Here is a 57,671-nt window from a genome sequence, read left to right as displayed (position 1 = left end):
CGTTGTATTCCAACCGGAAATCCGGTGTCACATCCGCAAAGAAAAGATTGGTGTGGTCCTCGGCGATCATGATATGGATGTTCTCCGGATCGACCCGCAGACCCACGCGGTCTCCCCGGCGGGCGTTGTGCACAGTCTGGATGACCATCTCATTTTTCCCGGAGAGGACCGTGATCTCATAGTGCATTCCCTTGAAGATCACACTGTCTACGACGCCGTTGATCGTACCCTGGCCGGGAGGAGTGATCTCCACGTCCTCGGGCCGCACGACGGCGGTGATGTGGGTTCCCTCTTCGTAGTCGTCCACGCAGTCAAACTCTCCGCCGCAGAAGCGCGCTTTCAGATGACCGGTCATCATGCCGTTAAAGATATTGCTCTCACCGATAAAGTCCGCCACAAAAGCATTTTTCGGCTCATTGTAAATATCCTCGGGGACACCGATCTGCTGGGTGCGCCCCTCATTCATGACCACGATCTTGTCAGACATGGTCAGAGCTTCCTCCTGGTCATGGGTGACATAGATAAAGGTGATCCCGAGCCGGCGGTGCATGTTCTTGAGCTCAAGCTGCATCTCCTTGCGCATCTTGAGGTCGAGCGCTCCCAGAGGCTCATCCAGAAGCAGGATCTCCGGTTCATTGACCAGGGCCCTGGCGATCGCGATCCTCTGCTGCTGTCCGCCGGAAAGAGTCTGGATCTTACGCTTTTCAAACCCCTCCAGATCCACCAGATCCAGCACGCGCCGCACCTTCCTGTCGATCACATCCCCGGGTGTCTTTTTCTGACGCAGGCCGAAGGCAATATTCTCATAGATATTCATATGCGGAAAAAGAGCATACCTCTGAAAGACCGTATTGATCGGTCTCTTGTAGGGAGGCAGGTGGATGATCGAGCTGCCGTTCAGAAGAATATCTCCTTCAGTGGGATTGTCAAAGCCGGCGATCATCCGCAGTGTTGTCGTTTTTCCACAGCCGGAGGGTCCCAGAAAAGTGACAAATTCCCCCCTTTTGACTTCCAGGTTGAAATCGTCCACTGCCTTGAACCCGTCCTCAAAGACCTTTGTGATCCCGTGAAGCTCGATGATAGTATCTGTCTGTTTGTCCATAATTTTATGTTCCTCGTTCTATATATTTCTTATTTTCTTATTTCCTATCTTATTTTCTAATTCTCTTATGCTCTTATTTTCTTTTGATACTTCTTTCGTTTGATACTTCTTTCTTTTGATACTTCCCTTAAAATTCCGGCGGAGAACTGATCCAGATGAGTCTGGCCGGCCGGTTCCCGGGATTGGAGATCCGGTGGGTCTGCTCAGCCCTGTAATAAAAACTCTCTCCTGCCCTGACCGGATACACCTTCTCTCCCAGATGCAGGCTCAGCTTACCGCTGATCAGATATCCAAACTCCTCGCCGGTATGCGGCTTGTCCTCTTCAAGCTCACTGTGGGGCTGCAGTACTACAAGCATGGGCTCCATCTGATACTTCTGGGCGGAGGGCACGATCCACTGTCTGCTGTTGCCTGCCTCGTCGATCTTTTCAAAGTATTCATCCTCTGAAAATACGACCTTTTCCTCTTCCTGACGGAAAAACTCCGCCGGTGTGGACCCCAGACACTCGATTATATCAAACAAAGTCACGATCGAAGCAGACACCTGCCCCCGCTCGACCTGGGAGATAAACCCCTTAGTCAGCTCAGTCCTGTCCGCAAGCTCCTGCTGGGTGAGCCCGTTGCGATTCCTGAGGTTCCTTATTTTTTCTCCTATATAGGCATTGACTTCTGAAGTATCCATCCTGTATTTCCTCTTTGTAGTGCAAATCCAGGAGACAGGGGACGGTTCTCTGTCTCCTTTTCGGTCATTCATCAGTCCTGGCCGACTTTCGAATAATAAACTTGAAGATTTTTATTACTAAACCCGCAAATCCTTTCTCATTATACTGGCACTAAACTATTTGTCAACTATTAATGTGGGTCTGCGCATCAGTCCGCCCTGTCATCCCATACTTTAATGCCTCGCCCTTGAAATCCCCACCGTTAAGAGATAAGATAAAAAAGCTTCTACCGGTTTTTACACATGCTCTTCCATAAAACAAACAGGCTGAATCCGGGGAAGGGCGCTGTGAGAGGGCGGAACAGGCGATTCAGCTCTTCATTTTTCTCGCATGTCTGTGAACAATAGCAATGTGGATAATGACAATGTGAATAATAATAAAGCGGACAGTAACAATGCGGGCAATCAGCAATGCAGGCGGTCAGCAGTGCAGGCAGTCAAAAATATGAACAAGAGCAACAGGTCAAAAGAAGATCTACAGGAGATCATGACGACAAACATATACCATATACACTATTTAAGGAGGGAAGAATGGCAGTTCAGAGCAGATCATTTGGTAAAACAGAGAATGGAATCGAAGTAACCGTCTTTTCGATCACAAATGGGAACGGCACGGAGTGTTCGTTCATTGATCTGGGAGCTGCCTGGGTCACGATGAATGTAAAGGACAAAGATGGAAAGTTCGCGGATGTCGTGATCGGGTACGACAATGCTGAGGCTTATTATCACAATCCCACCAGCTGCGGCGAATGCGTAGGCCGGAACGCCAACCGGATCGGCCACGCCGCTTTCACCCTGGAGGGAAAACAATATCAGCTGGCCAAAAACAACAATGACAACAACCTCCATTCAGGGCCGGACAAATGGGTCACACATCTGTTCCAGGGTTCTCTGCCTGACGGACCGGAGGGCTGCAGCGTCCGTTTTACCAAGTTTTCAAAAGACGGGGAGCAGGGATTCCCGGGAGATCTGGAATTCTCTGTCACGTACACGCTGACTGAGGAGGATGCCCTGGAGATCAGATATGAAGCGTCTGCCGACCAGACTACGGTCATCAATCCGACCAATCACGCCTATTTCAATCTCGCAGGAGACGGCACAGGCCCCATCCTGGACCAGGAGGTCTGGATCAACGCGGATGACTTTACCCCTGCAGATGAGTTTTCTATCCCAACCGGTGAGATCCGGAAGGTTGCCGGAACGCCTTTTGATTTTACAAAGCAGAAAAAAATCGGCGCGGATATCGAAGCGGATTACGACCAGCTGCATTTTGCGCACGGCTACGACCACAACTTCGTTCTGAACAGTCCGGAATCCGGGCTGCGCCACGCCGCTTCTCTCTATGATCCGAAGTCCGGACGCCGCATGGATGTCTACACTGACCTCCCCGGCATGCAGTTTTACACCGGGAACGGCCTCAAAAACCTTTACCCCGGCAAAAACGGGGCAGATTACCTGCCCAGGACCGGAGTCTGTTTTGAGACGCAGTATTTCCCGGATGCCGTAAATAAGCCGGACTGGAAAAAACCTGTCTTTAAAAAAGGTGAGGTGTACCGTTCCATTACTGTTTACCGTTTCAGCACACAGTCCTGACGCAGGGCCGCAGCTGCGGCACGTATTATGATAAAAATGATTTGGAGGATAACGATATTCATGAAAAAAAAGATTAAGGCACTGTCTGTCCTGCTTGCCGCTGTACTGTCAATATCTGTTCTGCTCTGTGGATGCAGTCATCAGCCGACTGACGGGGACGCTCAAAGCTATGTCAAGGCAATCCTGGATATCATGTGTACCGGAAAATATGATGGTTCTGTCAAATTTGAGGATATCGGAGCGGATGGCGGGTCCGCGCTGCGCTACGAAATGCTCAATGAAATGATCGATTCTCTTTCCGGCATCGAAGGAATGAATGATGAAGTCAAGTCAATGTTCCGGGATTTCCTGACAGATGCACTTGCAAAATGCAAATACTCTGTCGGCGAAGCCGTCAGGACAGACGATAACGGAGCTCCCGGCTATGACGTGACTGTCACCATAGAACCCTTGAAAGTCTTTGAGGGTGCTTCAGAAGCTGTCAATGCCGAAGTGGCGGAGATGCAGAAAAATACTTCTGATCTGGGGAGCAAATCTCAGGAAGATCTCCTCACCTTGATTTTCAAATCGGTTTTCCGTGTCCTGAACAAAAATCTCCAGGATCCTCATTATGCCGAGCCGGAAGAAGTCGTCATCCACTACGGCTTGATTGATAAAGATAAAAACCTCTATGGGATCGATGAAGACGCAGGAAAAAAGCTCAGTGACAAATTGTTTTCAATGGAAGGACTCGAGTAAGGAACTATTAAACTGTTCTCAGGGATTATTGATACATATATGTGACGCGGGATCTTGATCTCAGATATAGGGACACAGAATTAAGTTCACAGACTTAAATTCACAGACTTAAGTTCACAGACTTAAGTTCACAGGTGTGGACTTACAGATATGCAATCAATGCAAAAACCCATCGCGGACGCGATGGGTTTTTCTTGATTTTTCGGCTTTTCGTGTGATATTCGGCTTAGCATGTGCTATGCAGCCTCATATTCAATGATCCTTTCTGCACATTTCGGTCATTTGTGATGCGATGCTCCGTCCTGCATATGGTGTTCAGCTGTGCTGCGTTGTATTTCCCTGCTGCTTTGTGAACCTGCCGGCCTAGTCAGTCCGTGATGACAATGCTCTCGATCACAGGCTGGGCCTCCGGAGGGATCGTCCCGTTGCCATCAACAGGCTCGGCTTCGCTGGCGATCCTGTCTGCCACGTCCATTCCGTCGGTCACAAAACCAAAGGCTGCATATTCGCCGTCAAGGAAAGTTGAATCCGCTACGGTGATGAAAAACTGGGAGCTGCCTGAGTCAGGATCCATAGCGCGGGCCATGGAGATCACACCCTTTACATGGCTGATCGGATTTTCATGGCCATTGGAAGCAAATTCACCAATCACATTCTCTTCGGAGCCTCCGGTACCGTTTCCGTTGGGGTCTCCGCCCTGGATCATAAAGCCATCCATGATCCGATGAAAAGTGAGCCCGTCATAAAAACCGTCGTTCGCCAGCTTCATAAAATTCTCAACCGTCAGAGGTGCCGCGCCGGCATCGAGTGCGACGGTGATCTTCCCATAATCTTTGACGGTGATCTCTGCATGGTGCAGATTTTCGGGCGCAATGGAATCAACGCTGTAGGCGCCGGGAGTCTCCTGTTGTGTTTCCTGGACAGGCTCCGTATTCTGAGTTTCCTGTGCAGACTCCGTGTCCTGCTTCTCCTGTGCAGATTCTTTCTTTGCGCTGCTCCCGCACCCTCCGAGAAGAAGGGAGAGTACCAGCATGATCACTGCTGACATTTGTGCTGCTCTTAATACTTTTTTCATTTCTTAGTTCCTTTCCTGTTACCGTACAGACCCCCTCGAGGGGGCGTGAACAGTAAACCTTTCCTTATGTTTTGGTGCTAAGGCGCACTCAGATATAGTAATGCGGCGTGTTACTGTTGTCAAATTTTATCGTCATTATCAGAAAGCGGTCTGGTTCCATATTCATTCCGGGCACTCTCTTCCGCCTGCTTAGCAGCCTCCCGGATCGCGTCTTCATATCCCGAAAGAGCGGAGAATGGCGCAAACTGTGCCGCGCGGTCCTCTTTGGGCATACGCGGATGCCTGCCGGAGACCGGGCGGGGAAGATTCAGGATGTCCTCATAGGAATCTGTCATGGCATGATCCTTTCTTTGCTCTTGTGTCACGCCAGGCGGCCTGTGGCAGTATCACATTTTCTTTTCAGCATTGTTCAGTCACGCCAGGCGGCCTGTGGCAGTATCATTTTCTTTTCAGCATTGTTCAGTCACGCCCGGTGGCCTCCGACAGTATCGTTGCGCTGGCGCATAGTCGCGCCCTCCTGCAGGCTGGTACCTTTGAGGATCGCGTTCTTGCCGTATTTTTGTCGAATAGAGAGCAGCGCATCCTGGAGCCTGCGCTCTTTTTCCAACGTTTCCTGTTCCTGCTTCCTCTCCTTTTCCAGATTCTCGTAATCAGTGAAAAGATCGAGCTGTTCCCAGTTTCCCTCTTTTTCTTGTGAAAAACGAGGCGTCAAAAGATCACTGGTATCGTCCACAACATGGCAGATATCGAGATAGATCCTGCGGATCTTCAGGACAGGATCTGCGATCCGGTCATAGAGAGCCAGCACCGCATCGATGATCTGTCGGGAGGAAGAAGTAGGTCTCCTGATGTTTTCCGTCCCGTGGGCGTCTTTTGGCACCCTGCGCCCATAGCGGTCTTTTTTGACGGAACCGGTGTATTTTTTCAGGATTTCCGGATCAGAGAGGTTTTCAGTGTCATAGCAGAGGGTCAGTACTACCTGGTCTGTAAGCATTCTTTTTTCAAAAAGACTGATGGCGGCGGCATCCGCCATTTCCCTGACAATGATCCGTGTCTGTTCATAACCGCAGGGGCCCGACAGTACCTGACCGCTGCTGAAGGACCGGGACTGGGGAACATAGGCTTTGATCAGGTCGATGGTACAGGGCTCCCACCCCCAGGCATGGTCGATCAGAAGCTCGGCATTTATCCCGAACAAGTTATAGAGGAGATCCTCGTCCCGGACAGAACACCGCGCTACATCTCCCATGGTAAACATGCCGTGCCTGGCCAGACTGGCCGCATATCCCCTGCCCACACGCCAGAAATCCGTGATCGGACGATGTCCCCATAGTTTTTTCCGGTAACTCATTTCGTCCAGCTCGGCAATACGGACTCCGTCGGCATCCGGCCTGATATGCTTGGCTTCGATATCCATAGCGACCTTAGCCAGGTACAGGTTCGGTCCGATCCCCGCGGTCGCGGTGATCCCGGTTTCGCCCAGAACAGCCCTGATCATTTCCATAGCCAATTCATGGGCAGTCATGTGATATAAGGGAAGATATTTTGTCGCATCGATCATCACTTCGTCTATAGAATAGACATGGATGTCCTCCGGCGCGATGTAACGAAGGTAGATTTTATAGATCCGGGTACTCAGCCCCATATAATGCTTCATCCGGGGAACAGCTGTGATGTAATCTGCCTCAAGAAAGGGGTCCGCAGCCAGCTCCGGGGCGGACCAGGAACTTCCCCTGAAAGTCTTGCCCCGCAGCCGGCCCAGCCGCTGCCGGTTGACCTCCTTCATTTTCTGCACGACTTCAAACAGTCTCGCCCTTCCTGAAATGCCATAGGATTTCAGAGAAGGCGATACTGCCAGGCAGATGGTCTTTTCTGTGCGGGAGGCATCAGCTACCACCAGGTGGGTGGTCAGGGGATCCAGCCCTCTGTCCATGCATTCGACAGAAGCATAAAATGACTTCAGGTCAATTGCGATATATGTCCGCGAATTATCCATTTATGAATGCTGTTCCTTCGATTCACTGCATGTAATTTACATAAACGATCTTTCAGTTCACTGCAGATATTTTTTTTAAACATTCTTTCAGTTCACTACAGATATTTTGCAAAAACAGTCTTTCAGTTCACTGCATGTTTTTTACAATATACTCTTTCAACTCTCTGTAGATCTTTTCCGGTTCAGGAGGGCAGCCCATGATGCAGGTGTCAAAATTCTCGGTACAGCGGCCGACTCCCAGACGGCCTGTCCTGCCCTGCATTCCCTGGCCGATGGCTATGCGGTCAGTAAGCTTGTCCAGGAGGCCTTCCTCCCTGAGCCTGGTCAGGGCATGGACAAGATTACCATAGCAGGCACTGCAGGAATCCACCTCCTCGACCGCATAGGAAACCTCCAGGATGCGGTCCTGACGGGGAAGCTCGTCCTCCTCGCTCCCGGTGTTCAGCCGGATGATCTCTGCCCGGGAGAGATCCGCCGTTCCCACTCCCAGTTTCTCTGCCATACGGACATAAGGAACTTCGTTCACCGAATACTGCATCAGATGGCAGGCATAGGCGTCCACAAGTACTGGATCCGTCGCCGCCATCACACAGTTGCGCACCACGGGGTTGCCGCCCTCCTCAAAGTCCAGGTCTCCGCAGATGTGATCCACGACGATAAAATCCTGGTGGATCCCTTTTTGCAGATGAGCGATCGGTTTATGCAGCCCCAGACGGTGAAAACGGCTCTTTTCCGAATTCGGGATCAGGCCTTTCATGTTCTTCAGGGCACAGGTCATCCTTGTCTGGCAATGCCCCTTCATAACCGGAACATTGATCAGGAAATCTATGCGGTCCACGATATTCGTGATATTCAGTTTCATTCCCGCGCAGTCTTTCTCATGCCACTTTTCCTTTTGCGTATCGACAAGTGGAACACCGTATTTTTCAGACAGAGCATTATAGCCGCAGTAGTCAAAAGCGTCTGCCGTGCGGTCTCCGACCCAGGAGCCCTCTGCGACGATGATCCGGGAAAAGCCGTTCTCCTGCAGATATTCTATGATGCCGGCAACAACTTCCGGATGTGTCGTCCCGCCAAGCTGAGCAGGTGATGCCACGACCAGGTTCGGTTTGATCCCGATCCTCGCCTGCCGGTCCCCGATCCTGCCGGCAAGATCAGCCGCTGCCAGAATCGTTTTCGTTATTTCTTTATACTCTGTGCCGTAGATCTTCCAGATTCTGTGGTCCGGGATCTGCTGCCTGACTCTCTTTTCCATTTTGGTCCTCCTGAGGTTTGCAGGTTTTTACATTATAGCACAAGACAAACGCCTGTTCCATGGCGGGCAGATAACAGCCTGTAAATTATCAGAATACCTTGGAGATGTGAACTTTTTGTAGAAGAAAAATAAAAAAATAGATATAATTGAAAGGACGGAATACAGACAGCAAGTAAGGACTGAGGATTCCTGATGGATAATCGAAAGAAAAAACAAACTCTGTCCCGGTCTGGACACAGGACGGGCACACGTACTCCCGGAACGCATTCCGTGCGTTCTACCACAAAAAAAAGAAATACCCGCCAGCCTGGTCACAGCGAACATATTTCGCAGAACCGCAGGTCTTCCCCGCTCACACCGGATTCCCTGCGGGCCACGGTCCCCCTCCCCGGAGAAACAGCCCCCGCCAGCGGACGGCTGGCAGATCCGGGAACTTTTCGCGCTACAGATTCAGGGGTTCTGATCTCCTCCGGTTCGGGAACTATCCGCCCTGCAGGTCCGGGAGCTCTCCGCTCCACTGGTTCAGAAGCTCTCTATTCTGCGGGCCCTCTTCCTGCTGAACCCTACAAGCCATCCTCTTCCTATGCAGAAACGCTGGTCACGGATGCTGAACTGGAGGCTTTTCTTTCCCAGGCCGTTCAGGACATGATTCCTGATATCGGTTCAGGTGATCGATCTGCCTTTAATGAATCTGTCCTGAATGAATCCGCCTTAGATCGATCCGCCTTAAATGAATCTGCTTTAAATGAATCCGCTTTAAATGAATCCGCTTTAAATGAATCCGCTTTAAATGAATCCGCTTTAAATGAATCCGCTTTAGATCAGAACTTACGGGAAAGGAGTCCGGAAAACAACTATCCTTCTCCGGCTGTCCAGTCTCAGTTCTCAGCATCTGAAAATCTCTTAAAAACTGACGGCAGCACCTATGAAAAATCTCCGGCCGCCTCTTCCGGAAACCTCCACTCCGGGGGACGTCCTATTGGGGATAATCTTTACGGAGATCAGACCGGTAAAAGCGGTCTCTCACCAGAGGTCCATATACCTGCAGATACTGATTTCCATAGTTCTGCTGACTCTGACTTACATCTTCAGGGACAGGCAAAAATATCCGCGGCAGGAAAAAAAGCCAGAAACAGAGCTCTCTCCCAAATTGCAGCTTCTCTTTCAGAGACCGGCAGTACAAGGGTTTCTGCAGGCGGCTTCGAGCCTTCCCCGGGCAGAGTGCCGTCTTCCACAGATGGCTCCCGGCCTTCCCCGGGCAGAGTCCCGTCCTCCACAGGAAGGAACCGGATCACTGGCAGGAATATTGAGAGTACCGGGAATACTGCATCACGGATCCGCACCGGATCTTCCATTCTGGCGGCGGACAATATTGAGTCGAGTAAAAAGACCCGGGAAAGTCTTTTTGAAGAAGGCAGGGAACAACTAAATAGAGTACCTGCGAGCACTACGGCAAAAGTCAGCGGATCAGAAGATGTCCTTCCTGAAAACAAAAAAATGTCAGGCGAAAAGCCTGACAGTGGTCTGACCGTAAAGAAGGTTTTCAGCGCTCTCCTGACACTCGCCGGAGCAGCTGCCTGTGTTTTGATCGTCCACTATTTTCACATGCGTTCAGTGGGGATCACTCCCGAGATCGGTGTTTTTTCCGCTCTTGCAGGCCAGGCTTTAGAATCAGACCGGGCGGAGCAGGAGGAGCCTGCTGATGAATCCGGGGCGCAGGATGCCCCCGCCGGAGATGACCAGCCCTCCGACAGCGCAGATCCGTCTGCTTCAGATGTCCAGGATGAAACGGACGCCGCAGGCAGCGATCAGGATGTGTCCGCAGGCAGCCCGGATCAGCCAGTTCCAGACGGGGAGGAAGCCACCGGTTTTGATCCGGCTTCTGATCCGGCCTCTTTGTACCCGGCTTCCCGGGATCCGGTTTCACCGGTCCCTTCCACTCCGGATCAGGCTTATTCTGACCCGGCTTACTCCGATCCGGCTTATACCGACCCGGCTTCTCAGGATCCTGCCTCTTATGACCCGGCCTCCCTGGATCCGGCTTATGCCAACCAGGAGGCAGATCAGGAGATCGACCCCGACGACGAATCCGACTGGGATTCCTTCGAGGAAGAGCCGGAGGATGAAACAGAATGGAATACTATCGAGGAAGACGACCCGGACTGGAATGACGAGGATTACCCTGAAGAAGACATGGATGAAGAGGATGAAGAATACGAGGATTGACCCGCTCTTTTCAGCCTCCGGTCATACATTCTCCGAAAAAAGGATACCTTCCTCTGCCCGGATGCTTTCAGTTCCCGGTACAATGATCAGGGAGTTTTCTCCCCGGATGCTTTCAGTTCCCCGGAGTAATGATCTTTGAGTCTTCTGCCCATATCCCGTCAATGCGGTCCCGGCGGAGTTTTTCTCCGGTGACGATCAGGACCTCGTTCGCAAAGGCGGTCGGCTCGATTTGTACCTGGCGTCTGGTAGCATTGATCTGCACACGGGAATCCTCCCCTGTGCGGACAAATCCCTTGACCCTCATTACATTTCCGCAGGAGGGATCCTCAAATGTCCTGGCTATGCAGGACTGCAGCTTCTTTTCATCCATTCCGGTTCCGAAATAAAACAGGGTGCTGTACCCGCTGTCCTGCTCCACCGGCAGTTTGACGTGGTCGGCAGGGATCATTCCGCTCATCGCGATCCCGGCAAAATCCTCCGGAGTCAGGTCCTGCCAGTCTTTTGCCAGAATGTCCTCCTCCGTAAACCGCCTGTCACTGTGGAACCGCTCCATCGCCTGATTGAGCCGTCTGCATATTCTGGCCGGAGCTTCCGTATCCGCCCTGTCCCAATGGCTCAGGATGATCTTTCCCGCGGTGTCAGTCTGAGAGACGAGGAGATACTCCGTCTCCTCAGAGATCTCCTCCTCCATGTCCGCATCGATAATGGAGATCAGGCTCCCCGGAGAATACCATTTGCACAGAGGCTCCTCTGCCAGCGTATCAAAAAACTCATCCGTATCATAGATCCCCGAGGGCTCGACGATCACACAATCAAATCCCGACATGGCCATGGAGATCAGCTTAGTGGCAAACCTGCGCCTGTGTGAGAGGATCCCGTCCCCTCCCTGGATCATTTCCACATCGCAGTTATCTCCCATCAGATCCTCCAGGAACACCATGTCGATATTGATCGCTCCGTAGTCATTCTCCAGGATTCCCACACAAAGCCCCTGATCGATCAGGAACTTCGCGTATTTCTTGATAAAAGTCGTCTTGCCGGTTCCCAGAAAGCCGGTCACTAAATCTATCCGGGGCATATCTCCTCCTGTTTGAAAATACTCTGTACTAAACTTTATATAATATACAATATAATATACAGCTTCTGAAAGGTTTAAACCAATAGTTTTCAGCGCTGCATTAATCAACTTTGTTTTATATTACTCAGCCAAAAAGAAAGGGATCCCAATGCGAACATTAGAAGAGGTTAAAGAATTTTTCCAGAACGATGTCTATGCGACAGGGACGACCGGCATCGAGATTCTCGAAGCGCGTCCCGGATATGCAAAGGTATCTCTTTCCATTGACGAGCGGCACATGAACGCCGCAAACCGGGTGATGGGCGCCGTCTATTACACAATGGCGGATTTTGCTTTTGCTGTTGCCAACAATTATGATATGGAAGAAGCAGTTACCGTCACTCTGTCCAGCCAGATCAGCTTCCTGAGTGCCGCAAAAGGCAACAGACTGTTCGCCGAGGCCAGGGTTCTCAAGGAAGGCTACGGAACGACTTTCTACACCGTGGAGGTGATGGATGAACTGGGCACACAGATCGCAATGGTCTCTTCCAGCGGATACCGGATGCACAGAACATAAGACCAGGACATAAGAGCGGTCCCGCACCTTTCTCTGAATAATCTCTGGAAAGGGCAGGACCGCAGCGCGGGTGAACCTCACACTATTGGAGTCACGAGAATTCGCCGGTACTGTTTCAGGAGCGCTACTGGATCGGGATCGGGACCGCGATCACGAGAAAACGCGCATTCTGGAATTCATAGGCACAGGTGGAAAGGACTATGATATTGTACAGCGAATCGATATCATAGGTCACTTTCGGTTTAAAGGTGGATTTCTCCTTCACGCTCCTCAGATAATCCTGCATCTGCTTGGGAGTCTCAAACAGGCTGTAAACAGGATCCTTTTCACCGGCGACATACCCCATGATGAGGTCCAGGCGGTAGTTCTGTGTCGGTGTGAGATACCACATTGTGGGATGTTTGTCATAATATTTCTGGTCTGTATAGTCGTGGAGCATGGCGAACATGGAACCGTCCTTCATATGATGGCCGTACAGGATCGTCGCGGGATCCTTTTGTCCGCGGGTATTGCGGTAGTCTTCAAAAATACAGCCCGCAAAGTTATACTCCTTATTAACCATATGATGCAGGTACAGTTCATTGTCCTCCCCGTGCATGACAGGGTAGTTCACGACTGTGTCCGGGCAGTAGATCCAGCCTGCCACGTCACTGTTCTTTTTGAGAAGCTTGTTAAAATCAACATCGATCGGTGCTGTCTCTACCGGTGCCGGTTTCTCTGCCGCCTTCTCCTCCTTTTTCTCTTCTTTTTTGGTCACAACTTCCTCGGAGGTCCTTTTATACTCCGACCTTCCCTTTTGGTACTCCGAATAAATACTGTACAGCTGGTATCCGCTGTAGAGAAGGACACCGAGAAAAAATATCAGCAGCAAATTTATGATCAGTCTTTTCATTTTGTTCCTTTACACACGCATTCTGTTTCCTGACACATGTTTTCTGTTTCCTGACACACGCGTTCTGTTTCCCGACACACGCGTTCTGTTTCCTGACACATGCATTCTGTTTCCTGACACATGCGGACGGGTGAAGCTGCAGCCTCGCCCGTCCGATCAGCTTTTCTACAATTTCTACACATCCAAAGAAGGCTTTTGCAGATCAATGGAATCTTCTGCAAATCAATGAAGGCCTCTACAGATCAATCAATGAAGGCCTCTACAGATCAATCAATGGAGACGATTTAGCTCCGTCGCTGCCTCCGCGGCAATCTCAGAGGTACTGCCCGCTATCGTCGCCGCCTCCGCGGCTGTCTCGGAAGTACCGCCGGCTTCCACAGCTGCCGCTTCCGCGGCAATCTCAGAGGTACTGCCTGCTATCGTCGCCGCCTTCGCAGCGATCTCCGATGTACTGGCTGCTTCCGCAGCGATCTCTGAGGTACCAGCTTCTTCCGTTGCCGCTTCTGCGGCAGTCTCAGAGGTAGTGCCCGCTTCGGTTGCCGCCTCTGCAGCCGTCTCAGAGGTACTGCCCGCTTCCGTCGCTGCCTCCGCGGCCGTCTCTCCGGTCGCCCCCGCGTCCCTGCTCTCCAAAGCGGTCCGCGTCTTCCAGAGCAGGTCGAGAACTTCCTGCGCGTTTTCCTCCGTTACTTTGAACACAACATTGGAAATCATCTTTTCCGGCAGGTTGCCCTCGATCAGGTCCTTTGCCGCGACAGCCGTCAGACTCGCTTGTTCATAAAAATCCGTAAATGTAGAGCCGCTCATCAGCTTATTGATGATCGCCTCACAGGTCTCTTCATGAGCGGAAGTACCTACGACCAGAATATCCCGTCCGACGAGGCGGTGCCTGAGCTGAACTCCGTCCGCGGCAGCCAGGGCCCTGTCCTCGGTACTGCACAAAATCACTTCGACTTCTTTGCGGTATTCGTTCAGGATGTCCTGTGTATATTGGGAAATTTCCTCAGCATTGCTGCTTTCGGTCTCTCCGAGGACCCGAAGTCTGGAACCAAGATCTTTCGCTGTCTCTTTAAGCGCGCTCTCCGCGGCTTCTCCTCCTCCGATCAGCAATGCGCCGACATGGCCGTCTTCATTAAAATCCAGCCCTTTGTCCGTCCCGCTGTATTCATACAGGACGGCCATCTGGTTGGCGAGCTGCTGTTCATAGGTCGTGCCGATCCAGACTGCGGAGATCCCGCTCTCATTCCAGCGGGCCAGCTCTTCTTGCCCGGGGGCGCAGTTCAGGAAAATCGCGCTCGCACCTGCTTCCGAAATCTGATCCGCGATATCAGGGATTCTTTTATCCGAGACCGGTGAGACGATCACAATAGAGCAGCCTCTGTCCAGACATTCCTGAACCTGTTTACTCTGGCGGCCGCGGCTGCCTGTATGGTCCATCACGAGAATGTTTTCCGGCATAAAGCCCCGAGATGTCAGGGATCTCTCCAGTTCCGGAACAAGCCGTTCATTATCTCCGTATTCAGAATCAGACAGACATATTCCGACGAGGGCTGTCTCAAGCGTCAGAGCAGGCTCCTCCTCAGCTGCTGCCGTAGCAGCCGTCTGCGCTGTCTCCGCCATCTCCTTCTCCATCGAGACCGTCATGTCCTCTGAAGCAGTCTCTGCAGCAGGAGCCGGCTCATTTCCTTTGCATCCCGCAATGGCAAGCATGATCAGGAAAATGCCAGCAGCCTTCCATATCCGGTTAAATATCTTTTCTTTATGCATGCCGGTCCTCCTCGTTCACAACTCTTCAATTTTTTATTATAACAATTTCGCACGAAAAAAGATACAGAAAACGGTGCAGAAATGACGCAGAATATGACGCAGGCAATGATGTCCCCCGCAGCTAAGGCAGTAACGCAGCAGAGCGGGACCGCAGCCATAGCTGCAGTCCCGCTCTGTTTTATTTTAAACAATTCTATTTAAACAATTCTGTTTCCCGGCAGTTTCCTTCTTAAAAGTTCTTACTCGAGGTTCTTACTCAAGTCTTTTACTCAAGCTTCCTGCTCAAGGTTCTTACTCAGGTTTCTTACTCAAGCTTCCTGTCCGGGTTTTTCCTGACCCGTTTTTCTTACTCGAGAGGGTAGCAGACCTTGCCAGGGTTAAGGATAAGGTTGGGATCGAAGACCTTCTTGATGCCGTACATAAGGTTAACACTGGTTTCGCCGATGCACTCGCGCAGATATTTGATCTTGCCGCGGCCGATGCCGTGCTCGCCGGATACCAGACCGCCGATCGCTGTTGCCTGTTTGTACAGTACGTTGAAGTACTTGTCGACACGTTTCTTGAACTCTTCCTCTTCCAGGTCATTGCTGCACTGATAGATGTGAAGGTTGCCGTCGCCGGCGTGGCCGAAGCTCTTGATCTCCAGGCCGCACTCTTTGCCGTAGGCATTTGCGAAATTCAGGAACTCAGCGATCTTGGTGATGGGAACGACAACGTCGCACTCGTCAAGAAGCTTGGTCTCGGCCTCGATCGCCTCAAGGAAACCGGAACGGGCTGCCCATGCGTCTCTGATCTTGGTGGGGCTGTCAGCAACGAGAACGTCGATGGCGCCGGCAGAGAGAACCAGCTCGCAGCACTCCTCGACCTTGGCCATGACTTCATCCTCTGTCTTGCCGTCGAAGGTGATCAGCAGATATGCGCCGACCTCCTGGCCGTCCATCTCCTTCGGGAATGTGCTCTTGCCGATGAAGCGCTCACTGGACAGGACGATCTCTCTCTCCATGAACTCCAGAGCCTGGGGATCCAGCTGTGCGTTCTTGATCTTCGGAACAGTGGCAATAGCTGTTTCCAGATCAAGGAAAGGAACAACGAGGGAAACAACTACCTTGGGAGCAGGAATGATCTTGAGCGTGAGCTCGGTGATGATGCCCAGAGTACCCTCGGAGCCGATCATCAGGTTGAGCAGGCTGTATCCGGTAGAGGTCTTGCTGACCTGCGCGCCAAAATCCACGACCTCGCCGGTAGGAAGGACAACCTTCATGGCACGGACATAGTCACGGGTCGCGCCATACTTGACGGCACGCATGCCGCCTGCGTTGGTGGAGACGTTGCCGCCGAGGCATGCAAACTTCTCGCCGGGATCCGGGGGATACAGAAGGCCCTGCCTGGTGCAGTCCTCAGCCAGATCATTCAGCAGAACACCGGGCTGGACGCGGACAATCATGTTATCAAGATCATACTCAAGAATCTGGTTCATTTTCTGGGTATCAATCATGACACCGCCGAGCATTGCGACACTGGCGCCGACCAGGCCGGTACCTGCGCCACGAGGGGTAACGGGAATCAGATTCTCGTTGCAGATCTTCATGACTGCTGAGATTTCTTCCGTCGTCAGAGGCTGAATGAGGACATCGGGCATCTTTTTGCCGTAGATCGGCATCTCGTCACGCATGTAATCCTCATTGATATCAGCGCCTGTAAAAACATGATCCGGTGCAGCAAGCTTAAGCTGCTCAATAATTTCGGGGGTTACCTGATTGTACTGAGCCATAAATGATTGCCTCCTTTTATATATTTATTTAAAAATGATATTATGTTCCGTACTACTGCATAAGCAGTACTACCCCTGTTTTCGACCATAACATCCCCTTTTACAGCCGATAGTAGTTCTCAACTCATTATAGAACAAGAAAAATACAAATTCAATTGAAAATGATGTCTTCATTTATTAATTTGTACTAAATAAATTTCGAAAATCGTTCATTTTTTGACATAAACAGCCTATCCATTTCTCTGGTCATCCACAACGTTTTTTACAATATGCATACATCAAAGTTAAACAGTCCGCGGATAACTGTTTTACAAAAATGCAACCGTTTTTTGCGTTACATATATTACATATAGATCAAAACTTAAACAGTCTGCGGATGACTGCTTCCGGGATCCGTCTTCTGACTGCGCCTGTTCCTGAATCCGGCGGTCGTCCGGATGATGAGGCCGTCAAAGATCATGTACATGGCGGGCATCAGGAAAATGACCGAGGCCATGCTCACAAGAGCCCCTCTGGCCAGGAGGGTACAGATCGATCCGATCATGTCCACGCGGGAGTAGGCGGAGACACCAAAGGTCGCCACGAAGAAGCTGCAGCCGCTGGTCAGGATGGACAGAATGCAGGTCCTGTGGGCGATCGACACAGCCTCCTCTTTTGTCTTGCCGGCCATGCGCTCAGTCAGGTAGCGGTTTGTCATCAGGATGGCGTAATCGACCGTCGCGCCCAGCTGGATCGTCCCGATGACAATGCTGGCGACAAAAGCCAGGCTGATGTGCTGATAATAAGGCACCGCCATATTGACATTGATGGCAAACTCTATGACCAGCACCAGGAGGAAGGGGAGGGAGATCGACTTAAAGACCAGCAGGATGATGACAAAAATCGCCGCCATCGAGAGGAGGTTGACCCTCTGGATATCGACATTGGTCGTCTCCTCCAGATCCTTCATCATAGGGGCTTCGCCGATGACCAGGGCATCCGGATCCCGGGTTTTGACGATCTCATTGATCTTAGCGATCTGGGCGTTCACCTCCGGGGTCGCCTCGGTGTATTTGGAGACGACCAGGCCCATCTCATGCTTATCGCTCCGGAGCTTGTCCGAAAGTTCCTGAGGAATCAGTTCCTCCGGGATCAGGGGGCCGACCATGGAGGGCAGGCTCAGCGTGAATTTCACTCCGTCCACGTCCTCGATCTGTGTAAAAATATCCCTTTTGGTCTTCCTGTCCAGGTCCCTGCTCATGACGATCATGTGGGTCGTGTGCATATGAAAAGTCTTTTCCAGTTTATCGTTGGCTATGTTGCTGAGGATATCGTCCGGAAGAGACTGCGCGATATTATAGTAAACACTGACATTTTTACTGCCATACAGAGCGGGTCCGGCCAGAAGGGCAAAGATCAGGATCCAGATCCGGTAGTGGCGGATGATAAACGCGCTGATGCTCCCCAGGTCGGGAATGATCCGCCTGTGAGAGGTTTTTTCTATGGCGCCGTCAAACACCAGGATCATGGCAGGCAGTATGGTGACGCAGCACAGGACACCGATCAGGACACCCTTGGACATGACGATGCCGATGTCCCTGCCCAGGGCGAAGGTCATAACGCAGAGAGCCAGGAATCCGGCGACAGTGGTGACGGAGCTTCCCACAACAGAGCGGAAGGTCTGGCTGATGGCGATACCCATCGCCTTGTCCCTGTCCTCCGGGTATTTCCGCTTGTTTTCTTCATAGCTCTCCAGCAGAAAGATCGAATAGTCCATCGTGACAGCCAGCTGAAGCACCGCAGTCAGGGCCTGGGTGACGTAGGAAATGGAACCCAGGAAAAAATTGCTGCCCAGATTATACAGAATGGAAAGGCCGATCCCCAGAAGGAAGAAAAACGGCACAATATAGGATTCCGTGGTCAGTTCCAGGACTATAAAGCTCAGGATCGCCGCGATCACCACGTAGACCGGCAGCTCCTGGAGACACAGATCCTTGATATCCGTGACAATACCCGTCATTCCTCCGATAAAGCACCGCTCATCGGCGATGCGGCGCATCTGCGTCAGGGCAGACATGGCCTCGTCCGAGGAAGTCGTGTCGTCGTAGAACACGACCATCAGCTGGGCGTCCCCGTTGATGAACTTACTGCGGATGTTGTCGGGCAGGATCTCTGTGGGGATCGATATATCCATCACCTCCCCGTACCAGAGCACACTCTTGACATGGTCGATCTGGTCGAACTCATCGGCAAGCTTCTGGACCTCCTTCATGGGCATCCCTTCAACGACGCACATGGCAAAGGCCCCGGTTCCGAACTCATCCACCATCAGGTCCTGCCCTCTGACTGTCTCCAGCGAATCCGGCAGGTAACTGAGCAGGTCATAGTTGACCCTTGTCCCGACGATCCCGATCACCGAGGGGATCAGAAGCAGTGCGCCGGCGAGCAGGATAAGGATCCTCATTTTCGCAATCCATTCACCAAGTTTCAATTTGACACTTCCTTTATTGTTTCTATGTATTATTTCTGTGCTGATCTTGTTTCTTTCCAAATAATTATGAATTATTAAGGCAAATGTACTATAACAAACCTTTTATGCAGATGGAATAAACAATCCAAAAAGTTTGTCTACCTGATGGCCCCAGGTATTGCGCGATCAGGCGGGTTTCCCTTTTTGCGCGCGTATCCCACGTCTGAAGTCAAGGGTATTACGCAATGAATAATAAAACCCGTCTCGGCCGCAAAGGCAGAGACGGGTTCTCATTTAAAGCTTTTTATACTTTAGTATATTTATATATATTATCTATTATCTGTTTACAGATTTAAGCTGTTTTCAGGCATTGGCCTTTGCCATCTCGGCGAGAGCTGCGAAACCTGCGCCGTCATTGACTGCGAGCTCAGCGAGCATCTTGCGGTTGATCTCGATGCCTGCAGCCTTGAGGCCGTGCATCATCTGGCTGTAGGAGATTCCGTTGATCCTTGCAGCTGCATTGATACGGGTGATCCAGAGCCTGCGCATATCTCTCTTGCGCTGCTTACGGCCGGCAAATGCGGAAGCCATAGCACGCATAACGGACTGCTTGGCGATCCTGTACTGCTTGGAACGAGCGCCCCTGTAACCCTTTGCCAGCTTTAATACTCTTTTATGTTTCTTTTTCGCGTTGATCGCGCCTTTAATCCTTGCCATTTCTTATACCTCACATTCCTGAATATCCGGTTGTATGTCCTCAGGCCGCTGTCCTCTTTTGTGTCGCACAGCCTCATGCCTCAGGCCAGTATTCTCTTATTTCGTCCTGTGTCTTCGGGTCACTGTCTCTTTCCTGTCATCCTGTGCAGCAGACTGTCACTGGATCAAAGATAAGGCATAACCTTCTTCATGTTCTTGACGTTTGTCTGATCGAGAATTGTGGACTGACGAAGAGTTCTCTTCCTCTTTGTGGACTTCTTGGTCAGGATGTGACGCTTATAGGCTTTAAATCTCTTGATCAGGCCGGTGCCGGTAGTTTTGAAACGCTTTGCAGCGGCTCTCTTAGTCTTCATTTTAGGCATAGTCTTTCCTCCTTAGCTTATGTGCACGCTTGCTACAGATACTGCTATTCTTCTTCTGGTGCATGCAGAAAAATCAGCTGCAGCGATTCCTGAATATCTTAACTGTTCTTCCAAAACGGGGGACCGCAGCTTAAGCGGTTCAGCGCTTTTCAGCTAAAAACATGGTCATGGATCTTCCCTCAACGCGGGGTGCCTTCTCTACGGTCGCGCAGTCTGTCAGCGCGTCGGCAAAATCAGAGAGGATATGGGCACTGGAATTCATGTGCGCCATCTCGCGTCCGCGGAATCTGAGTGTGATCTTCACCCGGTTTCCCTTTGTCAGGAACTTTCTTGCCGCATTGACCTTTGTCGCCAGGTCATTGGTATCGATATTGGGAGAAAGGCGGATCTCCTTGATCTCCACAGTATGCTGCTTGCGCTTGGCATCCTTTTCCCGGCGGGTCTTTTCGTACTTGTATTTACCGTAATCAATAATCTTGCATACGGGAGGTTTCGCATTCGGTGAGATCTTGACCAGGTCAAGGTTCGCTTCCTCTGCAAGCTTAAGAGCATCTCTTGAGGACATGATCCCAAGCTGTTCTCCGCTGGCGGAAATCACGCGGACTTCTCTGTCGCGGATCCTCTCATTAATAAACAAATCGTCTCTGTCTCTGTCTCTATTATTTATCTTCATAACCTCCGCGCAATGTGTCTGCGCAACAAAAAACAGTGGCGCATAGCTCCACTGTCCCAACCATACAGCCGGTCTCTTCCGCAGATCCGCGCCGCCAGGCCCGGACACACACCTTAATCGTGCGTTCCCGCCATCGGGCAGTTCCCTGCGTTAACCGACATCTATGAACACCAGAAGCCTCAGCCGCTGGGTGAGAGTGTAGCTCTGCTTGATTGTATGCAAATGCCTCCCGGCACAAAGGGTATACTAACATCGCTGAAAAAGAATGTCAATAACCTTTTCCGGGTTTTTTAAGGGTTTTTGTTACAGTACAGACTCCCTCGAAACTCGAGGTGTTTTTCGCGGCTTTTTCGCGAAAAACCCGAGTTTTACGGCGAAAATCCCATCGCGAAGCGATTTGGAATGGGATTTTCGCAAGCTGCAGTACACGCCCTCGATAGGGCGTGTACTGCAGCGGTTTTTCAGCCCCGGGTTTTACGTCCCTTCTTTATTGTTTACGTTCCGGGAAGTTCCGGAGCTGACTCCTTCCTGACCCTTATCCATCTCCTTCGCGACAGCTTCCTCCATCTTTCTCCTCTCCTCAGGATTTGAATTGAGGAGGTCAAGGCTGGCTATACTTTTTTTGTGCCGCAGGAAACCGACGCACCAGATCACGACCCACAGGAAAATAGGGACAAAGATCGTCATGCCAAAGCAAAAGCGCAGGAGCCGAGTACTCCTCTCATCACCCAGGACCGCCAGCACAAAGGTGACAATGTACATACCGACAAGCAGTACGATCGCTGCTATCGCCGCGATCCGCTGCAGGGGAGAAACGGCAGGTGAGCCTGTCCCTGTTTTTTCTCTGTCCATCTATTCTCCTTCCAGATCATTTTCAGGTCCTTTAAAGAATCATTTTCAGATCATTTAAAGGACCTTTTTATGGATCATTTACAGATTATCTAAAGGACCTTTTTACAGATCATTTACAGTCCGTCTGTAGGACCTTTTAAAAATCATTTAAAGATTCCATTAAGAAAGCTTCCTCAGACCTTGATATCCGCTTCGACGCCGAGAAGGCTGCTGTTGGCATCCAGGATCGGGCGGATGACCTCGTTCAGATAGCGTTCCACCTGGTGGGGGGCGCAGCCGATATAGCGCGCGGGATCCATGGTCTTTTCCAGCTCCTCCAGCGTCATTCCGAAGGCGGGATCCGCAGCGATCAGCTCGAGGAGGTTGTTGTCGAGTCCCTCCTCCTTGACGCGGCGCCCTGCCTGCATGGACAGGGTCCGGATCCGCTCATGGAGCTCCTGGCGGTCTCCGCCCGCCTTGACTGCGTCCATCATGATGTTTTCCGTCGCCATAAAAGGAAGCTCGCTGCGCAGGTGCTTTTCAATAACCTTCGGATAGACCTTCAGACCGTCCGTGACATTGAGGCACAGGTCCAGAATGCCGTCGATCGCAAGGAAGCCCTCGGGGACAGAGATCCGCTTGTTGGCGGAATCATCCAGGGTCCTCTCAAACCACTGTGTGCCGGCGGTCACTGCGGGATTGAGCACGTCTACCATCACATAGCGGGCGAGGGAGCAGATGCGCTCACTCCGCATGGGATTGCGCTTGTAAGCCATGGCTGAAGAGCCGATCTGGGTCTTCTCGAAGGGCTCCTCCACCTCCTTGAGGTGCTGGAGGATACGGATGTCCGTCGCCATCTTCATAGCCGCGGAAGCTGTGATGGCCAGCGCATTCACTACGATCGTGTCGAGAAGGCGGGGATAGGTCTGGCCGGAGACGGAGAAGCAGCGGTCAAATCCCATTTTTTCCGCCAGCATGGGATCCAGTCTGTCCACCTTGTCCAGGTCTCCGTCAAAGAGCTCCAGGAAGGAGGCCTGCGTTCCGGTCGTTCCCTTGCTTCCCAGAAGCCTCAGGCTGCCTGCGGCATGCTCCACCTCTGCCAGCGCAAGTTCAAATTCCTGCATCCACAGGGTGGCTCGTTTGCCGACCGTGGTCGGCTGCGCGGGCTGGAAATGGGTGAAGCCCAGGGTCGGCAGGGCTTTGTAGGTATCCGCGAAATCAGCAAGCTTGGCCAGGACGTTGATCAGCTTTTTGCGCACCAGCTGCAGGGCGTCCCTCATAAGGATAATATCCGTGTTGTCGCCCACATAGCAGCTCGTCGCCCCCAGGTGGATGATCCCTTTCGCCTTCGGGCACTGCAGGCCGTAGGCGTAAACATGACTCATGACATCGTGCCGGACTACCTTTTCCCTGGCGCGGGCATCCTCATAATTAATGTCCTCCGCATGGGCTTTCAGTTCCTCGATCTGTTCATCCGTGATCGAAATTCCCAGCTCCTGCTCGATCTCCGCCAGGGCGATCCAGAGCTTTCTCCATGTCCGGAATTTCTTGTCCTGTGAAAAAATGTACTGCATCTGGCTGCTCGCGTACCGCTCGGAGAGCGGGCTCATGTATTTGTCTGTGGCCATTGCTGTTTCCTTTCTGTAAATCTTTTGGTCGTCGTTAAAGTGTCAGACCGATGCGGTCACTCTCGCCCTGTAGTCTTCCTGCATCCCCTTGAGGGTGTGCCCCAGCCTGGAGGAGAAGGCCTCATCCTGCTTTTCCCTTTTCAGCTGGCGGAGCCTGCGGAGCTGACGGCTCTCGCTGCCGGACTTGTAACGGCTCTCCGCCTTGGCGGCGCGCTGTTCCACCTGATAAGCGCTCTCGTAGAACTGTGGATTCTGCTCCAGGAACTTCCGGTATTCGTTCCCGTCCATATACATATACAAAGAGGCTACATACCAGAACGCATGCTCCGGCATCGGGGAAAGCTCCCAGGCCCTGCCGAAACAGTCTGCAGCCCGCTCAAACAGGAAACTGTCCGCGTAATGAAGTCCTTTTTCCTTCCAGATCTGGGCCCTGGTGCCGCGCTCCATATCCGGGAGCCTGTCCAGCAGCTCTGTATAGGTGTTCTGCGCTTTCCGCATGTGCCCTTTGGCGGCCAGAGCCTGCGCTCTGGCAAGTTCTTTATTGATGGACTCCATTCCGCCGCCCGCTTCCATCCTCGAGAGGACTTTTGCGTTCTCACCGGGAGGAAGGCAGGCGCACTCGCGCAGGATCGTCCCGACAAATTCCTTTGGCGTGCGGTGGGCTCTCAGCTGTCCGCGCAGAAGCCGGGCCAGTTCGTGGAGACCGCAGGACTCGGACAGCCAGTCCGCCAGAGCCGGATCCATGATCTCCGCGTCCATAAAATCCGCGCACTGCGCAAGGGAATAGCACAGTTCTTCCGCGGAATACACGCTGCGCTCGATCTTCCGTATTCTGTAAGGCGTATCGGCGAGCTTTCCCGCCACTGTCAAGATTCTTCCCATAAACAAAGACTCCTGTAAGCAGTTTTTTATCTGTTTTCTACACCCTTTTTTACATTGCTTCCACTATGCTTCTCACACTGTTTTTCACAATGCCTCTCACACTGCTTTTACCATCGTATTATACTTCGAAGGTCTCTTCCCAGACGCCCCCTCCTGTGGGAAAAATATCCCCGAAACCCAGGTCCGTGATCTGGACTCTGAGCCGGCCGGCAGCCGGCATGGTCAGGACCACGCGCAGGCGGGTCGTTCTGTCCGGTCTGTCCGGGATCCCGTCCAGATGGACAGTCAGCTCCTGCGCTTCGCCTCCCGTCACGGGGGTTCTGAGCAGGCTGAACTCCTTGCCGTTTTCAAGGATAAAGTCCTCTTCCACTTCCGCATTATACCACTTCACGCCGGCATCCAGAAGGACATGATACCCCAGCTGTTCGCGGAGCACAACCTCGATGCCGATATTTGAACGGAGAGCATCCCCGGCGAGAAAGACACTGTCCTGGATCTCGGAGGGCCTGTCCACATGCAGCAGGGCGCTGTAGGCCGCCCCTTTGCTGAACAGGTTTTCACCCTGAAATACCCGGCGTCCCCTGCACAGGCAGACTGCTCCTTCCCTCAGCCATCCTCCTTCGAAGCCCTCGCCTGTCAGATAGACGGCGGACGCCTCGTTCTGCTGGAGGACCTCCTGAACAGCCAGAGTGAACTCCCTGTCCTTTCCGACCTTCTGGAGACCCGGATCGATCCTGCGGTCCTGCCTCTGGGTCCAGTAGACCACAGGGTTTGTCCTGCGGTTGTACAGGAGAGTGGAAAAAGAAACAGCGCCGTCCGCGCCGTATTCACACAGGAGCATCCCTGTCCTGCGCTGCTCCGCATCCTGCATGAGCATGTAGCTGTAAAAAGATTCCTCGTGGCTTTCGCAGATGACCTTCTGCAGCCCCAGGTCGAGGCGGCTGAAGGCGCGTACAAGGATCTGCTCAAGCTCATAATCCATATCGGGGGCTGTGAAAGCGACGGCAGCGATCAGGTCAGGTGTGATCTCCGGTTCCAGCAGGGCAAGGCATCTGCGGAGATACAGGGCCAGCAGAGCCCCCGCGCTGTATTCCTCTCCCTCCAGAAGGATATTGGCGTCCTTACGGGCTTTTTTCAAAAGGTCTTTTACCGCAGTTCCCTCTCCGGCCTGGTCTGCTTCCAGGGCATCATAGCCGGCGAGCCACACCGATGAATCCTTCAGCCTGCAGAGGGCTGTCGGTATATTGTAGGCCTCCTGTCCCGCTGCTGTGGAATAAGTGACAGGTTCACGCGACACCCCTCCCGTAGCCGCGTTTACAAAACCGCGCCCGAAACGGGCTTTTTTATTATAAAGATAAGAAATCTGGCAATATTCATCCGTGAGGTCGATCCCCAGCATGTATTTGCCTGCAGGCGATTTCGAAATAATCATATGATGTCATCCTGTTCCGGGGGCCTCTTATGAGCCCCCCTCTGGTGATCTGTTCCACGGACAGAGTGTTATCTCCGGAACAGTTCACTCTCCAGATAACTCCTCCGGTAATATCCCGTCAGGAGCTCCAGCGCTTCATCGTACTCCCGCAGCGCCGCTGCCCGCGTCGTATCATTGATCAGGCCGAACCGGCCGGAACAGCTTTCCGGAATCCGGGCGTCCTGCCCGACCGTCCCGCTCTGGACCACATTTTTCTCAGCAGCATCATCTGTAATATAATAATGCATCTGCTCTCCGTAAAAAAGCACGAATCCGGAGACAAAAAAGTCTCTGTACATTTCCTTCATGGGGCGGGCGCGGTAGTTCCCCGCCTCTCCTCTGCGGGATGCCGCGTAATGAAAGACGATGTGTCTGCCCCTGCCGTCGTCCGGAGAAGCGGGATGATACTGGACAAGGGTCTCCTCGGCATAGAGATCCAGCCTGTCGTCATATCCCGGGAACTGCCTGTAAAAAGGGAAGATGATCTCTCTGGAAAGAAGGGCCGCCAGCGATGCCTGCGCAGCTGCCTTCTCTCTCTCTGTGATCTCTTCATGCCGCATGGACAGCTCCTTCAGGTAGGCGATCCGGCAGATATCCGCCGGTCTGTCCCCTTCCTCCAGCAGAAGTCCGGCGATGAGATCCGTCATGCGGACACCCAGGGAGAGGCCGTTGGAAAAAGCGTAGTCCGCATACTGGGCGACAGCAGGCAGAAAGACGTCTCCCAGCCTCCCGGCGGCGCTGACGATCACCTGAGCGGCGCCAGGTCCCGAGCTGCCGCTGTAAAGGATCTGCCGTATGATCCTCTGCTCCAGATCGTTGGTGGGGAGACCGGCTTCCGTACACGCCCTCCTCAGATCCAGGAGTTCCTCCGAAAGACCTGTAAATTCCGCCGCCAGCCTTTCGAGCAGGACACTGTCCCTGTTTCCCCGCACAAAAGCCTCCCAGGCGGAGGAGACCACAACATCCTGCACGTTTCCTTCCCAGAGTACTCCCGTGCAGGCCCTGGCAAGAAGGCCGGAACTGATCTTGTCAGGCCCGAATGCTCCGAGCCAGCGCACAGCCTCCTCATTTTCCCCGGCATCCAGAAGATACCCGAGGAGCCTCTCCCTCTCCGATTCACTGCAGCGCATAGGCTGTACCCTGGAAAGGAAGAAACGAACCAGTTCTCCTGCATCCCCGCTCTGCCTGCCGCATCGCTCCAGGCACAGCAGGATGAGCTTTGTATGCGCCGCGAAAGTGAGCAGGCCGCTGTCCAGAAGACGTCCTGCAGCCTCCATTGTCTCCTGACCGTACCTGAGACGGATCCCGGAGCGGCTGCCAAATCCCACCCATTGCGCAAGAGCGTAAGGATTCTCCGTCAGTTTTGCCGGTCCTGACGGGGCAGAAAGCAGGGTTATGTCCTGTCCGTTATCCTGCAGCGCTGATTCCATGTCCTCTTTCACATCCAGCGCATAGGGCAGGCTCTTTGCGCAGCGGTTTCCCGCTGCGTCTTCCAGGAAAACAGTATTCGCGTCCCCATAGACAGGGAGAAAAGCCACTCCGTCCTTGATGGGAAAGACCTGCTCGCCGCGGAACCGGTCATAGACAAGTACAGCCCTGACGGCGCGGGAAGCCGTTGTCCTTAATACAGCGTTTCTGCCGGCAGGCATCCGATAAACCGCATCATCAGCCGGCACGCTCTGGCGCCAGCTCTCTTCCAGCGTGGTCAGGCTCACGTTGTTTTCAATCGCTCTGGTATACCATTTGTGGGCCTGCGCGGAAATGTCCTGCCTGCGCACCAGAAGGATACAGATCGCGCGCAGGATCCGGGTCCTGATCAGGCTGCCGGATTCCGGCCCGGCTGCGGGACTTTCCTCCCGGGTCCCGGAATCCGGAGAATCCTCAGTATCCTCCCCGCTGTCCCAGATCTCATAAGCCGCACAGAGCCCCCTGTACAGGAGCTTGGAAAAGATCTTCTTTTTTTCCGCGAGAGTGATCATCACCTCGGCAGCTTCCGGGGTCAGGACATAATTTCGCGCCGCGTACCAGAGTACGTGGAGGCCGAAATCGTCCCTGGCCCAGCGCTCCTGGACACTGCTGCCGGGCAGCAGGATCTGGGGGTTTTGGCGCACCATCTCCCACGCTTCGATCCAGATCACCGGGCTGGAACAGCCGCTCTCAAACTGGTGCCGGAGGAAATTCCACCGCGCACTGGTCCCGGGGGCATACTCTTCGGACAGGTCCATCAGCATCCAGGCGATCCGCCAGTCCCCGTTCTGCCGGTATACTCCGTGCAGGAAACGGACGACCCGGGAGCGGAGCTGTACATCGTCCATATGGCAGCGGGCAAACAGATACTGCCGGTAACAGTAGGCTCCCTCTTTTTCTCCTGTAAAACGGGCGGAAAAATTCTGCGCGTCATCCTGGCCCGCATATCTGGCGGCGATCCTGGTGAGCACCCGGGCTGCTTCTGTATACTGCTTTCTCAGGATCAGCAGGTGGACGACGAAAAGACGCGGCACCAGATCCTTGTGGCTGCGGATCGAGATCTCCTCGATCAGCTTTTCCGCCTGCAGAAGCCTGTCTTCAGGGTGCTGCCCCCTGTCCCCGGGATACTGCTGTTCAAGGCGGTAATCCGTATACAGGCGCATCAGCTGCAGCTGGAGAAGCCTGAGCTCACTCTCCTGACGACGTCTCACGGGGGAGACATTTGAACTGCAGTGCACTTCAACAGGGACCTCGGCATCATTGAAGGGACCTCTGAGCAGGATCCTCCCGAAATTTCTCCCTGCGTGCAGCGCGGCGCGGTTGACAGGGATCCTGACGGTAAAAACCGTCTCGGCAGCAGATACCGCCTGCCCCGCAAAAGGCCCTGCCTGACTCGCGGAAGGCCTCTCCTGACTCGCGGAAGGCCTCTCCTGACTCACGGAAGTTCCGGCCTGTCCTGCAGCAGATCCTGCCTGCCCTGCAAAAGATCCCGGCTGACTCGCAGAAAGCCCGGTCTGTTCCTTCGAAGGTTCTGCCTCACGGACAGGCGCGATGGACACATCCTCTGCACTGGATTTCTTTTCTGCCGGAATACCTGTATCGGCACTGCTCTCCTGCACAGGTTTTTTCCCTGTCTGGGGCACGCTGAAAGGAGCTGTGGGAAGAAACCTCCCCTCAGCCCTGATCTGCAGTTCAGAGAATCCCGATCCGATCTTTCTGATCCCGAGATTCATGTAGACCAGGTCCTCCTGCGCGGGGGCTTTGCGCTGCGCAGGCGCCCCGCCCAGTCCACTGCTGCGCACTCTCTGCCGGTGGGCTTCCAGCGCCCGCTCCGCCCGGGTCCCGGCCATGCGTCCTTCCGTCCTGCCGGCCCTGCCCTGCACCTGCAGGACCAGGGTTTCCACTGCGGGTTCGTAAATTGTCTTTTCCATCCCGCAGGCGGCGATGAGGAATTCTTCCATATTCTGCAGATTCCCCTCCTTCATGGAGAGGCCTCTGTACAGCGTCCTGTCCTCCTCCGTTGTCAGGATATTCTCAAACCTGCCGCTGTAAAAAAAGCCTGCAGCCTTCATCGGATCCTTCCCGGCAAGGGCCGCAAACTGCTCCTTTGATAATATTTCCAGGCGGGCCGGGTCTTTTTCCGGAATGTCTTTGTCCCAGATCCCGGGTTCCTTTTTGCGCAGCAGTTCTCCCTTTCCGGAAATCTCCGCGCAATAGGGGATCCTGTATTCGCCGAAAGGAGAAATCACACGAAAGAAACCGCGGACAGTCCTGCCCGGCGCGATCCCCCTGGCATCAAACTGCCAGCGTATAAAGCCGGTTCCGTCCGCTCCGGGGGCAAACTGCTCACGCATAGCCCGCATGCAGGGTCCGGAAGAATATACATATCCCCGGGAGGGTTTTCCCGCCTTGTGCCTCACGCGGATCACCCCTTCCCGGCCGGTTCCGGTTTCCATCTCAAAGGCCAGCTCCGAAGGCTCAAAGGCCAGCCCGGCATCCGGTACATGAAAAGCCTCGCCCTGCATGTTTTCTTTTGTGTAAAAATCTCTCATCACAATAACAATTCCCCTTTCCGGACCGGTACGGCCAAAGTCCGTCAAGGGGAATTATAACACACTTTTATTTTTGATGGGACTCTGTGTTACCGCAGGCCTCCCGAAATCACTCCCGGGGCTAAATGAGGGTGCAGCCGAATGAACCTGCTCCACTCGGATTTTGCGTTGTAGACCACGCACACAATAAGGCCTCGAATTTCGAGACAGTCCGAACTATAACATGAGCCTGCCAGACTGACTTTCTCTGCATCGTCTGAAGCAAAGCAACACCATCAATACCGCACAACAGGTGCAGATAACAGGTGCTGCAGTAAAAAAAGGCAGGAAAAACGCTGCAGCAGATGCACGAAAATGTCAGATATGGCAGGCCCGGAATAAGTGTTTTGCCGTCCTCCGTGTAAACATACTTATAAATCCCATAAAAAGGATAGCATGCTTTGCAGACTTCATCTCATTCTCAACATTTCAGAAATTGTCATCAAAGTGACTCAAGGTGATATTGAAAAAAAATAAACAATAAAAAGCGCCGAGACATCCGGTTTGACTCTTTACCATTCCCGGCTGTTCCCGGCCATTTGTTCCACAGGCGTTTTTGCGCTGTAAGCCGCGCAAAAACGCCTGTTATTTCAAATTTCGAGAGGGTCTGAATATACTGTAACAGCCATTCTATGCCGAAAGCAGATCTTTCAGGGCAATTACTGAAATGCGTATTTTTCTGCCAGTGAAGCGCAGTATCCGATCATCTGTTTGCAGTTTCTCTTTCTTTCCTTTCCGTTAAAATCCCCGAAGGGGTCGGAAAGCTCACGGCAGATCAGTGTGCCGTACTTGTCCTGGATCTCTTCCACCAGTCCGCCGAAAACAGGATAGATCTCTCCCTGAAGCTGTTTGACGCGGTCTTTCATTTCCTCTTTTTCAAAGGGATCTCTGCGGCCCTTGACCATCCCGACTGCCATGCAGGCGCCCGTGATCGCTCCGCAGATGTTCTTGGTATGTCCGATCCCGCCGCCGAAACCGGTGCCCATGCAGATCACTTCCTCCGGAAGTCCTGTATCATGCATATCCATAAATGCCCGCATCACGCATTCCGTGCAGTTCAGTCCCTGTCTGAAATAATTCATCGCGATGTCGCCTGCCATCTGCATGCGCTCTTCCAGGCTTTTTCCTTCGATATCCACTTTTGCCATTTTGCGTTCCTCCTTTTATTCTGAATATACAGATATCCTGCAGAGATCTATATGTCTATAATACAGCAGTAAACCGCACTTGAGAAAACAAAGTGCAATGCGATATTATACGCCGGAATATTTTTTACTGCTCTTTTGTCAGAAGCATGAGGATCTCGTTGGAGCGGGCAACAAACCTGGTCATCCCGTCGCCGGTGAGAGGTTCATTCTGCAGGAGGGCGAGGTCATAGAGCTGTTCGCAGATCATCTTTGTGTTGTCACCCTCTTCATGGGACAGGACATACTTGACCAGGGGGTGCGCCGCGTTGAGGACCAGGGTGCGGCCTTCTCTTCCAATACCGCCGATGCCGAAGCCCATTTCAGAACCCATGCCGCTGGCGGCATACATCTTCATCATGTCGTTCATGCGGCGTGTCTGCTCGTCCACGATGAGCATGGAGGAGACAGCGGGATCCTTGAGGGTCTCCAGCTTCACAGTGAGCTTGTCATCCTCCAGAGCCTTCTGTACGATCTTTGTGATCTTCTCTCCGTCCTCTTTGGCCTTTTCTTCATCTTTTTCGGCTTCTGTATCCGCGCGGAGCGCATCCTGGATGTCCGCGTCGATCCTGGTAAAATGGATGCCCTCGTTCTTTGCTTCGAGCTGGGCGATGAAGGGCTGGTCGATGGTGTGCTCCAGGACGAAGGCCTGCATGCCGTTATCACGGAACATGCGGACATACTGGCTCTGGTGTTCGGGATCGGTCACGTAGTAGATCGTGCGGTCCTTCGGCTCCTCTTCCTCTTCTTCCTTGTCCCCGGCACCTTCTGAACCGGAGGCGGCATCGGCAATGTCTCCGTCGGAGACCACCTCGGCCTCAACGGCCTTTCCTTCTTCGTCCTGAGCGGTCTCAGAGGCTTCATCGCCGGTATCCTTCGCGTTGATCTCCAGCGCCTCGGGCAGGGTGTGGTATTTGCCGTCCAGATCCTTGAAGAGGATATAGTCCGTCATCTTTTCACAGAACTTGTCGTCCCTCAGGCAGCCGTACTTGACGAAGGGGCTGATGTCGTCCCAGTATTTGTCGTAATTTTCCTTGTCGGTCTTGCACATGCCGCCCAGCTTCTCCGCGACCTTTCTGGAGATATAATCGCTGATCTTCTGTGCGAAGCCGTCGTTCTGCAGAGCGCTCCTGGAGACGTTCAGCGGCAGGTCGGGGCAGTCGATCACGCCCTTGAGCAGCATCAGGAATTCAGGAATGACCTCCTTGATGTTGTCCGCGATGAAGACCTGGCTGTTGTAGAGCTTGATGACGCCCTCGGCGGACTCGTACTCCAGGTTCAGGCGGGGGAAGTAGAGGATGCCCTTGAGGTTGAAGGGATAATCCATGTTGAGGTGGATCCAGAACAGGGGCTCCCTGTAATCGTGGAAGACCTTGCGGTAAAACTCTTTATACTCTTCTTCCGTGCAGTCCGAAGGGGTCTTGGCCCAGAGCGGATGAGGGTCATTGATCTGGACCGGGCGGCGGCGGATCTTGAGGCGCTTCTCCTCAGGCTCTGTCTGTACAGCCTCTTCGCCCTCCTTCTTTGCGGGCTCGGCCTTTTTCTCCGGCTCGATCACCTCGATGACCACATCCTCAGGCCTGCGCTCGGACTCTTTGATGGTCTCGGTCATCTTGGTATCGTGCTCGGACAGATAGATCTCCACGGGCATAAAGGAGCAGTATTTCTCAATGACTTCCTGCGCGCGGTAATAATTGGAAAACTCCACGCAGTCCTCGGACAGGTGCAGAGTGACTGTCGTGCCGATCTCCTTTTTGTCCCCGCCGCCCATCGCATAGGTGCTGCCGCCGTCGCACTCCCAGTGCACCGGCTCAGCTCCGTCCTGCCAGGACAGGGTATCGATCTCGACCAGCTCCGCCACCATAAAGGAGCTGTAGAAGCCCAGGCCGAAATGACCGATGATCTGGTCGTCCGTCGCCTTGTCCTTGTATTTTTCCAGAAATGCCTCGGCGCCGGAGAAAGCGATATTGTTAATATATTCCTTGACCTCCTCCGCAGTCATACCCAGGCCGTTGTCAGTGACTTTGATCGTCTTTTCCCTGGGGTCCACTTCGATATCGATGCGGGCCTTATAGCCTTCAGGAAGTTCATAGTCCCCCATCATATCCAGCTTCTTGAGCTTCGTGATGGCATCACAACCGTTGGAAATCAGCTCCCTGTAAAAGATATCATGATCCGAATACAGCCACTTTTTGATGATCGGAAACATATTTTCGCTGTTAATGGATAATGGTCCTCTCTCTACTGCCATTTTAAAATTCCTCCTTGTTCAATTCTCTTTATGCTTTTCTTTCATTCCGGAAGATAATTTCCAGGCAAAACATTTCCGGTCCTGGAAACCATTTTCCGGTTTCGAAAGCAATTTTTCAGTTTTCTAAACAAAAAAGATTGTAGTCTTGTCAGGGAAAAAAGTCAATAAAAATTAGCACTCATTTTTGGCGAGTGCTAACAATCCCGGCAGGCAGCAGGCAGAGCCCCTGCTTACCGTACAGTCAAGATCTGAAAGAGCAGGCCGTACAATTCACGTACATAAAAGGTGGGAAGCAGCCACCAGGGTGACCCCGCAGGGACGGCTCCGTCCTCCAGGCCCAGACTGCGGGCGATCAGGTGCGCGCGGCAGGAATGGAATTCGCTGGTCACGATGGCCGCCCCGGGAGCCAGGCCTTTTTCTTTCAGGATCCGGGCGGAAAAGAGCAGGTTTTCCTGGGTCGAAACAGACCGGTCCTCCAGAAGGATCCTCTCTTTGGCAATACCGCGTTCTGTCAGCAGGCGGCGCATGCATTCAGCTTCAGAAATCTCTTCATCCTCTCCTTTTCCGCCGCTTACAATGCACAGACAGCCGGGATGTTTTTCCAGCCAGCCGGCGGCAGCATCCACTCTGGTAAGGAGCATGCGGGAAGGCCTGTCTCCCTTAACCTGACACCCGAGGACTATGACTGCCGCTCCCTCCGGCGGTTTCCTGAATGTCTCACGCACCATCATGGCGGTCAGGACAGCAGCCGTGATCAGGACGCAGGTCAGAAAAAGACCTCCCGCCGCAGCCGCCCACTTTACAGGGAGCCCTGCCCGGGAGATCCCGGCGGCGGCAGTGTGCAGTCTGGTCTGAAATATGCCATAAAAAAGAAGACAGGAACTGACGATGAGCCCTGTCACATTTCCGATATTGACGATCCTGCCGGTAAAGACAGGAAGAAGAAAGAGCACCAGGCCGGCGGTGCCGGCCAGTATCGCTCCTGTCTTTATAATGGTCCGAAATTCCATTCTGGTCTCTCACTCCCCGGCGGCAGCTGCGGTGCTGCCTTCCGCCCCGTCTTCTTCAGTCTCTTCAGTGAGGAAAGCGCGGTCCTTGGCAAACTGCTCTTCACAGCACTCGATGAAACCGGGCGCCTGAGGGTCACCTTCGATCTTTTTCAGGCTGACCTTCTGCCAGTACTTGATGTTGAGATCACACTGGGTCTTTTCAAAAAACTTTTCATATTCCTGAAGGGCGGAATCACCGAAGCTCTTCCACATTCTCTCCGCAAGAGCATAGTCCTCGAATACCTTGAGGATCTTTTTCTCATCCAGTCCTATGTACTTCTTTTCCTCCTGGGACAGGGCGGCAAAATACTTGTTCCGTGCCGCTGCTGCGAGATCCTCCTCTTCATTGGTGAGCATGATATTCATGCTGACTCCCATGCTTTTGAGTGCCTTTACCCGGGTCAGCTGAGCCAGGGCCTGGTCCTTGACCGCCTGCTGCAGATCCTCCTTTGCCTCGCTCTCCCAGATGGCGTCACCGTACATAGCTTCGCTCTGTTTCTGCAGATCCAGGAGGTAGACCTTCATTTCCGCGATCCTGCATTTTTCCTTTCCGAGACGGAAAACCTCGCCGTGCCTGAAACCCGTCGTGATCACAAGGGACCGGCCGCAGCCGGCCAGCACCAGGATGCACAACAGAAGGCAGGACAGAAGCGCCCCGGTCCTCTTCAAAGAAGTCTTTATTCCAGTTTTCTCCACTTAATATCCTCTTCTATATATCCTCTTCAATATATCCTCTGCTATATATCCTTTACTATATACCCTCTACGTGTTTTCTCTCGTATTTTACGAAGCGGTAGGACAGGTCAAAATAAGTCAGCTCATCGCTGTCCGCCGTGATCTCCCAGTCCGGATCCTCATCCAGATTGGGGAAAAAAGCATCCGCCTCATAGGCATAGTCCACCTTTGTGATATGCGCTGTATCGCAAAAAGGGAGCATCTGCTCATAGACACTTGCGCCCCCGATGATATAGATCTCATTGGAAGGATACGCAACGCACGCTTCCAGAAGTTCCTCAATGCTGTGGACGACCTGTGCGCCAGGCACCCTGAGCTCCCGGTTTCCGGACAGGATGATATTTGTCCTTCTGTCCAGCGGTTTTGCATGCGGGAAGGTCTCCAGGGTCTTTCTTCCATAGACGACGACCTTGTCCAGAGTCTCCTCCCGGAACATCTTGTGATCATTGGGAATCCTCACCAGAAGCTGCCCCTTGTTTCCTATTGCCCAGTTGCTGTCAACTGCCGCGATCAGATTCATATGCCTGTCCTCTCTGTTTTCCCCGCAACCTGCGCTTTGCTCATATCCTGTATTCTGCCCATTTCCTGTATTCTGCCCAAACCTTCTGTTCTGCTCACATCTTAGATTCTGCTCACATCTTAGATTCTGCTCACACCTTGTATTTTGAAAGAAGCTTCTCAAGCTCCGCGGTAAATTTGTCCAGATCCTTGTTGGGAAGGCCGGTACTGGCGTCGACCAGCTCCTGCAGGCGCTTTGTTGTGAGTTTGAGCTTCGTGTAGGATTCCGAAACAATGCGGGCCTTTGCAGTCTTTGTGATCGGGATTCCCTTTGTGATCTCGATAAACTTGCCCGTCGCCAGGTCGAACCGGGTTCCGCTGAAAGGCGCCATGGCGGAATATCCCTTCTCGGAGAGGTCCATGGCAAATCCGGTCGCCACCTCGTCGTCGCCGTGGACGACGAAAACCTGGCGCGGCTTCTCCTTAAATCCTGTGATCCATTCGAGCAGGCCTTCCCTGTCCGCATGGCCGGAAAGGGTATTGATGCTCTTGATCTCCGCTCTGACAGCCACCGGCTCGCCAAAGATCTTGATCTCTTCGGCTCCTTCCAGGATGCGGCGTCCGGGGGATCCCGCAGACTGGTAGCCCACGAACAGGACCGTGCACTCAGGCCGCCAGAGGTTGTGCTTGAGGTGGTGCTTGATCCGGCCCGCGTCGCACATGCCGGAGGCACTGATGATGACCTTCGGCTCATAGTCATCGAGGATCGCCTTGGACTCATCGGTCGAGATCGTCAGCTTCAGGCCGGAGAAGGTGATGGGATTGATCCCCTGGTGAATAAGGGCGAGAGCTTCCTCGTCAAAACAGCTCTCTTCATTTTCCAGAAAGATCTCCGTAGCATCGACGGCGAGCGGACTGTCCACATAGACCGGGAAGTTCTTATACTCCGGAACCATATCGTTCTGCTTGATCTGACGCAGGTAAAAGAGCATGACCTGGGTCCTGCCGACAGCAAAGGAAGGGATCACGACATTCCCGCCCCGGTCGAAAGTCTCTTTCAGGATCTGTGCCAGCTCCTCGACGGGATAGCCCACATCCTTGTCATGCAGGCGGTCGCCGTAGGTCGACTCCATCACGACATAGTCCGCTTCCTCCGTGAGGGCGGGATCCTTGAGCAGGGGCTGGTCCTTGTTTCCTATGTCTCCTGAAAAGACGATCTTTTTTTCCGTGCGCCCCTCGGTGAGCCAGAGCTCCACACTGGCCGATCCCAGGAGGTGCCCGATGTCGGTAAATCTCACGCGGACACCGTCACAGATGGTATAGATCTTGTCATAGCTGTAGGGGGAAAGCAGGCGGATCACACCCAGGGCATCCTCCATGGTATAGAGAGGTTCAAACTTGTCCTCATTCACCCCTCTCTTCCCCTTCTTTTTGCGCCACTCCGCCTCCATCGTCTGGATATGGGCGGAGTCACGGAGCATGATATCGCACAGGCTCACAGTGGCCTGGGTGCCCAGGATCTGGCCGCGGAAGCCTTCTTTCCAGAGCTTTGGAAGCAGGCCTGAGTGGTCGATATGGGCATGGGTCAGGATCACAAAGTCAATTTTTGATGCGTCGACAGGCAGGGATACATTTTCAAACTTCAACGCTCCCTGCCGCATTCCACAGTCGACCAGGATCTTTTTATTTCCCACCTGAAGAAAATGACAGCTCCCGGTAACCTCGTGGGCGGCTCCTATAAACTGAAGTTCCATGGTCTCCTCCTTATTCTGCTTCTATATCCCGGTAATTCCATGGTTCTTCCGCTCTGCCTGAACTTTCCTGCTTCAAGGCCGGCGTACAATTACGACTATACTGCGTCCATAAGAGTAGACATGCATGATTTTAAGCACCCGCAATAATGGACACTCGCAAAGCACTAAAAGCTGCGGAAGGATTAATTCTGAATCCCGTTCATTTTACATTCCGAAAAAGTGTCTGCGCACAAGCCAGATCAACAGCAGATGTGCCGGATAAAAAACATAATAAAAATACTTGTTCTGCCTTCCCCGCTTCCCGTTATAGCAGGCGAGGAGGAAAAAAGCAGGCGCGGCGTACATCTCAAACCGATTATACCACGACAGCCACATCCATGAAATGAACAACGAAAGAATTCTGTATTTCCTCAGCAGATACATCAGCAGGATCAGGATGACACCGCCGTAGCTGTAGTCACTGTGCAGAAAGACCGCCAGCCTGCAGAAGCCGAAGACAGCTCCGGCTGAGACCGCGAGGAAAATCAGGATCCCGAAAGGATTATCCCGGGACCGGTCTTCCTCATGGGGCAGAAAGGCCTTGTCCGCTGAATCGATCACCCAGATGAGCAGCATCCCCAGAGTCAAAGTGACCATGACACTGGCATGGAAGACATCCGTGCCCGGAAAAATACATTTCTGGAAAGGAAACTGGGACAGGGCTGAAAAGATCAGAAGCCGCGCAAGGTAGCCGGCCCTGCTGTGCGTCTTTCGAAAACCCACCACAAGGAAAAAGCAGAAAATGGGAAAGGCCTGACGTCCGATCATTCTTCCAATGTGGTCCAGCATTCTGCCGTTCTCTAAGGAAAATGACAGAAGCTGCCCGTTGGCATCGTAGGCCTTCTCCAGAAATGAGTAGGTCACATGATCGATCAACATGGTGAAGACGGCGAGCATTTTGAGCCTTCCTTCGTTGATGGGAGGAAGGTATATTCTCATCCGGTCCAGGCGTTTTAGAAGAAGTTCCATTTCGGAATACCTCATGGACAAAAAAGAAAAAGAATAAAAGTCCGAAAAAGAGTGTGTGGATACAAAGTTCAAAAAAGAGTGTGTCGATGCAAAGTCTGCAAAAGAATGTGTCGATACAAAATTTACAAAAAAGCGCGTCGATACAAAGTTTATAAAAGAGCGCGTCGATACACAAAAATGGCGGACATCCGAAGGTGTCCGCCATAAGAAAGAGCGATAGACGAGGCTCGAACTCGCGACCTCCACCTTGGCAAGGTGGCGTACTACCAACTGTACTACTATCGCAAAGAATGAAATTGCCGGGACTAAATCCGCTTCCCGAGAGCGATAGACGAGGCTCGAACTCGCGACCTCCACCTTGGCAAGGTGGCGTACTACCAACTGTACTACTATCGCATTTCCCGCTGTGTTCGCAACGGACAATAGATAATATACCTCACATCCCCTTTAATGTCAACCGGAAAATGCGAAGAATAATATTCAGAATTTAAATTCTATTTTCAGAATAATCGTTACGGCAAATATATTTGCTGCGGCGGACAAATCATTGCGGCAGATGTTGTCCTGCGGCAGACAAATCATAACGGCAGATATAATCCTGCGGCGGACAAATCATTGCGGCAGATATAGTCATCCCGGTATCACAGCCATTCCGGCCTATGATCAGAACAGGCGGACGTCCTGGTCTGAATAGCGTTTCAAAGCCCTCAGGGCAAAAATATCGAGGATAACGATATAGACCAGGAAGGCAAAGATCAGGATCTCGCTCTCGTCGGTGGCGATAAAGTCATAGGCTCCGTGGATCAGCATCGGGATCAGAAGGCTCTTTAACTGAAGACTTTTGCTTGCGCGCCGGTCAGCCCACATGTCCGCGGCTCTGGCTACTCCGTAATAATGTCCCATAAAGATTCCCGTTATACAGTGGAGGGGAATCGCAGTCCAGGCGCGGACCCCTGCTGTAGTGAGCCCGGTATCCAGAACATACAGTACATTTTCCAGCGCGGCAAATCCCAGGGAGGCGGTGACGCCATAGATAACGCCGTCAAACACATAATCGAATTCCGGATTTTTCCAGGTGGGGATCTTCATTGCGAAAAACTTGACCAGCTCTTCAGCACCTCCGACCACAATAAAGTAAAAGATAAGATTAAACAGGCGGGTATTTCCGCTCTGGGGAATGATCCTGTTTAAAACAAGCATCCCGGCTGACTCGAGAAGACCTGCCGGAAGGGTCGAGACCATTCCGAACAGAAAAATCGTGAGCAAAAGGCCGAAGGGTTCTTTTTCGATCTTATCGTGCTCATAAACCTTCCACAAAAGGAACAGGGGTGGGATAAGGCTCGCCGCCAGTATGATCGTCATGCTGTCTCCTTTCTGCAGGGAAACTGCAGTTTGGCTGTGCCATCGTCTGCGTCAAAGCAGATGCTGAAAAATGCTGAAAAAAGCTAAAAAAACACTAAATAAGAATACTAAAAAAAGGGCTGCCGGGGCAGGTACTTGAACCTGACATCCATAGTTCCGTCATCGCCGATCGTCAGGACGGCATAGCTCTTTTTCCAGCCCTCCTGGCGGGGCTTGGCGACACTGCCCGGATTGATCACCGTGATCCCGTTCTCCGTCCCGTAATCGGGAATGTGGGTGTGTCCGTATACTGCAATATCCGCGCCCAATTCCTTTGCGCGCTCCACCAGCCTCCGGGTACCTCCGTGGACCCCCAGACGGTGGCCGTGCGAGAGATAAATGACATGATGGTCTCCCGCAGCAAAGCAGAGTTCATCTTCCAGCTTGTCCAGCCAGTCCATATTTCCCGCGACAGCACAGACTTCATAGTCTCTGCCGGATCCCAAGATCTGGTCCAGATCTCCTTCTACATCGCCTGCGTGGATCAGCATGTCGATCGGTGCTTCCTGCCCGATCGCCCTGCGCACGAGATCGTGATGTCCGTGGGAATCACTCAGTATCAGAATCTTCATTTTCTGTCCATTGTCCTTTTATATGACGCATCCACTTGCAATGGTTACGAAGCAGGCAGCATCAGAAACTGCATTTTCTGTCCATTGTCCTTTTATACTCAGTGGGGAAGACCTCCGCTTATAGAAACGGGGGCCTTCCCCACTGAAATGATCACAAAATCCGGTGCAGCCTGTCAGCTGCGATGGGTCGGCGTGACGAATCAATTATTTTTATACCAGATAAAACTTAAGATGGGGCACTGGATGCGGTCACTCCCAAACACTGGATACGGTCACTCGATAGGTGTATACTCAATCGACTCCGCCGCATAGTGGGCACGGATCGCAGCCGCCTCTGCTCCGGAGACCGGTTTGAGCGGGATCGAATTGAGGATAGTCGTGTCGATTCCTCTCTGCCCGTCAGCCGATGACCATATGAGGCCGTACTGGTATCCTTCCTTTTTCTTGTTCTTTTCGGAGGCTTTTCTGAGTTTTTCAGCGGAGCTTCCATCGGAATCCACTTCCTCCACCTTCTCAGAGTTTCCTTCTTCCTTCTCAGGAGCAACGGTTTCAGGAGCTGCTTCTTCACCGGAATCCGGGATGGTCACCTTTTCAATCCCCTCCTTTTCAGGAGCACTGGTTTCGGCATCTTTGGCTTCGACAGTGGTTTTCTCCGGCTCAAAGTGCTCCATGGCCTCAAAGCCGGTCACAAGCTCCTCGGGATCCATCTCCTTTTCCCCTGCCTGAGGGGTTCCGGGGTCTTCTCCCTGTATAGCGTCCTGGGTTGCTCCCATCCCGGTCCAGACCGACGTATAGTCCAGTTCCTCCGGGTTGTCGGTGATCTCCGCGATGCCCTTTGCGGCATACCAGGGATTATTCGGATCCTTCTCATCCATTCTCAGGACATTGGTGCAGTAAAGACCACCGTCCACGAGGTCATAATATTCCTCCTGCCAGCTCCCGTCTTCAAAGGTCCTCTCTCTGCAGAAAGTTCCGTCCGAGCACATATAGAAAACAGCGTCCTCACTGCTGCTGGCTACTTCCACGGGCTCACCGTCCATGAGCATATAGATGTCAAAGACAGCTCCGACCCCGTAATCCTGAGGATCCTGCGGTCCCACCAGGAGCATCGTGCCGCCCCCGTTCATATCCAGGAGACAATATCCGGAATTCTTGGGATCCTCCATGCCGTAGGCCAGAGAGTTCACAGAAAATTCGCCCTGGGCCTCTTCCGTGTTCTCAGTCCCGCTGTTGGGAACCTTCAGCTCGGAATAAACCTTTGTGACTTTCTTGTAGTTGTCTATTCCGTCGGAAGAAGGGCCAGTCACGATCAGCCTGCGCTTGCCCTTCGGTTTCTGTTTTCTCTGCATGCGGAGTATGGCCCGCATTCTCTCATAGGCGCGGATATAATCAATATTCGCCTGCTCATACTTATTAAATACGGCAGGAGAAAAATTCTGGGCTTTGATCTTGCCTTTATACCAGCCCTGGGCTTTGAAATAGTCTTTTATGAATTTGGTATCAAACTTCCGGCCGCGTCTGGCATAAAACTCGTTTCTCGCCAGGAGCAGCTCGTTGTCTGTCATCCAGCTGATCTCGGATTCGGAGATATAATAAGTATTGGCATCAGGCAGCAGATAGATGCTGTTCATGGTCTGGGATTCATGTTCTTTCTGCGACCCCTTATTCTTTTTCTTCGCGGATGCAGGCGCTGTCAGACAGCCCGCCGCAACGGCCAATACAACTACAGCAGAGATCAGCCTGATTTTCCATCTGTTCATACTCAATCGTCCTCCTGCCGGGATCGTTCTCCGGGCTTTGGGTAAACGCACAGGGCCCGACCGGTCCTGTCACGAAAGTACTTCTAAATGATAATACCACTTAATTCGCTTATATGAAACAGTTTTCTTTGCAAATCAATAACGGAAAAAAAGACAAATGGTTACAAATCATCTGTTATCACCTGCAGATTTTTAAAAAATACTGCGGGTAATAACTCCGTGCTTTTAAAATACTGCGGACTTTTCAAAACCCCGCAGCTGTCCTGCGGGGTTTCGTGACATCACATGTGCGCACAGACAATAAGGCCTTGCGCCGGCTGATCATTTTGCCGGGGGTTTGTTCAGATCCGCCAGAAGGCTGTCAAGGTACTGCATCTCCTTGCGGAGGGCGTCCCCCTGTCTGTCCAGTTCTTCGATGCGCGTAAGGCTGGTCTCCATGTCGGCATCCTTCAGGTGCATGAGGCCTCCGGCGACGACAAACGGCAGCTTCTGCTTCTTTGTCACGTCTCCGTACTGCACTGTGATCACAGCCCCGTCCTGCCGGATGACTTTTCCTGTCCCGTACTGGACATGCTCGACTTCCCGGCCTTCGATGGCCGGGATCTCAAACCCGCTTCTGAGGGCGTCAACAGCAGCAAGTTTGCTGCCCAACGCGCTTTTCTGTGCATTAAGCTTTTCTGTCTTTTCCCTTTTTTCCTCTTCTTTCACTCTCTGTGAGGAGGTTCTCTTCTTATTGACCCCTGTTCCTGCTCTTGCTGTCATCTTCTCCTCCATGTCGAAGCGCACTGTGCAGGGAAATATGTGCTTTCCATAAATCAGATCCGGTATTTCCGGTATGGAATCTCAGGCAGTCCTTTGTCCTGACGGCCTTACCTTCTGTCCCGCACTGACTGTTTCATCGCTCAGCATCACTTCGATCTCTCATCGGCAAACCATTCTTTCAAAGCACTACTGACTCTTAATTATAGCACAAATTGCCTGAAAATAAAATCAAATATTCGAATTTTTTGTGTCGACTGAATGAGCCCGGGGTATATTCACAGTTTTCGCGTTTTTTCACAGTCTTCCGCAGGATGTGCAGGGGACAGGCCTGCAGCCAGCCGGTCAGGCTGCTTCAGGCTGATTTCTTTACCGTCCGGTCCTCAATAATCCTTTTCCATGCCGCACATGCTGCAGACTTTCATTCCCTTGAGCCCGCCCTTGAAGAAGCCGCCGCAATACTGGCAGCGTCCCTGACGCCTCCAGACCGGCCTGCGGCTCCGCAGGTATTCCGCGTCCTTGGCCTCGGCCTCCTTTCTCCGGATAAACTCCGTGACCGCGGGGAGCTCGGGGCAGGCGGAAAAAGCGGCTTTGTCGATCTCCTGCAGGCTCGCGGGCAGGGCGATATCGGAGAGGGACACACAGCCCTGGAAGGCATTTTTTCGGATGACCAGAAGCCGGGTGGAAAGACGGATCCTCTCAAGCCGCTCACTGCCGCTGAAAGCCCCCTCTCTGATCTCAGTGACACTGTCCGGGATCTCCACGCTGACCACTCTTGCATTATGGAAGGATTCCGCACCGATATTGATGATCCCGTCCGGAATGCGGACATATTCGCTTTGGCCAACGTAGCGGACCAGGGTGGAGCCGTCGATCAGGAAATCACCCTCCTGCCTTCCTGTCGTCTGGATGCCGTTCCCGGCTGCCGCAGCGAACCCGGTCTCCATTGGAGCTTCCTCGATCTCGCGGACAGCTGTGCCATACAGCTGCATATGAAAACGACCTGTTCCATCCGCCAGAGGGACCGCCGTCTGACGCATACCGATCACTGCGTCTGCCTGCAGCATCGCAGCGCTCTTGCGGATCTCTCTCAAAGCCTCGAGAAAAGCCTGGTCCGGATCAGTCTGTTCGCGGCAGGAACCGCACACGGGTCCGATCACTTCATAGCCTGTCTGAAGATCAAGTGTTGTTACAGTCATATTCATCATGTTTGCCACCTTTGCCACCATTCTTTTATCCCGCTCCACCGCTTGTTTTTAAAGCGTCCGGCGTGTACTATATAATACATGTACTGGATTTTCTGTGCATACGCATTATCTGCGAATACACATTGTTTATGCATACGCCTTGTTTGTGATCATATATTGTCTGTAATCACGTATTGCTTGTGATCACGCATTGTCTGCGATCATGTAGTGTCTGTGATTTCGAGCTGTACTGCCGTTGACCGTCAGCGGAAACTCTGTATCACGTATGCATTTTCTACTTAGTTTACCACATGGAGGGCATTTTTGAAAAAAATATTGCGTCTGTTTATTCCAATTCTCTGCGTTTTGTTCGCGCTGGGATCTATGCCGGAGACCGTCGCCGCCCTGTCAGGCTCTTTTAGGGGAGATTCTGTCCTGGATTCCGTCCTGGGTTCTGCTTTGGATTCCGTCAGAAATTCTTTTAGATTTTCTTCCGGATCGGCCGGCGCTCCCGTCCGGGACTCTTTTCAACCGGTCGGCAATGCGGCTGCCGGAATCGCTGACCTGGCCCTGGCAGCTGCGAAGGAGACTGCCGAACAGGCTGAAGATCCGGCTGCTGAAGCAGCGGAAAAACAGGACGGAACCGACAGGAAACAGACAAAAGACGTGATCAGCTATTATTACTACACCCGCATTTCCAAAGAGGAAAGGCTTTTGTATGATGCCATGCTGGGGCTGGCTGAAGGAGCCTCCCTGGAAGAATCCCGCATAGTCGGCATCAATCCTTCTTCGGAAGAGTTTGCAGAAAGGTACACAAGGGCTTATAATGCCTTGGTAAGCGATCATCCGGAGCTTTTCTGGATCGCGCAGGCAAGGGTCTCTTTTGAATGCAGATATTATGTCGTTCCTTCGTTTGGAGGAAAATACAAGGTGGTTCTGTCCCTCTCCGGTTCAAAGGATGATTACGCAGAGGAACAGAGAAGGCTGGAGGAATCAGCGGAGAAACTGCTCCGGAAGGCGGACCTCACCGGGTCTGATGCCGAAATTGCTCTTCAGCTGCATGATATCCTGATTGAAAATGCATGGTATAATGGAACCGCGGGGCCTGACGATTACGCACATACCGCCTACGGCGCTCTGGTGGAAAACAGCAGCGGCATTCCCGGCGGCGCGCTCTGCGACGGCTATTCACTCGCGTATGAGTACCTGCTGCAACGGGCAGGAGTGACCTGTACCATGGTGTGCGGTTATGCGGGATCTTCTCAGGATGATCTGCAGAAACATGCCTGGAATCTGGTCAGGCTGGGAGAGGACTGGTATGAGGTGGATCCCACCTGGGACGACCTGGAGCTGGAGATCTCCCCTTCCAGCGAAGGCTATGATCTCTTTCTGGAAGCGATTTCCGACAGGGATTATATGGCCAAACTCCACCATTATATGTTCAACCGGACGACCGAACAGATGCGTTCCTTTACCCCGGGTGACGAGTACACCTACACCAGCGACAGCGGATGGGTCTCTCTCCTGCAGCCCTCTGTCCACATCAGGTTCACGCCGCAGGACAGTGAAGTTACGAGGGATTATGTGACCCCTCTGGCTCCCGATGCGGAAGGCAGCATGTACACCTGGGAAGTACTTACTGGGAGAGAGTCATAAAAATGATCAATCAATCAGCAATCAATGATTAATAGTCTTTCAATAAGTAATCAACAATAAATTAATAAGCTGTCAACAAGCAGTCAGCAAAGCAGTAACACTGTTCACGGAACAATATACCCCCGTCTCTCAATCACTGGTTGCAGAGCTTTTTGACATGGAGGACACAAATGAAGAAAAAAACTGTACATACCGGATACCGTTTTGCCGCCCTGGCCATCGCAGGCCTGCTCGCCGGCTCTCTTCTGACAGGATGCGGTTCCCGTAAAAACGAGATCAGGGACACTCCTCCGGAGCCGGCCGCTCCCACTCAGGAAGAAGGTTCTGCCGCAGGCAGTACTGTCGGCTCTGTCGACAGCGGAGAATCCACCCCGCTTTCCGCGGCCCAGGGCTCCGGAACTGATGCTGATGACCTCTCCGGAGAGGGAAGGACAGTCACTTCAGGCACAGATCAGGCATCAGCCGGGGACACAGGCGCTCAGACGGCGGTACCGGACTATCTGGCCGGAGCTGAAAACGTCAATTTTTCCGCCGAGGGCAAAAATCTCCTGATCGTCATCGATCCCGGACATGCCTCCCAGGTGCCTGCCGCCCAGGAGCCCCTCGGTCCCGGCTCCACCGAGATGAAAGACGCCGACAGCATCGGAACATACGGTCAGGCGAGCGCGCTTCACGAATATGATCTGACCATGATGGTGAGCCGGAAGCTCCGCACGGAACTTGAAAACCGCGGATACCAGGTCCTGCTCACCCACTACGATACAGTACAGCCGATCGGCTGCGTCGAGCGCGCCAAGATCGCAAATGACAACAAGGCAGATGCCTTTATCCGTATCCACGCCAACAGCACGACGGACGTAAAGGCAAACGGCGCCATGACGATCTGCATCACTGAAGACAATCCCTTTCATTCGGAGCTTTATGATGCCTCTGTCCGTCTCTCACAGATCCTGCTGGATACCTACTGCGAGGAGACCGGGATCGCCAAAGAATATGTCTGGAAGACCGACACCATGTCCGGCAACAACTGGAGTGAAGTCCCTACGACCATGATCGAACTGGGATACATGTCCAACCCGGACGAGGATCTCAATATGGCTCAGGATTCCCAGCAGCTCAGGATGGCAAAAGCGATCGCGGACAGCCTCGACCTGTGGTTCGGCCTGATGCCCGAAGAGGAGCTCTCCATGCATCCCGGACTCACCGGTGAGGTTCCCGGACGGAGCACCTCCCCTGCCCCTGCCGCAGTTACTTCCGGCGGCAGTACCGGCAATAATGCAAATGGCTCCGCTTCCGGGCAGACACAGGAGAACGCAGATACAGCCTCCACAGCAGGTTCCGCGGCTGTCCCTGCCGGCACAGCTCCTGCAGCTGTTCCTGCCGGCACGACTCCCGCAGCCGTTCCCGCCGGCACATCGACAGGTGTGGAGACCGCAGTCCCCGCTGACAGAAGCGGCACCCCTGCCCCCGGAACTCTGGAACTGGAAGAGGGCAGCTCAGGAGAGGAAGAAGGATCTGACATCATCTCCGAGGAGAACGACCAGAACTGAAAATGAACTGAATCGAATCAAAGAAACAGGCGAAAAAAGACAAAGTAAAAAAGAAACAGCGATAAAAGAAACAGCGAAAAAGAGACAGGAGCCGGTCCTGTGTCTCCTCCCCGGAGGAGCTGCAGAACCGTCCCCTGTCTTTTTTTGCCCGCTGTTTCCAGCTTATCATTTCCAGCCCGCTGTTTCCAGTTCACTGTTTCCAGCCCGCCTTTTTAAATCCGTTTTTTCAATCCGCTGTTTCCAGTTCACCGTTTCCAGCCCGCTGTTTCCGCCACACCATAACCAGTGTGCGGTCAGGAAAGTAACCGTAAGTCATTTGTTCCTGGTGAACCAGTGGCGGATAAAGATGTACAGGCAGATCAGAAATGCCAGCATGAAGCCGATGAATCCCAGCGCAGGAATACCGAGGAACTGCGGGTGCATGTCTGTCGTACAGATGATGCTCGAACCGATGAGGAGCGCCATGACCCACAAGCCCATGACGATGTTCCGGACGAGCTTTCTCAAGAGCAGGGCCATCTCCTTCGTGGCATCCAGTTCCATTTTGACTCTGGCCTGGCCCTTGAGGTATTCCTCCAGGGCATTTTTCATGAGCGAGGGAAGATCAATCGCTTCATTGACTGCGGTATAGACCTTGCGTCCTCCCTTTCTGATCTCACGGCCAATATCCATTTTTTCAAAGGCGTTCTCGCGGATCCTCGCCGCCGCGATCTCCATCATATTGATCTCCGGGCTGATCTCGGTCAGAACGCCCTGCATGTGATTGAGTCCCCTCCCCAGCATGGTCATGCCGTGCGGGAGCCTGAGCCCGTTCTCTTTCATGATCTCCAGGACCTGCATAAAGAAGTCCACGATATCAATACTGCCCAGGGACATCTTCCCATATCGTTCGACCAGAGTGCGCAGTTCCGTGTACAGACGGCCGTCGTCTATTTTGCCCGACGGCTCGCACAGCTCGATCACGGTGCTCTCGAGTCCGGAAATATCGCTCACGGCGATGGCTCGCACAGCGCGTTCCATCAGATTCTTGTCTCTGGCGGAAAGTCTCCCCATCATTCCCATGTCGATCCAGACGATCTTACCGTCGTGGACCTTGACATTCCCCGGGTGAGGGTCAGCATGGAAGAAACCGTCTTCCATGACCTGCTTGATGTAGTTGTTGATCAGTTTGCGGCCGATCTCCTGCAGATCATATCCCCTGCTGAGAAGATGTTCTCTGTCATTGATGGCACAACCGCCGACATACTCCATAACGAGTACACGGCTGGTAGTGTGTTCACGGTAGAGATGGGGCACGCGGACATATTTGATCCCGGAATTATTGCGGGCAAACTCCTCCACATTGGCTGCCTCTTTAAGGAAATCCATTTCCTCCTGCGCGACTGCCCACATTTCATCCAAAACCATCCCGAGATCTACGACGTTCTTAATACCGCCGACAGAGGGCATCAGCCTCACCAGACGATGCAGGAGGCCGATATCCCTGGCCATAGTGTCATAAATCCCCTTGCGCTGTACCTTGATCACGACGTCCTCGCCGGTCAAAAGCCTTGCCCGGTGAGCCTGCGCGATCGAAGCAGACCCCAGTGGTTTTTCGTCTATGTAAGAAAAGACCTGGTGCCAGTCCTCACGGTAGGAGCGGTTGATGACCTCTTCCACCTCCTCGAAGGACATGGGAGTCACCTCCGAATTGAGCTTCATCAGTTCTTCACAGTAGGCCCTGGGAAGGATGTCAGAGTGCAGGGACATGATCTGGCCGAGCTTGATATAAGTGGGCCCCAGTTCCTCCAAAATGACACGGAGTTTCTCCGGGGTCACCCCTCTTGTAATATGATTCCGGAAAAGGACCTCCCGGATTTCCTTCATCCTGCTCCGGTTGTCCATCTTTGCCTTCTCTTTCATGTCTCCCCGCTTTTCCCCTTATGTATAATGTATAACCCTTTATGCGCAGACCCGGTCCGGAGCTTCAGCATGCAGGCAAAAACCAGGCAGCCCTGTCCGGCTGTTCCCGCGATGCTCCTGGCCGGCCCTGAAGTCTGTAGACAAAAACCGGCATCTCATGCCCGGCTGTTCCCGCGATGCTCCTGGCCGGCCCTGAAGTCTGTAGACAAAAATGAAAAATGCCCGCGGCGGAATCCGGCTCTGTTACCGGCCCGCTGCGGGCAGCTCCGCTCATGTACAATACTTTGTTGAAAACATTGTCTTAATGGAGTTCTTTTCGTCTCATCGACTGATTGGTTTTTTCGATCACTTTTTCAATTCTGGTCATTCAATCCTGATCACTTCTTCAATCGTACTTTGATCGTATTCCCGGTCAGCTTTCCTGAGCGTTTTCATCGGAAGGCGCGTATCCTTCTTCTTTGAGCAATTCATCAAGCTGTTCCTGTGCCTCAGCTTCTGCCTTGGCCGCATTGATCTGCTCTTCTGTCAGGCCGGTGATCGTCTCTGTAGCGGCATTCTCAACATCATGAATTGCCTTCTTGAGGGCCTCAAGCTCGTCAGCACCCATTTTTGAGATTTTTTCCTCAAAGTAGGAAGCATCAGCTTTGCGTGCGTCCCAGGACTTTTTCACATTGTGCTGCAGCTCTTTGTTCAGTTCCTTGCCCTGCTCGACTGTGATCTCGCCCTTCTTGACAAGATCTTCAACGATCTGCTGGGATTTCTCAACAGTCACAGCAGCCGCGCCGATTCCCACCAGGAGTAACTTTTTGAGTCCGTCACCGATTTTTTCCATTGCCATTTTGTTACCTCTCTTTCCGGAGCGAAACTGACAGTGTATCTATCGGCATGACCGTGACGCTCCTGCACGGTTTGCCGCTGCCTCCTAAATAAGATATCAAAACCTGCAATCAGTCCCGATGGACTGAGATGAGAATAAGGGCAAAATGTTTCCAAATTGTGGTTAAAAGGATTTGATTTCCGAAACTAAACAGAAATAGTTTCTAAATTCCGGTTCACAGATAGTTTATATCTCCGGCTTTATATCTTCGGTGTTTTACCGTATGGCTTACTTCATAGATGATCCGTATCCCGGACAGTTTGTTTCCGCCGCGGATTGTATAGCACATCCTTTTTCCACCACGAGTTTATTATAACACAGATTCATCAGGGTACTACAAGTGAAAAAAGGCTAAAAGCCGGGGAATAAATATGATCAGGCCTGTAATCGCTGCCATAATCGAAGCAATAAGCACCGCTCCTGCAGCTGTATCCTTGGCAGCCTTTGCCAGGGGGCGGTATTCCTGCGTCACCAAATCGACCACAGCTTCAATCGCCGTGTTGACCAGTTCCAGGGCCATGATAAGGCCGAACAGTACCAGGCAGATACACCATTCCATTATGGAGATGCGCAAAATGAACCCGAAGGCCACGACCAGCACAGCCATCAGGCAGTGGATCTTCATATTTCGTTCACCCAGTCCGGTCAGTATTCCGTCAAAGGCATGTCGGAAACTATCAAAGAGCGGCTGAACAGTGTCCGTGTCTTTTTTACCTCTGCCGCCGGATCTTGCGCTTTTCCTGCTGTCTGTTTCTGTCATAGCTGATCCTCCGTCAGACTCACTTCTACCACAGGTTTTATCCACTGGTTTTATTCGCAGTTTTTTATCTCCAGTTCCTCAGCGTGTAAGTCCGATTATGTCTCTGACGACTTCACCTGCTATGATCAGGCCTGCCACAGATGGAACAAAGGCAATGCTTCCCGGCACTGAACGGCGGGCTGCAGGGGTCTGCGGGGACTCATCCGGAATCTGGTACCGGACCGGCGCCGCTATCACTGTCTTTTCTGCAGGGACCTGCAGGAGCCCATCCGGAATCTGATCCTGCTCCTGCTCCGGGGACTTCTCTTCTGTTTTAACAGGCTGCAGCGGCTTTTCCTTTGAATACACGACCTTGAGGGAATCTACTCCGCGTTTTTTGAGCTCTCGGCGCATCACGCGGGCGAGGGGATCCACCGAAGTTTCATAGAGATCCGCCACTTCAAACCGGGAAGGGTCGAGCTTATTGCCGGCCCCCATGGCACTGATCACCGGGGTTCCCGCTGCCTTTGCCTGAAGGATGAGCTGGATCTTGCCCGTCACCGTGTCGATCGCGTCGACGACATAGTCGTACAGGGTAAAGTCAAACTGCGATGCTGTCTCCGGCAGATAAAAGCATTTATAAGTATGGACCACTGCCTCCGGATTGATGGAATGTACTCTTTCTGCGGCAGCTTCCACCTTGCTCCGCCCCATCGTATTCATGGTCGCGATGATCTGTCTGTTCAGATTGGAGAAAGCCACTTCATCATTATCGATCAGGTCCAGCGTCCCGACACCGCTGCGGGCCAGCGCCTCTACGACGTAACCTCCGACGCCGCCGATGCCGAAGACGGCCACTCTCGAGCCCTTCAGCTTTTCCATAGCTTCATCGCCCAGCAGCATCCGGGTCCTGGAAAACCGGTCCTCCATCTCTGCCGTCCTCCTGACTGCTTTTTCCCGTTTACAATTTTTATCTGTTTAACAATTTCTATCTGTTTGCAATTGTTTATCTGTTTGCAATTGCTTATCTGTTTACGATTTCTATCTGTTTGCGATTTCTATCTGTTTGCAATTTCTATCTGTTTGCAATTGCTTATCTGTTTGCAATTGCTTATCTGTTTGCAATTGCTTATCTGTTTGCAATTACAAATCAGTTTATAACGTTTTAACCGTCCTGCTGTACAGGCGCCGGAAAAACACCACAGAGAGCAGGGCTGACATGAGCTCTGCTATGGGGAAGGCCCACCAGATCAGTGTGACTTCTCCAAAGGAAGAGAGAAAGAGCGCGACCGGGATCAGGACGACGAGCTGACGCCCGACAGACACGATCAGGGAGTAGTAGCTGTAGGAAAATGCCTGGAAGATTGACCCCATGGCGATGCAGGCACCGGCCAGGCCGAAGGAGAGGGAAATGATCCTCAGGGCGGGCACACCGATCCGGAGCATCTCTTCCGAGGCATTGAACATGCCCAGAAGCGCCTGGGGGAAGATATTGAAGGCCAGGGTTCCGCAGAGCATAATGCCGACAGCCAGGGATACAGAAAATACCAGGGCCTCCTTGATACGGTCGCGGCGGCGGGCACCATAGTTGTAGGCCAGCACCGGAATCAGACCATTGTTGAGGCCGAAGACCGGCATAAAGAAGAAGCTCTGGAGTTTGAAATACACACCAAAGACCGCTGTCGCTGTCTTGGAGAAGGCACCGAGGATCTGGTTCATGGAATAGGTCATGATAGATCCTATGGACATCATCAGGATCGACGGAGCCCCGACAAAATAAATTCTTTTGATGACATCCGGGTCAGGACGCAGGATCTGCGGGATCGATATGCGGATATCCTCATTCTTTTTCAGATTCAGGCTGCAACTGATCAGGGCGGCGATGACCTGGCCCAGGACTGTGGCATAAGCCGCGCCGGCAACGCCCAGTTTCGGAAAGCCGAACATGCCGAAGATCATGATCGGATCAAAGATGATATTGATGACCGCGCCTGTCGCCTGGGAAATCATACTGTAGAAGGTCCGCCCTGTGGACTGGAGCAGTCGCTCAAATGTGATCTGGAAAATAGCGCCAAAGGACAGACAGAGACAGATCCGCAGGTAAGTCGCTCCGTATTCCCTGACCAGCGGATCCCTGATCTGTGTCCCGATAAAGGGTGCCGCCCCGAACAGGCCGATCAACAGGAACAGGATATAAGTCATACCACCCAGGAAGAGCCCGTTGTTCGCTGCCGCGTCTGCCCGGTCGAATTTCTTCTCGCCCAGAGATTTAGAGAGCAAGGCGTTGATTCCGACACCTGTTCCGGCTGCAAAGGAAATCAGGGCATTCTGCATCGGGAAGGCCAGGGTGACCGCTGTCAGAGCATCCTCTGAAAGCCTGGCGACAAACATACTGTCCACGACGTTGTACAGGGCCTGGACCAGCATGGATATCATCATGGGCAGCGACATCGTTATGATTAGTTTTTTCACGGGCATGACGCCCATCTTGTTTTCTCTTGGTTCTGCCATCAGGTCATCTCTTCCTTTCGCTTCCGCTCAAACGGCTACGAACAGGGCCTGCCGCGATGATGCTGCGGGAATGCACCGTTTGCTTATAAGCACCGTTTGCTTTTAAATGTGTTTAAATGTGTTTAAATGTGTTTAAACGTGTTCAACATGTTCAATGTGTTGAATGTGTTCATGCGGCGAATCCCGCAGATCCGAATCAGGCTGCCAGGATTCTGACACTGCCGTTATGGAGAAAGCGGCAGCACGTGAACAGAAATATTCTGTAACCTAAAAAATCATAACACAGGTCGAGGCAACATACAACTACACAGCAGAGGAGAGGCAAGGTCGGTATGGAGCAGGATCATAAAGGTGACCTCAGGCTTAAGAATCCGATATATCGCTTCACCTTTTATGTAGCAGTGGTGATTTCGGACTTACAAATTAGATATGTCGCTTTTTGCGTCATGGTACAGTCAAAAAAGAGACTGTCATTATGCGACAGCCCCTTTTCTCTCTTTAACGTTTTTCAGACCTTTTCAGATTAGTATTCTCTTCCCGGTCAATCTTCTTTTCAGATCAGTTTTCCTTTTCAGATCAGTTTTCTTCTTCAGAACATTCCAGTCAGTTTTCCTCTTTATCCGCAGGTACTGCCCCGGTGGAAGTATTTCCGGCTATTGCAGGAGGATTCAGGGGAGTCTCTTCCGGTATTTCCCCGGTCGTCCCGTCCGTGAAATCCACCGGCACATCTGTACTGCCCGGCTCGTCAGTATTATCCGGCTCATCCGGCTCATCCGGTTCCTGATAATATTTTTTGTCAATATAATAACCAATCCCGAACCCGACCAGGGCGAACAGGATGTGCTGGAACTGGGAGTCCAGACGCAGCAGGCCTGAAATGATAAGGCCCAGGGCATATCCCAGCACAAAGCCATAAAATTCCGAGCGTGGAATCGTACCGAAATACTTTCTCTGTGTCGAATGTGTCTTTTTGTTTTTCATTTCTCACCTCGATGGCAAACCAGACTGCATGTTATATTTTCCGTCCTTCATTTCACGCTTTATTTCAAGCCCTTCATTTCACGTTCTTCATTCCACGTTCTTCATTCCACGCCCTGTTTCACTCAATCTGCTTCACGCGCTTTATTTCCCGTTCCTGATCTCCTGCTTATGCATTTCCTGGACATGGTCGAGGGCGGAGTACATGGGCTCGATCTGCTTTTTGCGCAGGACGCGGTCCACGTAGTTCTTTGTGACCGCGACGACAGTGCCGGAGCAGGCGAGAACGCCGATCAGGTTGGGGATGGCCATGAGGCCGTTGAAGGTGTCGGAAAGGTCCCAGGCAAGCTGCAGGTTCATGGTACAGCCGACAAAAATGAAGGCTACAAAAATGACTCTGTAGATAATGGTCGCCTTTGTTCCGAAGAGATACTCAAAGCCACGCATGCCGTACTGGCTCCAGCCCAGCACAGTCGAGAAGGCAAAGAGCAGGATCGCTAATGCGATAAATCCCCTTCCGACGTTGCCAAAGACTGTGGAAAAGGACTCAGCAACCAGCGCCGTGCTGGCGGAATCGGAGATCATTTCGCCGGTATTGAGATCCACCACCCCGCTCGAGAGGATCGTGAAGGCGGTCAGAGAGCAGACGATGATGGTGTCGGCAAAGACTTCAAAAATGCCCCACATGCCCTGCATGACGGGCTCACGGATATTGGAAGCGGAGTGGACCATGACAGAGGAACCGAGACCAGCCTCATTGGAGAAGACGCCGCGCTTCATACCCCATGTCACAGCAAGTCGGACACCGTAGCCTGTGATGCCGCCGCCGACTGCCTTCATCGCGAAGGCTCCGCGGATAATGGAGGCAAAAACAGCACCCAGCTGGCCGATATTGGCAAAGAGCACGATCAGAGAACCGATGATATAGGCGATCGCCATAAAGGGCACGAGCTTCTCCGTGACCGCTGCGATGCGCTTTAGGCCGCCGATGATGACCAGGGCCGCCAGGATCATCAGGAGGATACCGGAGATATATACCGGAATCCCGAAAACCTGCTGCAGGTTTGCTCCGATGGTGTTGACCTGGCTCATGTTGCCGATGCCAAAAGAGGCAAGCACACAGAAGGCGCTGAACAGGACTGCGAGCACTGCACCGATCCCCTTGCAGCCCTTTTTGGAGCCCAGACCGTCGTGAAGATAGTACATGGCGCCTCCGCACCACTCTCCGACTTCGTTTTTACGGCGGTAATAGATACCCAGCACATTTTCAGAGAAATTGGTCATCATGCCAAAGAAGGACACGATCCACATCCAGAAGATAGCTCCCGGGCCGCCCGAGACGATAGCCGCCGCGACGCCGGCGATATTGCCCGTGCCGATCGTGGCCGCAAGGGCGGTGCAAAGACTCTGAAACTGGCTGATGGACTTGTCGTCCTTCGCCGTGTGTGCTGTGACATGCTTGTCAGTAAAAACCGCGCCGATCGTCTTTGAAAACCAGTGCCTGATATGGGTGATCTGGAAAAACTTTGTCAGACAGGTCATGAGAATACCTGTTCCGACAAGCAGGATCAGCATGGGCAGCCCCCATACAAACCCGTTCACCGAATCATTTACAGCAGTGATCTTTTCAACCGTAGTGATCGGCACGATCATGCTTTGTGTCATTAGAAACCCTGACATACTTTCCTCCCTGAGACTTCAAACAACAGTTCCAAATCGCTGATCCGGCTGCAGAGCAGCCCGGAAATAAACGAAAAAAAGACGTGAGGAGACGAACTCCTGCACGCCTTTGCTCATAAAACAAAAATATAGCGTCAAATATGAAGTTTGTCAATATTTTGTATACAAGTATCCAGTAAATTCCTTATGTGCTTTATATCAATTTCTTATGCCAATTCCTTCTGTCAAATCTTCATGTCAATTCCTGATAATCCCTTATGCCTTATGGGATTCCTGACGGGCCGGGCTTAAACAGGCCGGGCTTAGACGGACCGGGCTTAGAGAAAGCCGGTCTTAGAGAAAACCGGTCTTATGAACTTGAACTCAGAGCCTGGAATAACCAAAGCCGTTGCAGATGGCGTCGATCGGCTGATTGCTCTGGCACATTTTGCATTTGCTCGGCGGATAGGATTTATAATCCGGAAGGTCTGCATTGGTATACAGCGCGTGTATTTGATATCCCATGACCTTGCTGACAGCGGAATAGATGGCGGAAATGCCTTCGATCGTTCCTCCGTAATAATTGATCGACTCGCTCGCGCGGGCGATGGTCTGACCCGTAGTTGCCGAAGCCAAAAGGAGCAGGCAGTGTTTGCCGCGGACCATCATCTGGTTGTTCTCCCTGACGATCATCTGTCCGGCAAGATCATACTCCGGGGACATGATATAGATCGTCTTGTGGGCGTTCATGGACATGATCCCGGCCTTGGTCAGTTCCTCCGCCATATAGGCGCCGATGACCTCCATGCCGTCCATACATACAATAGTATCCACCACCGTGCTGGCAACATAATCCTCGCTCATTGCCCTGGCAGCGGCCTTTGCCTCATTCTGTCTGGTTTTCATTGTCGTCATATCAATGTAATAATTGATATGGGAGTTCGGGGTCACAAAATGCCCCGGAATGACCTTCATAATGACATCATTATAGCGGGTAGAACGCATCTTGGTATAACTCTGCATAAAAACCTCCCTTACTAAAACCGGCACTCAGAATCTCCAATCTGTAATGTCAGATCTGTAATTATTATACAATATACAGGCAGAAAATGGGCAGTTTTTACACTGAAAGCAGTTACAATTTCGGCACTAATTCCGCACAATTTCCGGCTGACCGCGAGCGGCACAAGGGAGAGGCCGCGAACGATACAAAGGAGAGGCCGCGAGCGGTACAAAGGAGAGGCCGCGAGCGGTACAAGGGAGAGGACGCGAGCGGTACAAGGGAGAGACCGCGAGCGATACAAAGGAGAGGACGCGAGCGGTACAAGGAAAACAAAGAGGACGTTACTGCAGGAGACAGGAAGGATGATTCCGTGTCTCCCACAGTACCGTCCCCCATTCGTTTACGGACAATCTGAGGAAAGTTCCGTCTGAGGAGAGTTCGTCTGAGGATAGTTTAGTCTGCGGAAAGTTTCGTCAAATCTGACGCTTTGCGGCTTTCACCTGAATTATTCACCGCTATGCGGTGATAGCGGCTAAAAGCCGCATAGTTGCTGTGTTTACTGCAATATTTGCTTTCACCTATAAAGTGAATAGAAAAAGAACCTGATTCTTGGTAAGATAAAGGTGCTCAAGCCAATAAAAAACCAAGAAGGAGGTTCCTGTGACTTATTCTAACACCATTTCGCTTGAAAGCAATAAGCAAATCAAAATCAATTTCAACGGTGGCGACCTTTCTTCAGATGCCGGGCTCCTGCTCATCAAGGAGTTTGCCTGCAAAATCGGACTTGTCAAACTGGTAAA

The 57,671-nt window shown here is 52.5% G+C and carries 46 protein-coding genes and 2 tRNA genes (1 of these 48 running past the window's edge); 7 read left to right on the top strand and 41 right to left on the bottom strand.

The genetic code is table 11. The features are described from left to right. Both potA and BLT02_RS05060 read right to left on the bottom strand, forming a co-directional pair. Positions 1-1,102, bottom strand: partial view of a polyamine ABC transporter ATP-binding protein gene (potA, locus tag BLT02_RS05065; protein WP_092992216.1) — the 5' portion only. The gene continues 344 nt to the left of window position 1, outside the view; only the first 1,102 of its 1,446 coding nucleotides appear in the window; the start codon lies at positions 1,100-1,102; the stop codon falls past the left edge of the window. Positions 1,103-1,229: 127 nt separating this feature from the next. After that, positions 1,230-1,784 carry a cupin domain-containing protein gene (locus tag BLT02_RS05060; RefSeq protein ID WP_092992214.1) on the bottom strand — a complete coding sequence of 185 codons (555 nt, stop codon included), beginning with the start codon at positions 1,782-1,784 and terminating at the stop codon, positions 1,230-1,232. Positions 1,785-2,354: 570 nt separating this feature from the next. On the opposite strand from BLT02_RS05060, the gene BLT02_RS05055 reads away from it, so the two are divergent. Both BLT02_RS05055 and BLT02_RS05050 read left to right on the top strand, forming a co-directional pair. Further along, the gene (locus BLT02_RS05055; protein ID WP_092992212.1) at positions 2,355-3,416 is read left to right on the top strand and encodes an aldose epimerase family protein; all 1,062 of its coding nucleotides are present in this window, start codon (positions 2,355-2,357) and stop codon (positions 3,414-3,416) included. Positions 3,417-3,476: 60 nt separating this feature from the next. Further along, the gene (locus tag BLT02_RS05050; RefSeq protein WP_092992210.1) at positions 3,477-4,154 is read left to right on the top strand and encodes a hypothetical protein; all 678 of its coding nucleotides are present in this window, start codon (positions 3,477-3,479) and stop codon (positions 4,152-4,154) included. Between the two features lie 367 nt (positions 4,155-4,521). Here the strand turns inward: BLT02_RS05050 and BLT02_RS05045 are convergent, their stop codons facing one another. The 4 genes from BLT02_RS05045 to BLT02_RS05030 form a co-directional block, all read right to left on the bottom strand. Next, the gene (locus BLT02_RS05045) at positions 4,522-5,229 is read right to left on the bottom strand and encodes a peptidylprolyl isomerase (RefSeq protein ID WP_242869702.1); all 708 of its coding nucleotides are present in this window, start codon (positions 5,227-5,229) and stop codon (positions 4,522-4,524) included. Positions 5,230-5,348: 119 nt separating this feature from the next. Next, positions 5,349-5,564, bottom strand: coding sequence for a hypothetical protein (locus BLT02_RS05040; RefSeq protein WP_092992206.1), 216 nt, complete (start codon positions 5,562-5,564; stop codon positions 5,349-5,351). 128 nt (positions 5,565-5,692) lie between these two features. Continuing rightward, a complete protein-coding gene (locus tag BLT02_RS05035) occupies positions 5,693-7,225 on the bottom strand; it encodes a Y-family DNA polymerase (protein ID WP_092992204.1) in 1,533 nt (510 codons plus the stop codon). Positions 7,226-7,352: 127 nt separating this feature from the next. Further along, positions 7,353-8,480, bottom strand: coding sequence for a DUF362 domain-containing protein (locus BLT02_RS05030; RefSeq protein WP_092992202.1), 1,128 nt, complete (start codon positions 8,478-8,480; stop codon positions 7,353-7,355). A gap of 192 nt (positions 8,481-8,672) precedes the next feature. Between BLT02_RS05030 and BLT02_RS05025 the strand changes: the two genes are divergently transcribed. After that, on the top strand, positions 8,673-10,706 hold the full coding sequence (locus tag BLT02_RS05025) for a hypothetical protein (RefSeq protein WP_092992200.1): 2,034 nt from the start codon (positions 8,673-8,675) through the stop codon (positions 10,704-10,706). Positions 10,707-10,818: 112 nt separating this feature from the next. Here the strand turns inward: BLT02_RS05025 and BLT02_RS05020 are convergent, their stop codons facing one another. Further along, the gene (locus BLT02_RS05020; protein ID WP_092992198.1) at positions 10,819-11,784 is read right to left on the bottom strand and encodes a GTP-binding protein; all 966 of its coding nucleotides are present in this window, start codon (positions 11,782-11,784) and stop codon (positions 10,819-10,821) included. 148 nt (positions 11,785-11,932) lie between these two features. On the opposite strand from BLT02_RS05020, the gene BLT02_RS05015 reads away from it, so the two are divergent. Further along, on the top strand, positions 11,933-12,340 hold the full coding sequence (locus BLT02_RS05015; protein WP_092992196.1) for a PaaI family thioesterase: 408 nt from the start codon (positions 11,933-11,935) through the stop codon (positions 12,338-12,340). A 124-nt stretch (positions 12,341-12,464) separates the two neighbouring features. On the opposite strand, the gene srtB is transcribed toward BLT02_RS05015, so the two are convergent. The 26 genes from srtB to BLT02_RS04880 form a co-directional block, all read right to left on the bottom strand. Next, the gene (gene srtB / locus BLT02_RS05010; RefSeq protein WP_092992194.1) at positions 12,465-13,232 is read right to left on the bottom strand and encodes a class B sortase; all 768 of its coding nucleotides are present in this window, start codon (positions 13,230-13,232) and stop codon (positions 12,465-12,467) included. A 270-nt stretch (positions 13,233-13,502) separates the two neighbouring features. Next, complete coding sequence (locus BLT02_RS05000) at positions 13,503-14,996, bottom strand: substrate-binding domain-containing protein (protein WP_092992190.1); 1,494 nt, start codon at positions 14,994-14,996, stop codon at positions 13,503-13,505. A 346-nt stretch (positions 14,997-15,342) separates the two neighbouring features. Further along, a complete protein-coding gene (locus BLT02_RS04995; protein WP_092992188.1) occupies positions 15,343-16,767 on the bottom strand; it encodes an FAD-binding oxidoreductase in 1,425 nt (474 codons plus the stop codon). A 361-nt stretch (positions 16,768-17,128) separates the two neighbouring features. Next, positions 17,129-19,237 carry an efflux RND transporter permease subunit gene (locus tag BLT02_RS04990; protein ID WP_347474900.1) on the bottom strand — a complete coding sequence of 703 codons (2,109 nt, stop codon included), beginning with the start codon at positions 19,235-19,237 and terminating at the stop codon, positions 17,129-17,131. A gap of 342 nt (positions 19,238-19,579) precedes the next feature. Beyond that, positions 19,580-19,933: a 50S ribosomal protein L20 gene (gene rplT, locus BLT02_RS04985; RefSeq protein ID WP_092992186.1), complete on the bottom strand. Its 354-nt coding sequence runs from the start codon at positions 19,931-19,933 to the stop codon at positions 19,580-19,582. Between the two features lie 164 nt (positions 19,934-20,097). Continuing rightward, positions 20,098-20,295 carry a 50S ribosomal protein L35 gene (gene rpmI / locus BLT02_RS04980; protein WP_092992184.1) on the bottom strand — a complete coding sequence of 66 codons (198 nt, stop codon included), beginning with the start codon at positions 20,293-20,295 and terminating at the stop codon, positions 20,098-20,100. 139 nt (positions 20,296-20,434) lie between these two features. Further along, a complete protein-coding gene (gene infC / locus BLT02_RS04975) occupies positions 20,435-20,968 on the bottom strand; it encodes a translation initiation factor IF-3 (protein WP_092992182.1) in 534 nt (177 codons plus the stop codon). 474 nt (positions 20,969-21,442) lie between these two features. Further along, entirely contained in the window at positions 21,443-21,820 is a 378-nt protein-coding gene (locus BLT02_RS04970; protein ID WP_092992180.1) for a hypothetical protein, read from the bottom strand. 173 nt (positions 21,821-21,993) lie between these two features. Then, positions 21,994-23,427, bottom strand: a complete 1,434-nt coding sequence (purB, locus tag BLT02_RS04965) for an adenylosuccinate lyase (RefSeq protein WP_092992178.1) — start codon at positions 23,425-23,427, stop codon at positions 21,994-21,996. 42 nt (positions 23,428-23,469) lie between these two features. Next, positions 23,470-24,309 (bottom strand): hypothetical protein, encoded by an 840-nt coding sequence (locus BLT02_RS04960; RefSeq protein WP_092992176.1) that lies wholly within the window; start codon positions 24,307-24,309, stop codon positions 23,470-23,472. Positions 24,310-24,427: 118 nt separating this feature from the next. After that, positions 24,428-25,741 (bottom strand): DUF5716 family protein, encoded by a 1,314-nt coding sequence (locus BLT02_RS04955; RefSeq protein ID WP_139187418.1) that lies wholly within the window; start codon positions 25,739-25,741, stop codon positions 24,428-24,430. Between the two features lie 68 nt (positions 25,742-25,809). Beyond that, positions 25,810-29,799: a DUF5717 family protein gene (locus BLT02_RS04950; protein WP_092992172.1), complete on the bottom strand. Its 3,990-nt coding sequence runs from the start codon at positions 29,797-29,799 to the stop codon at positions 25,810-25,812. Positions 29,800-30,497: 698 nt separating this feature from the next. Then, complete coding sequence (locus BLT02_RS04945) at positions 30,498-30,986, bottom strand: C-GCAxxG-C-C family protein (RefSeq protein ID WP_092992170.1); 489 nt, start codon at positions 30,984-30,986, stop codon at positions 30,498-30,500. A 124-nt stretch (positions 30,987-31,110) separates the two neighbouring features. Next, positions 31,111-33,273 carry a molecular chaperone HtpG gene (gene htpG / locus BLT02_RS04940; protein ID WP_092992168.1) on the bottom strand — a complete coding sequence of 721 codons (2,163 nt, stop codon included), beginning with the start codon at positions 33,271-33,273 and terminating at the stop codon, positions 31,111-31,113. A 230-nt stretch (positions 33,274-33,503) separates the two neighbouring features. Further along, positions 33,504-34,283, bottom strand: a complete 780-nt coding sequence (locus BLT02_RS04935; protein ID WP_092992166.1) for a YdcF family protein — start codon at positions 34,281-34,283, stop codon at positions 33,504-33,506. 9 nt (positions 34,284-34,292) lie between these two features. After that, the gene (locus BLT02_RS04930; RefSeq protein ID WP_092992164.1) at positions 34,293-35,018 is read right to left on the bottom strand and encodes a hypothetical protein; all 726 of its coding nucleotides are present in this window, start codon (positions 35,016-35,018) and stop codon (positions 34,293-34,295) included. Positions 35,019-35,073: 55 nt separating this feature from the next. Next, positions 35,074-35,577 carry a dihydrofolate reductase gene (locus tag BLT02_RS04925; protein WP_092992162.1) on the bottom strand — a complete coding sequence of 168 codons (504 nt, stop codon included), beginning with the start codon at positions 35,575-35,577 and terminating at the stop codon, positions 35,074-35,076. A 130-nt stretch (positions 35,578-35,707) separates the two neighbouring features. Continuing rightward, the gene (locus BLT02_RS04920) at positions 35,708-37,309 is read right to left on the bottom strand and encodes an MBL fold metallo-hydrolase RNA specificity domain-containing protein (RefSeq protein ID WP_092992160.1); all 1,602 of its coding nucleotides are present in this window, start codon (positions 37,307-37,309) and stop codon (positions 35,708-35,710) included. Positions 37,310-37,513: 204 nt separating this feature from the next. Further along, positions 37,514-38,317, bottom strand: coding sequence for a TraX family protein (locus BLT02_RS04915; RefSeq protein ID WP_175453693.1), 804 nt, complete (start codon positions 38,315-38,317; stop codon positions 37,514-37,516). Between the two features lie 212 nt (positions 38,318-38,529). Then, positions 38,530-38,602: transfer RNA gene (locus tag BLT02_RS04910), tRNA-Gly, on the bottom strand. A gap of 38 nt (positions 38,603-38,640) precedes the next feature. Then, positions 38,641-38,713: transfer RNA gene (locus tag BLT02_RS04905), tRNA-Gly, on the bottom strand. Positions 38,714-38,980: 267 nt separating this feature from the next. After that, positions 38,981-39,679, bottom strand: coding sequence for a PrsW family intramembrane metalloprotease (locus BLT02_RS04900; RefSeq protein ID WP_092992156.1), 699 nt, complete (start codon positions 39,677-39,679; stop codon positions 38,981-38,983). Between the two features lie 107 nt (positions 39,680-39,786). After that, positions 39,787-40,290, bottom strand: a complete 504-nt coding sequence (locus BLT02_RS04895) for a metallophosphoesterase family protein (RefSeq protein WP_092992154.1) — start codon at positions 40,288-40,290, stop codon at positions 39,787-39,789. 272 nt (positions 40,291-40,562) lie between these two features. Continuing rightward, complete coding sequence (locus BLT02_RS04890) at positions 40,563-42,050, bottom strand: YARHG domain-containing protein (RefSeq protein WP_092992152.1); 1,488 nt, start codon at positions 42,048-42,050, stop codon at positions 40,563-40,565. Positions 42,051-42,371: 321 nt separating this feature from the next. Further along, a complete protein-coding gene (locus BLT02_RS04885; RefSeq protein ID WP_139187416.1) occupies positions 42,372-42,812 on the bottom strand; it encodes a hypothetical protein in 441 nt (146 codons plus the stop codon). 380 nt (positions 42,813-43,192) lie between these two features. After that, the gene (locus BLT02_RS04880) at positions 43,193-44,017 is read right to left on the bottom strand and encodes a leucine-rich repeat protein (RefSeq protein ID WP_175453692.1); all 825 of its coding nucleotides are present in this window, start codon (positions 44,015-44,017) and stop codon (positions 43,193-43,195) included. Between the two features lie 303 nt (positions 44,018-44,320). On the opposite strand from BLT02_RS04880, the gene BLT02_RS04875 reads away from it, so the two are divergent. After that, the gene (locus BLT02_RS04875) at positions 44,321-45,652 is read left to right on the top strand and encodes a transglutaminase domain-containing protein (RefSeq protein ID WP_092992146.1); all 1,332 of its coding nucleotides are present in this window, start codon (positions 44,321-44,323) and stop codon (positions 45,650-45,652) included. A gap of 170 nt (positions 45,653-45,822) precedes the next feature. Then, on the top strand, positions 45,823-47,202 hold the full coding sequence (locus tag BLT02_RS04870) for an N-acetylmuramoyl-L-alanine amidase (RefSeq protein ID WP_092992144.1): 1,380 nt from the start codon (positions 45,823-45,825) through the stop codon (positions 47,200-47,202). Positions 47,203-47,514: 312 nt separating this feature from the next. Here the strand turns inward: BLT02_RS04870 and BLT02_RS04865 are convergent, their stop codons facing one another. The 8 genes from BLT02_RS04865 to BLT02_RS04820 form a co-directional block, all read right to left on the bottom strand. Beyond that, positions 47,515-49,104, bottom strand: coding sequence for an ABC1 kinase family protein (locus BLT02_RS04865; protein ID WP_242869701.1), 1,590 nt, complete (start codon positions 49,102-49,104; stop codon positions 47,515-47,517). Between the two features lie 412 nt (positions 49,105-49,516). Continuing rightward, a complete protein-coding gene (locus BLT02_RS17085) occupies positions 49,517-49,942 on the bottom strand; it encodes a phasin family protein (protein ID WP_175453691.1) in 426 nt (141 codons plus the stop codon). Positions 49,943-50,315: 373 nt separating this feature from the next. Next, entirely contained in the window at positions 50,316-50,741 is a 426-nt protein-coding gene (locus tag BLT02_RS04850) for a diacylglycerol kinase family protein (protein WP_092992140.1), read from the bottom strand. Positions 50,742-50,819: 78 nt separating this feature from the next. Further along, entirely contained in the window at positions 50,820-51,650 is an 831-nt protein-coding gene (locus BLT02_RS04845; protein ID WP_092992138.1) for a tRNA threonylcarbamoyladenosine dehydratase, read from the bottom strand. 225 nt (positions 51,651-51,875) lie between these two features. Then, a complete protein-coding gene (locus tag BLT02_RS04840) occupies positions 51,876-53,231 on the bottom strand; it encodes an MATE family efflux transporter (protein ID WP_175453690.1) in 1,356 nt (451 codons plus the stop codon). 603 nt (positions 53,232-53,834) lie between these two features. Beyond that, on the bottom strand, positions 53,835-54,212 hold the full coding sequence (locus BLT02_RS04830; RefSeq protein ID WP_092992134.1) for a hypothetical protein: 378 nt from the start codon (positions 54,210-54,212) through the stop codon (positions 53,835-53,837). 141 nt (positions 54,213-54,353) lie between these two features. Further along, positions 54,354-55,889 carry an alanine/glycine:cation symporter family protein gene (locus tag BLT02_RS04825; protein ID WP_242869700.1) on the bottom strand — a complete coding sequence of 512 codons (1,536 nt, stop codon included), beginning with the start codon at positions 55,887-55,889 and terminating at the stop codon, positions 54,354-54,356. A gap of 363 nt (positions 55,890-56,252) precedes the next feature. Further along, complete coding sequence (locus BLT02_RS04820) at positions 56,253-56,891, bottom strand: orotate phosphoribosyltransferase (protein ID WP_092992130.1); 639 nt, start codon at positions 56,889-56,891, stop codon at positions 56,253-56,255. A 640-nt stretch (positions 56,892-57,531) separates the two neighbouring features. On the opposite strand from BLT02_RS04820, the gene BLT02_RS16755 reads away from it, so the two are divergent. Beyond that, positions 57,532-57,671: transposase (locus BLT02_RS16755; RefSeq protein ID WP_175453689.1), on the top strand; the 140-nt coding region annotated here is incomplete at its 3' end.

Origin of the sequence: Sarcina sp. DSM 11001 (genome assembly GCF_900101015.1) — a bacterium.
Taxonomy (GTDB): domain Bacteria; phylum Bacillota; class Clostridia; order Lachnospirales; family Lachnospiraceae; genus CAG-791.
The sequence above is the reverse complement of the archived record's forward strand: the minus strand, read 5'-3'. Positions and strand labels throughout refer to the sequence as shown.

What these genes read in the sequence shown, in the direction of transcription:
- BLT02_RS04920 (WP_092992160.1), bottom strand. Translation starts at nt 37,309, where the DNA reads ATGGAACTTCAGTTTATAGGAGCCGCCCACGAGGTTACCGGGAGCTGT.
- BLT02_RS05020 (WP_092992198.1), bottom strand. Translation starts at nt 11,784, where the DNA reads ATGCCCCGGATAGATTTAGTGACCGGCTTTCTGGGAACCGGCAAGACG.
- BLT02_RS05000 (WP_092992190.1), bottom strand. Translation starts at nt 14,996, where the DNA reads ATGCATAAAGAAAAGATATTTAACCGGATATGGAAGGCTGCTGGCATT.
- BLT02_RS04850 (WP_092992140.1), bottom strand. Translation starts at nt 50,741, where the DNA reads ATGACAGAAACAGACAGCAGGAAAAGCGCAAGATCCGGCGGCAGAGGT.
- BLT02_RS04925 (WP_092992162.1), bottom strand. Translation starts at nt 35,577, where the DNA reads ATGAATCTGATCGCGGCAGTTGACAGCAACTGGGCAATAGGAAACAAG.
- BLT02_RS04960 (WP_092992176.1), bottom strand. Translation starts at nt 24,309, where the DNA reads ATGGGAAGAATCTTGACAGTGGCGGGAAAGCTCGCCGATACGCCTTAC.
- BLT02_RS05050 (WP_092992210.1), top strand. Translation starts at nt 3,477, where the DNA reads ATGAAAAAAAAGATTAAGGCACTGTCTGTCCTGCTTGCCGCTGTACTG.
- BLT02_RS05015 (WP_092992196.1), top strand. Translation starts at nt 11,933, where the DNA reads ATGCGAACATTAGAAGAGGTTAAAGAATTTTTCCAGAACGATGTCTAT.
- BLT02_RS04935 (WP_092992166.1), bottom strand. Translation starts at nt 34,283, where the DNA reads ATGGAATTTCGGACCATTATAAAGACAGGAGCGATACTGGCCGGCACC.
- BLT02_RS04890 (WP_092992152.1), bottom strand. Translation starts at nt 42,050, where the DNA reads ATGAACAGATGGAAAATCAGGCTGATCTCTGCTGTAGTTGTATTGGCC.
- BLT02_RS05045 (WP_242869702.1), bottom strand. Translation starts at nt 5,229, where the DNA reads ATGAAAAAAGTATTAAGAGCAGCACAAATGTCAGCAGTGATCATGCTG.
- BLT02_RS04845 (WP_092992138.1), bottom strand. Translation starts at nt 51,650, where the DNA reads ATGGAGGACCGGTTTTCCAGGACCCGGATGCTGCTGGGCGATGAAGCT.
- srtB (WP_092992194.1), bottom strand. Translation starts at nt 13,232, where the DNA reads ATGAAAAGACTGATCATAAATTTGCTGCTGATATTTTTTCTCGGTGTC.
- BLT02_RS04820 (WP_092992130.1), bottom strand. Translation starts at nt 56,891, where the DNA reads ATGCAGAGTTATACCAAGATGCGTTCTACCCGCTATAATGATGTCATT.
- BLT02_RS05040 (WP_092992206.1), bottom strand. Translation starts at nt 5,564, where the DNA reads ATGACAGATTCCTATGAGGACATCCTGAATCTTCCCCGCCCGGTCTCC.
- BLT02_RS05025 (WP_092992200.1), top strand. Translation starts at nt 8,673, where the DNA reads ATGGATAATCGAAAGAAAAAACAAACTCTGTCCCGGTCTGGACACAGG.
- BLT02_RS04915 (WP_175453693.1), bottom strand. Translation starts at nt 38,317, where the DNA reads ATGGAACTTCTTCTAAAACGCCTGGACCGGATGAGAATATACCTTCCT.
- BLT02_RS04840 (WP_175453690.1), bottom strand. Translation starts at nt 53,231, where the DNA reads ATGGCAGAACCAAGAGAAAACAAGATGGGCGTCATGCCCGTGAAAAAA.
- BLT02_RS04865 (WP_242869701.1), bottom strand. Translation starts at nt 49,104, where the DNA reads ATGAAAGAGAAGGCAAAGATGGACAACCGGAGCAGGATGAAGGAAATC.
- BLT02_RS04830 (WP_092992134.1), bottom strand. Translation starts at nt 54,212, where the DNA reads ATGAAAAACAAAAAGACACATTCGACACAGAGAAAGTATTTCGGTACG.
- BLT02_RS04995 (WP_092992188.1), bottom strand. Translation starts at nt 16,767, where the DNA reads ATGGCTCAGTACAATCAGGTAACCCCCGAAATTATTGAGCAGCTTAAG.
- BLT02_RS05055 (WP_092992212.1), top strand. Translation starts at nt 2,355, where the DNA reads ATGGCAGTTCAGAGCAGATCATTTGGTAAAACAGAGAATGGAATCGAA.
- BLT02_RS17085 (WP_175453691.1), bottom strand. Translation starts at nt 49,942, where the DNA reads ATGGCAATGGAAAAAATCGGTGACGGACTCAAAAAGTTACTCCTGGTG.
- BLT02_RS04825 (WP_242869700.1), bottom strand. Translation starts at nt 55,889, where the DNA reads ATGTCAGGGTTTCTAATGACACAAAGCATGATCGTGCCGATCACTACG.
- BLT02_RS04945 (WP_092992170.1), bottom strand. Translation starts at nt 30,986, where the DNA reads ATGGCAAAAGTGGATATCGAAGGAAAAAGCCTGGAAGAGCGCATGCAG.
- BLT02_RS04955 (WP_139187418.1), bottom strand. Translation starts at nt 25,741, where the DNA reads ATGATTATTTCGAAATCGCCTGCAGGCAAATACATGCTGGGGATCGAC.
- BLT02_RS04950 (WP_092992172.1), bottom strand. Translation starts at nt 29,799, where the DNA reads ATGAGAGATTTTTACACAAAAGAAAACATGCAGGGCGAGGCTTTTCAT.
- rplT (WP_092992186.1), bottom strand. Translation starts at nt 19,933, where the DNA reads ATGGCAAGGATTAAAGGCGCGATCAACGCGAAAAAGAAACATAAAAGA.
- htpG (WP_092992168.1), bottom strand. Translation starts at nt 33,273, where the DNA reads ATGGCAGTAGAGAGAGGACCATTATCCATTAACAGCGAAAATATGTTT.
- BLT02_RS05030 (WP_092992202.1), bottom strand. Translation starts at nt 8,480, where the DNA reads ATGGAAAAGAGAGTCAGGCAGCAGATCCCGGACCACAGAATCTGGAAG.
- BLT02_RS04870 (WP_092992144.1), top strand. Translation starts at nt 45,823, where the DNA reads ATGAAGAAAAAAACTGTACATACCGGATACCGTTTTGCCGCCCTGGCC.
- BLT02_RS04970 (WP_092992180.1), bottom strand. Translation starts at nt 21,820, where the DNA reads ATGGACAGAGAAAAAACAGGGACAGGCTCACCTGCCGTTTCTCCCCTG.
- BLT02_RS04880 (WP_175453692.1), bottom strand. Translation starts at nt 44,017, where the DNA reads ATGATGAATATGACTGTAACAACACTTGATCTTCAGACAGGCTATGAA.
- infC (WP_092992182.1), bottom strand. Translation starts at nt 20,968, where the DNA reads ATGAAGATAAATAATAGAGACAGAGACAGAGACGATTTGTTTATTAAT.
- BLT02_RS04885 (WP_139187416.1), bottom strand. Translation starts at nt 42,812, where the DNA reads ATGACAGCAAGAGCAGGAACAGGGGTCAATAAGAAGAGAACCTCCTCA.
- BLT02_RS04900 (WP_092992156.1), bottom strand. Translation starts at nt 39,679, where the DNA reads ATGACGATCATACTGGCGGCGAGCCTTATCCCACCCCTGTTCCTTTTG.
- purB (WP_092992178.1), bottom strand. Translation starts at nt 23,427, where the DNA reads ATGGCCACAGACAAATACATGAGCCCGCTCTCCGAGCGGTACGCGAGC.
- BLT02_RS05060 (WP_092992214.1), bottom strand. Translation starts at nt 1,784, where the DNA reads ATGGATACTTCAGAAGTCAATGCCTATATAGGAGAAAAAATAAGGAAC.
- BLT02_RS04895 (WP_092992154.1), bottom strand. Translation starts at nt 40,290, where the DNA reads ATGAAGATTCTGATACTGAGTGATTCCCACGGACATCACGATCTCGTG.
- rpmI (WP_092992184.1), bottom strand. Translation starts at nt 20,295, where the DNA reads ATGCCTAAAATGAAGACTAAGAGAGCCGCTGCAAAGCGTTTCAAAACT.
- BLT02_RS05035 (WP_092992204.1), bottom strand. Translation starts at nt 7,225, where the DNA reads ATGGATAATTCGCGGACATATATCGCAATTGACCTGAAGTCATTTTAT.